49 protein-coding genes (1 of these 49 running past the window's edge) are annotated in these 56,010 nt (G+C 74.0%); 28 read left to right on the top strand and 21 right to left on the bottom strand.

Features of this window, described 5'->3' with window-relative positions; translation table 11 throughout:
- Positions 1-53 precede the first annotated feature (53 nt).
- Together ACFVGS_RS23790 and ACFVGS_RS23785 are read right to left on the bottom strand one after the other, a co-directional pair.
- Positions 54-284 (bottom strand): hypothetical protein, encoded by a 231-nt coding sequence (locus tag ACFVGS_RS23790; RefSeq protein ID WP_384416405.1) that lies wholly within the window; start codon positions 282-284, stop codon positions 54-56.
- 203 nt (positions 285-487) lie between these two features.
- Entirely contained in the window at positions 488-1,270 is a 783-nt protein-coding gene (locus ACFVGS_RS23785; protein WP_384416402.1) for a hypothetical protein, read from the bottom strand.
- A gap of 214 nt (positions 1,271-1,484) precedes the next feature.
- Here ACFVGS_RS23785 and ACFVGS_RS23780 point away from each other — a divergent pair, with 214 nt between their 5' ends.
- Complete coding sequence (locus tag ACFVGS_RS23780; protein ID WP_385693592.1) at positions 1,485-2,132, top strand: transglycosylase family protein; 648 nt, start codon at positions 1,485-1,487, stop codon at positions 2,130-2,132.
- Positions 2,133-2,165: 33 nt separating this feature from the next.
- Here the strand turns inward: ACFVGS_RS23780 and ACFVGS_RS23775 are convergent, their stop codons facing one another.
- The 3 genes from ACFVGS_RS23775 to ACFVGS_RS23765 are packed head-to-tail and all read right to left on the bottom strand — an operon-like array spanning position 2,166 to position 6,285.
- Complete coding sequence (locus ACFVGS_RS23775; protein WP_385693591.1) at positions 2,166-2,813, bottom strand: ATP-binding cassette domain-containing protein; 648 nt, start codon at positions 2,811-2,813, stop codon at positions 2,166-2,168.
- Positions 2,810-5,848: an ATP-binding cassette domain-containing protein gene (locus tag ACFVGS_RS23770; RefSeq protein WP_385693590.1), complete on the bottom strand. Its 3,039-nt coding sequence runs from the start codon at positions 5,846-5,848 to the stop codon at positions 2,810-2,812. Before ACFVGS_RS23770 ends, ACFVGS_RS23775 begins: the two co-directional genes overlap by 4 nt.
- Positions 5,836-6,285: a hypothetical protein gene (locus ACFVGS_RS23765; RefSeq protein WP_384416391.1), complete on the bottom strand. Its 450-nt coding sequence runs from the start codon at positions 6,283-6,285 to the stop codon at positions 5,836-5,838. Before ACFVGS_RS23765 ends, ACFVGS_RS23770 begins: the two co-directional genes overlap by 13 nt.
- A 167-nt stretch (positions 6,286-6,452) precedes the next feature.
- Here ACFVGS_RS23765 and ACFVGS_RS23760 point away from each other — a divergent pair, with 167 nt between their 5' ends.
- The 4 genes from ACFVGS_RS23760 (at position 6,453) to ACFVGS_RS23745 (ending at position 10,686) form a co-directional block, all read left to right on the top strand.
- Positions 6,453-6,971: a hypothetical protein gene (locus tag ACFVGS_RS23760; RefSeq protein WP_384416389.1), complete on the top strand. Its 519-nt coding sequence runs from the start codon at positions 6,453-6,455 to the stop codon at positions 6,969-6,971.
- Positions 6,949-8,244 (top strand): ABC transporter substrate-binding protein, encoded by a 1,296-nt coding sequence (locus tag ACFVGS_RS23755; protein WP_385693589.1) that lies wholly within the window; start codon positions 6,949-6,951, stop codon positions 8,242-8,244. The genes ACFVGS_RS23760 and ACFVGS_RS23755 overlap by 23 nt, the downstream gene beginning before the upstream one ends.
- 68 nt (positions 8,245-8,312) lie before the next feature.
- Positions 8,313-9,590 carry a glycosyltransferase gene (locus tag ACFVGS_RS23750; protein WP_384416383.1) on the top strand — a complete coding sequence of 426 codons (1,278 nt, stop codon included), beginning with the start codon at positions 8,313-8,315 and terminating at the stop codon, positions 9,588-9,590.
- 109 nt (positions 9,591-9,699) lie between these two features.
- Positions 9,700-10,686 (top strand): helix-turn-helix transcriptional regulator, encoded by a 987-nt coding sequence (locus ACFVGS_RS23745; protein ID WP_384416380.1) that lies wholly within the window; start codon positions 9,700-9,702, stop codon positions 10,684-10,686.
- On the opposite strand, the gene ctaD is transcribed toward ACFVGS_RS23745, so the two are convergent.
- The gene (gene ctaD / locus ACFVGS_RS23740; protein ID WP_385693588.1) at positions 10,625-12,337 is read right to left on the bottom strand and encodes a cytochrome c oxidase subunit I; all 1,713 of its coding nucleotides are present in this window, start codon (positions 12,335-12,337) and stop codon (positions 10,625-10,627) included. The two genes, ACFVGS_RS23745 and ctaD, sit on opposite strands and share 62 nt — an antisense overlap.
- Before the next feature lie 329 nt (positions 12,338-12,666).
- Here ctaD and ACFVGS_RS23735 point away from each other — a divergent pair, with 329 nt between their 5' ends.
- Positions 12,667-12,870 carry an I78 family peptidase inhibitor gene (locus tag ACFVGS_RS23735; protein WP_384416374.1) on the top strand — a complete coding sequence of 68 codons (204 nt, stop codon included), beginning with the start codon at positions 12,667-12,669 and terminating at the stop codon, positions 12,868-12,870.
- Between the two features lie 144 nt (positions 12,871-13,014).
- Here the strand turns inward: ACFVGS_RS23735 and ACFVGS_RS23730 are convergent, their stop codons facing one another.
- On the bottom strand, positions 13,015-14,043 hold the full coding sequence (locus ACFVGS_RS23730) for a phosphatase PAP2 family protein (protein WP_384416372.1): 1,029 nt from the start codon (positions 14,041-14,043) through the stop codon (positions 13,015-13,017).
- Positions 14,044-14,446: 403 nt separating this feature from the next.
- Here ACFVGS_RS23730 and ACFVGS_RS23725 point away from each other — a divergent pair, with 403 nt between their 5' ends.
- The gene (locus tag ACFVGS_RS23725; protein ID WP_384416369.1) at positions 14,447-16,228 is read left to right on the top strand and encodes an MFS transporter; all 1,782 of its coding nucleotides are present in this window, start codon (positions 14,447-14,449) and stop codon (positions 16,226-16,228) included.
- Positions 16,229-16,271: 43 nt separating this feature from the next.
- On the opposite strand, the gene ACFVGS_RS23720 is transcribed toward ACFVGS_RS23725, so the two are convergent.
- Positions 16,272-16,706, bottom strand: a complete 435-nt coding sequence (locus ACFVGS_RS23720; protein WP_384416366.1) for a cell division protein SepF — start codon at positions 16,704-16,706, stop codon at positions 16,272-16,274.
- Positions 16,707-17,038: 332 nt separating this feature from the next.
- Here ACFVGS_RS23720 and ACFVGS_RS23715 point away from each other — a divergent pair, with 332 nt between their 5' ends.
- The 4 genes from ACFVGS_RS23715 (at position 17,039) to ACFVGS_RS23700 (ending at position 21,433) form a co-directional block, all read left to right on the top strand.
- Positions 17,039-18,316, top strand: coding sequence for a DUF5685 family protein (locus tag ACFVGS_RS23715; RefSeq protein ID WP_385693587.1), 1,278 nt, complete (start codon positions 17,039-17,041; stop codon positions 18,314-18,316).
- Between the two features lie 113 nt (positions 18,317-18,429).
- Positions 18,430-19,218: a DUF1684 domain-containing protein gene (locus ACFVGS_RS23710; protein WP_385693586.1), complete on the top strand. Its 789-nt coding sequence runs from the start codon at positions 18,430-18,432 to the stop codon at positions 19,216-19,218.
- Positions 19,219-19,456: 238 nt separating this feature from the next.
- Complete coding sequence (locus tag ACFVGS_RS23705) at positions 19,457-20,359, top strand: S1 family peptidase (RefSeq protein ID WP_384416358.1); 903 nt, start codon at positions 19,457-19,459, stop codon at positions 20,357-20,359.
- 174 nt (positions 20,360-20,533) lie between these two features.
- Positions 20,534-21,433: a S1 family peptidase gene (locus ACFVGS_RS23700; RefSeq protein WP_384416355.1), complete on the top strand. Its 900-nt coding sequence runs from the start codon at positions 20,534-20,536 to the stop codon at positions 21,431-21,433.
- A gap of 89 nt (positions 21,434-21,522) precedes the next feature.
- On the opposite strand, the gene ACFVGS_RS23695 is transcribed toward ACFVGS_RS23700, so the two are convergent.
- Entirely contained in the window at positions 21,523-22,563 is a 1,041-nt protein-coding gene (locus ACFVGS_RS23695; RefSeq protein WP_385693585.1) for a DUF3533 domain-containing protein, read from the bottom strand.
- Positions 22,564-22,730: 167 nt separating this feature from the next.
- On the opposite strand from ACFVGS_RS23695, the gene ACFVGS_RS23690 reads away from it, so the two are divergent.
- The 3 genes from ACFVGS_RS23690 (at position 22,731) to ACFVGS_RS23680 (ending at position 28,204) form a co-directional block, all read left to right on the top strand.
- Complete coding sequence (locus ACFVGS_RS23690) at positions 22,731-26,219, top strand: DNA polymerase III subunit alpha (RefSeq protein ID WP_385693584.1); 3,489 nt, start codon at positions 22,731-22,733, stop codon at positions 26,217-26,219.
- Positions 26,216-27,175, top strand: coding sequence for a hypothetical protein (locus ACFVGS_RS23685; RefSeq protein ID WP_384416347.1), 960 nt, complete (start codon positions 26,216-26,218; stop codon positions 27,173-27,175). The genes ACFVGS_RS23690 and ACFVGS_RS23685 overlap by 4 nt, the downstream gene beginning before the upstream one ends.
- Positions 27,176-27,334: 159 nt before the next feature.
- The gene (locus ACFVGS_RS23680; RefSeq protein ID WP_384416344.1) at positions 27,335-28,204 is read left to right on the top strand and encodes an esterase/lipase family protein; all 870 of its coding nucleotides are present in this window, start codon (positions 27,335-27,337) and stop codon (positions 28,202-28,204) included.
- On the opposite strand, the gene ACFVGS_RS23675 is transcribed toward ACFVGS_RS23680, so the two are convergent.
- Together ACFVGS_RS23675 and ACFVGS_RS23670 are read right to left on the bottom strand one after the other, a co-directional pair.
- Positions 28,201-29,166 carry a lytic polysaccharide monooxygenase gene (locus ACFVGS_RS23675; protein WP_384416342.1) on the bottom strand — a complete coding sequence of 322 codons (966 nt, stop codon included), beginning with the start codon at positions 29,164-29,166 and terminating at the stop codon, positions 28,201-28,203. The two genes, ACFVGS_RS23680 and ACFVGS_RS23675, sit on opposite strands and share 4 nt — an antisense overlap.
- Positions 29,167-29,307: 141 nt before the next feature.
- Positions 29,308-29,982 (bottom strand): response regulator, encoded by a 675-nt coding sequence (locus ACFVGS_RS23670; RefSeq protein WP_384416339.1) that lies wholly within the window; start codon positions 29,980-29,982, stop codon positions 29,308-29,310.
- Between the two features lie 129 nt (positions 29,983-30,111).
- Here ACFVGS_RS23670 and ACFVGS_RS23665 point away from each other — a divergent pair, with 129 nt between their 5' ends.
- The 5 genes from ACFVGS_RS23665 to ACFVGS_RS23645 all read left to right on the top strand — a co-directional run bounded on the left by ACFVGS_RS23665 (position 30,112) and on the right by ACFVGS_RS23645 (position 34,087).
- Entirely contained in the window at positions 30,112-31,095 is a 984-nt protein-coding gene (locus tag ACFVGS_RS23665) for a Bug family tripartite tricarboxylate transporter substrate binding protein (protein ID WP_384416336.1), read from the top strand.
- Positions 31,092-31,625 carry a tripartite tricarboxylate transporter TctB family protein gene (locus ACFVGS_RS23660; protein ID WP_384416333.1) on the top strand — a complete coding sequence of 178 codons (534 nt, stop codon included), beginning with the start codon at positions 31,092-31,094 and terminating at the stop codon, positions 31,623-31,625. Before ACFVGS_RS23665 ends, ACFVGS_RS23660 begins: the two co-directional genes overlap by 4 nt.
- Positions 31,626-31,628: 3 nt before the next feature.
- Entirely contained in the window at positions 31,629-33,128 is a 1,500-nt protein-coding gene (locus ACFVGS_RS23655; RefSeq protein ID WP_384416331.1) for a tripartite tricarboxylate transporter permease, read from the top strand.
- A 4-nt stretch (positions 33,129-33,132) separates the two neighbouring features.
- On the top strand, positions 33,133-33,597 hold the full coding sequence (locus ACFVGS_RS23650) for a GNAT family N-acetyltransferase (RefSeq protein ID WP_384416329.1): 465 nt from the start codon (positions 33,133-33,135) through the stop codon (positions 33,595-33,597).
- Between the two features lie 73 nt (positions 33,598-33,670).
- Positions 33,671-34,087, top strand: a complete 417-nt coding sequence (locus ACFVGS_RS23645) for a DUF6299 family protein (protein ID WP_385693583.1) — start codon at positions 33,671-33,673, stop codon at positions 34,085-34,087.
- Here ACFVGS_RS23645 and ACFVGS_RS23640 read toward each other — a convergent pair.
- Positions 34,074-34,577: a DUF402 domain-containing protein gene (locus tag ACFVGS_RS23640; protein ID WP_384416323.1), complete on the bottom strand. Its 504-nt coding sequence runs from the start codon at positions 34,575-34,577 to the stop codon at positions 34,074-34,076. The genes ACFVGS_RS23645 and ACFVGS_RS23640 overlap by 14 nt on opposite strands.
- Positions 34,558-35,487, bottom strand: a complete 930-nt coding sequence (locus ACFVGS_RS23635) for a GNAT family N-acetyltransferase (protein WP_384416320.1) — start codon at positions 35,485-35,487, stop codon at positions 34,558-34,560. The genes ACFVGS_RS23640 and ACFVGS_RS23635 overlap by 20 nt, the downstream gene beginning before the upstream one ends.
- A gap of 74 nt (positions 35,488-35,561) precedes the next feature.
- On the opposite strand from ACFVGS_RS23635, the gene ACFVGS_RS23630 reads away from it, so the two are divergent.
- The gene (locus tag ACFVGS_RS23630) at positions 35,562-35,936 is read left to right on the top strand and encodes a GntR family transcriptional regulator (protein WP_384416317.1); all 375 of its coding nucleotides are present in this window, start codon (positions 35,562-35,564) and stop codon (positions 35,934-35,936) included.
- A 90-nt stretch (positions 35,937-36,026) separates the two neighbouring features.
- On the opposite strand, the gene ACFVGS_RS23625 is transcribed toward ACFVGS_RS23630, so the two are convergent.
- The gene (locus ACFVGS_RS23625; RefSeq protein WP_385693582.1) at positions 36,027-37,136 is read right to left on the bottom strand and encodes a DUF5925 domain-containing protein; all 1,110 of its coding nucleotides are present in this window, start codon (positions 37,134-37,136) and stop codon (positions 36,027-36,029) included.
- A 212-nt stretch (positions 37,137-37,348) separates the two neighbouring features.
- Here ACFVGS_RS23625 and ACFVGS_RS23620 point away from each other — a divergent pair, with 212 nt between their 5' ends.
- Entirely contained in the window at positions 37,349-38,155 is an 807-nt protein-coding gene (locus ACFVGS_RS23620) for an SGNH/GDSL hydrolase family protein (protein WP_384416312.1), read from the top strand.
- On the opposite strand, the gene ACFVGS_RS23615 is transcribed toward ACFVGS_RS23620, so the two are convergent.
- Positions 38,139-39,806: a serine/threonine-protein kinase gene (locus ACFVGS_RS23615; RefSeq protein ID WP_385693581.1), complete on the bottom strand. Its 1,668-nt coding sequence runs from the start codon at positions 39,804-39,806 to the stop codon at positions 38,139-38,141. The two genes, ACFVGS_RS23620 and ACFVGS_RS23615, sit on opposite strands and share 17 nt — an antisense overlap.
- Before the next feature lie 276 nt (positions 39,807-40,082).
- On the opposite strand from ACFVGS_RS23615, the gene ACFVGS_RS23610 reads away from it, so the two are divergent.
- Complete coding sequence (locus ACFVGS_RS23610; protein ID WP_384416307.1) at positions 40,083-40,355, top strand: hypothetical protein; 273 nt, start codon at positions 40,083-40,085, stop codon at positions 40,353-40,355.
- Positions 40,356-40,568: 213 nt separating this feature from the next.
- On the opposite strand, the gene ACFVGS_RS23605 is transcribed toward ACFVGS_RS23610, so the two are convergent.
- Positions 40,569-41,345 carry an ABC transporter permease gene (locus tag ACFVGS_RS23605; RefSeq protein WP_384416304.1) on the bottom strand — a complete coding sequence of 259 codons (777 nt, stop codon included), beginning with the start codon at positions 41,343-41,345 and terminating at the stop codon, positions 40,569-40,571.
- The gene (locus ACFVGS_RS23600) at positions 41,342-42,283 is read right to left on the bottom strand and encodes an ATP-binding cassette domain-containing protein (protein WP_384416301.1); all 942 of its coding nucleotides are present in this window, start codon (positions 42,281-42,283) and stop codon (positions 41,342-41,344) included. The genes ACFVGS_RS23605 and ACFVGS_RS23600 overlap by 4 nt, the downstream gene beginning before the upstream one ends.
- A 75-nt stretch (positions 42,284-42,358) precedes the next feature.
- On the opposite strand from ACFVGS_RS23600, the gene ACFVGS_RS23595 reads away from it, so the two are divergent.
- A complete protein-coding gene (locus ACFVGS_RS23595; protein WP_384416298.1) occupies positions 42,359-43,069 on the top strand; it encodes a TetR/AcrR family transcriptional regulator in 711 nt (236 codons plus the stop codon).
- Positions 43,070-43,132: 63 nt separating this feature from the next.
- On the opposite strand, the gene ACFVGS_RS23590 is transcribed toward ACFVGS_RS23595, so the two are convergent.
- The 4 genes from ACFVGS_RS23590 to hmgA form a co-directional block, all read right to left on the bottom strand.
- Positions 43,133-44,353 (bottom strand): type ISP restriction/modification enzyme, encoded by a 1,221-nt coding sequence (locus ACFVGS_RS23590; protein WP_384416295.1) that lies wholly within the window; start codon positions 44,351-44,353, stop codon positions 43,133-43,135.
- Positions 44,354-44,515: 162 nt separating this feature from the next.
- Positions 44,516-45,673 carry a hypothetical protein gene (locus ACFVGS_RS23585; RefSeq protein WP_385693580.1) on the bottom strand — a complete coding sequence of 386 codons (1,158 nt, stop codon included), beginning with the start codon at positions 45,671-45,673 and terminating at the stop codon, positions 44,516-44,518.
- A gap of 117 nt (positions 45,674-45,790) precedes the next feature.
- Positions 45,791-46,540, bottom strand: coding sequence for a GntR family transcriptional regulator (locus ACFVGS_RS23580; RefSeq protein ID WP_384416290.1), 750 nt, complete (start codon positions 46,538-46,540; stop codon positions 45,791-45,793).
- A gap of 51 nt (positions 46,541-46,591) precedes the next feature.
- The gene (gene hmgA, locus ACFVGS_RS23575) at positions 46,592-47,917 is read right to left on the bottom strand and encodes a homogentisate 1,2-dioxygenase (protein WP_384416288.1); all 1,326 of its coding nucleotides are present in this window, start codon (positions 47,915-47,917) and stop codon (positions 46,592-46,594) included.
- Positions 47,918-48,113: 196 nt separating this feature from the next.
- On the opposite strand from hmgA, the gene ACFVGS_RS23570 reads away from it, so the two are divergent.
- The 5 genes from ACFVGS_RS23570 to ACFVGS_RS23550 all read left to right on the top strand — a co-directional run.
- Positions 48,114-50,342 (top strand): right-handed parallel beta-helix repeat-containing protein, encoded by a 2,229-nt coding sequence (locus ACFVGS_RS23570; protein WP_385693579.1) that lies wholly within the window; start codon positions 48,114-48,116, stop codon positions 50,340-50,342.
- A gap of 287 nt (positions 50,343-50,629) precedes the next feature.
- Entirely contained in the window at positions 50,630-51,427 is a 798-nt protein-coding gene (locus ACFVGS_RS23565) for a hypothetical protein (RefSeq protein ID WP_385693593.1), read from the top strand.
- Positions 51,424-52,713: a hypothetical protein gene (locus ACFVGS_RS23560; RefSeq protein ID WP_385693578.1), complete on the top strand. Its 1,290-nt coding sequence runs from the start codon at positions 51,424-51,426 to the stop codon at positions 52,711-52,713. The genes ACFVGS_RS23565 and ACFVGS_RS23560 overlap by 4 nt, the downstream gene beginning before the upstream one ends.
- Before the next feature lie 142 nt (positions 52,714-52,855).
- Positions 52,856-53,500, top strand: coding sequence for a TetR family transcriptional regulator (locus ACFVGS_RS23555; protein WP_385693577.1), 645 nt, complete (start codon positions 52,856-52,858; stop codon positions 53,498-53,500).
- 255 nt (positions 53,501-53,755) lie between these two features.
- Positions 53,756-56,010: the 5' portion of a molybdopterin oxidoreductase family protein gene (locus ACFVGS_RS23550; protein WP_385693576.1), read on the top strand. The gene runs 37 nt beyond the window's last position; the window shows 2,255 of its 2,292 coding nt (coding positions 1-2,255); it begins with the start codon at positions 53,756-53,758; its stop codon lies beyond the right edge, outside the window.

Here is a 56,010-nt window from a genome sequence, read left to right as displayed (position 1 = left end):
AGAACTACACTACCTAAAACCTGCCCTCGGCCGTTCCTCCGGTCCGGCAGGCGCTACATGCCGCCGCTCCGCGAACCCGGCGGCAGCGCGTACGCCGACGACGACCAGCCCGTCTGCTGGCGGTGCCGCGCCGCTCCCGTGCCGGCGAAGCCCCGGAAGCCCAGTTCCTCCTCGCCGCTGCGGTCGCCCGGCAGCGTACGGAACGACCGGCGGTACTCGGAGTACAGGGCGTCGTAGATCGGAGTCGCCGAAAAACCCGCCGAACCGTCCTGCGCCGGGCGCATCGCGGGGATCCCGCTCGGCACGGGACTCGGGGTCGGACTCGGATACTGCTGGCGGAAAGGGTCGTATGCGTGCACGTATGTGCCAACGACCCCGCCGTCCGTGAGATGCGGGCGGTACGCCTCCGAAAGCGGAGCCCGGGGGCGCGGCACGGTCGGCACCCCCGGGACGCGGGCCGGCCCTATGCCGGGTCGCGGGTGGTCCATCACGTGCCGGCCAGCGGCATCGCGGCGGCCACCAGGCGCCCGTTGGCCGCGGCCTTCTCCAGCGCGTCGCGCAGCAGGTCCTCGCGCGGCTGCTGCCCGATCGAACCGACCGGGGCGGCGAAGACGAGCACCGTGTGCGACTTGTTCGCCGCGGCCCGCCAGCCCTCGGTGACCTGGAGCGGCTGGTGCGCCTGCCACCAGGCGACCTGACCCGTGCCGCCCGTACCCGGCTGGAGCACCGAGTGCAGCTGGCCCATGGCGACCAGGACCGACCAGCCGGGCAGCGGGGCCGGCGTGTGCTCGAGGTCGGCGACCGGCTGGAAGCCCTGCTCGACGAGCAGGGGCAGGAACTCGTCCGTCAGACCCTCCGAGCCGGGGCGGGCGACGGGCGCGGTCGGCTCCACCACGAGCGCCGGGTGCAGCTCGCCCTGGATCAGGACCAGACCGCTGGTGACGCCGAGGACCGCCTGCTCCGGGTGGGCGGCGGAGAGCGAGCCGGCGGCGTCGGCCGCCGTGATGGAGGCGACGGCGCCCTGGAGCTGCTCCTCGGCGACCCGCACGACCTGCGACGGAATGCAGCTGGCGTGGGCGAACGCGAGGACGGCGGTCTCCTCGCCGACGAACAGGACGGTGCTGGTGCGCTCCTGCTCGGAGTCGCCCGGGGTCCGGCAGGAGGTGCAGTCGTAGCTGCCCGGGGCGTTGTCGCCGGCGAGCAGCCGGTCGGCTTCTTCGTCGCCGATCTCGGCGCGTACGTCCTCGCTGACGTCGAGCATGCGCGGCACGGGGGGCTCCCTGGACTCATTGCGTGCGACGGCGGGCGGTTCCCGGTCGTCTCATGCCGAGTTCAACGGGGAAGGCTCGGCCGGGGTCACGCGTGGAGGGCCGACAAATGTTTGAGGAGCGGCGCCGCGGGCCGTGCCGCCGACCGGGTGGGATGTGAACGGCGTTCCGCGCGGCACGGGGCCGGGCTCCGGGGCCGCTGCCTAGCCTGCCCCGATGTCGAAGATCCGATGGTGGACGACCGGATGCCTGCTGACGGCCGCGCTGCTGGCGCCGCCGGCGCAGGCCGTGGCGGGCGCGGGGCCGACGGGCACGGCGAGGGCGGGGGCGCCCGCGGCGGCAGCGGCCGGGGCGCCCGCCGGGGTGCCTGCAGCGGCAGCCGCCGGGGTCGCCCCCGCCGTGCCGGTCGTGGCCGGCTCTGCCGCTCCCACGCCCGTCGAGGCGTGCGTGAAGGACCAGTGGCCGTGGGGCTGCGTCGCGCAGTGCGAGAGCGGCGGGGACTGGCGCGCCAACACCGGGAACGGCTTCTACGGCGGGCTGCAGTTCTGGCAGCCCACCTGGGAGGAGTTCGGCGGCCGCCGCTACGCCCGGCGCGCTGACCTGGCGACGCGGGCCCAGCAGATCACGGTCGCCGAGGGCGTGCTGCGCGTCCAGGGCTGGGGGGCCTGGCCGGTGTGCTCGCGGCGGTACGGCCTGAGCGGCCGCGCCCATGTCGTGCAGCCCGGCGACACGCTCAGCGGTATCGCCCGGCGGTTCGCCGTCAAGGGCGGCTGGCAGGCGCTGTACGCCGCGAACCGTTCGGCGATCGGCCCCGACCCGAACCGGCTGACGATCGGCACGATGCTGCGGATCGCCCCGCTCTAGCAGCGCCCTCCGTGCTGTACGGTTCACGGCCTCCTATACGAGCTCGCCGGCGCCGGCGAGGGAGCCCCGGCTCAGTTCGTACGCGAGCGAGCCCGGCGGCAGTCCGCGCGGGACGCGCTGCTCGGCCAGGACGACCGCCGCCGAGTGGGGCGGGCGGGCGAGTGCGGCGAGCAGGCCGTACGTGCGGGAGGCGACGGCCCGGGACAGGCCGAGGGACGGCTCGTCGACGAGGACGACGCGGGCGGGGGAGAGCAGCGCGCGGGTGAGGGCGAGCATGCGCCGCTCGCCGCCGGAGAGGGTGCCGGCGCGGTGGCCGAGCAGCGGCGCGAGCTCCGGGTAGGCGGCGAGGGCCGCGTCCCGGCGGCCGGGGGCCACCAGGTCCAGGTTCTCGGCGACGGTGAGGGTCGCGTACACCGCCCGCAGATCCGGTACGAAGCAGAGCCCGCGGCGGGCCCGGGCGTGGGCGGGCAGCCCGGTGACGTCCGTACCGCGCCACAGCACGCGTCCGGCGGCGAGCGGCACCGTCCCGGCGAGCGCGCGCAGCGCCGTGGTGCGGCCGGAGCCGTTGCGGCCGAGCAGCAGGGTGACGGTGGCGGCCGGCAGCGCCAGGTCGAGACCGTGCAGGGCCTCCAGCGGGCCGTAACGGACCCGCGCGGCGCGGAGGGCGATCTCGACGGTCATGGCCCGCTCCTGGACACGATCCGGCCGCCCTCCATGGTGTGGACGGTGCGGGCGATGCCCGCGACGAGATCCGGGTCGTGCTCGATCACGAGCACGGCGAGGCCGTCGGCGGCGAGGGCGGCGAGGACGCGGGCGAGGGCGTCGGTCTCGCCCGCGTCCAGCCCGGCGGCGGGCTCGTCCAGGAGCAGGGTGTGCGGCCCGGCCGCGAGAGCCCGGGCCAGCTCGACCCGGCGCAGCGTCCCGGTCGGCAGCCCGGCCGCCGCCGCCCGCCGGACCGGCCCCGCGAGCCCGACGAGACGCAGCGCCTGCTCGACGGCCTTCTCCGTGTCCCGGCCGCGGGCGCCGACGCGGACGTTCTCCTCGACCGTGAGCGACGGGAACACGGCGAGCTGCTGGAAGGTCCGCGAGATCCCGAGGCGGTGCCGGGTGTGGGCGGCCCGCGTCGTGATGTCCACCCCGTCGAGCGCGACCCGGCCGGCGGTCGGCCGCAGGGTGCCGGCGAGACAGTCGAACAGCGTGCTCTTGCCCGCCCCGTTCGGCCCGACGACGGCGGTGACCGCACCCGCCCGGAGATCGAGGTCGACCCGGTCGAGAGCGGTGAGCCCACCGGGATAGGTGAGGCTGAGCCGACGTGCGACGAGACGGGCCTGCGGCCGGCGCGCGGACGACCGCCCGGCCCCCGGTCCGCCGCCGCCCGCGACCGACGGGCCCGACACCCGCCCTCCGGCCGCACTGCCGGCCTCCGCCCGTCCCGCCCGTGGGGGCGGGGCTTCGTCCGTCGGTTCTCCGGCTGGTGATGAGGCGTCGGCAGAGGCCGCGGGGTGCCGGCTCTTCGCTCGGCCTTCGGCGGGGGCGCTCGGGCGGCCGGTCCGGCCGGGGTCTTCGTCCGGGCGGGTGGCTTCCGCCCGTCCCGCCCGTGGGGGCGGGGCTTCGTCCGCCGGTTCTGCGGCGCGTGACGGGGCGTCTGCAGAGGCCGCCGGGTCTCGGCCCCTCGTCCGGTGGCCTTCCGCCGGGGCGGCCGGGTGGCCGCCCTGCCCCGGGCCTTCGCCCGGGCGGGCCGGGCCCGTGGTGTTCGGGGGCGCCCCGGCCGCAGGCCGGACGGCGGCCGGGAGCGGATGGGTGGCGTCGCGCGTCGTGGGGGTCTCCGGCGGTGCCGGGGCGGGCGGCTGCCGGCCTGGGGGGCCCGGAGCGGAGGCGCGGGACGCCGGGGGGCGGCGGGCGCGGGCCCGGGCGGCTTCGGCGGTCGTCGTCGGGCCGCTCGCGGGGGTCGTCGTCCGGCGCGGTTTCGGCAGCAGGGCCGGGACGAGTGGGGGGATGCGGCCCGTCAGGGTGGCCAGGAGGCCGATCAGGGCCGCCGCGACGCCCGCGTGGGAGCCGGCGTCCAGGGCCACGAGGAGGGTGGCGGCCAGGAGGGGCGTGAGGAGGGTGTCGGCGCCGAGGACCAGGACGGCGGCGAACCAGAGGAGGCCGCGCACCGGGTCGAAGGCGTCGGGGTCGAAGGCGCGGACGCCCATGCCGAGGAGGCCGCCGCCCAGCGCGGCAAGGGCCGAGCCCAGGGTGAAGGCGAGGAGCTTGAGGCGTGCCACCGGGACGCCCGCCGCCTCCGCGCCCGGCTCGTGGTCGCGCAGCGCCGCGAGCGCGCGGCCCGTGCGGCCCCGGCGCAGGGCGGCGACCAGGAGCAGGCAGCTGGCCAGGAGCACCAGCTCCAGCACGTAGTACGCGCGGTCGTGGCCGAAGCCCGCCGGGCGGTCGAGCGTCACGCCCGCCGTCGCGTACGGCTGCGCGAAGACGAAGCGGCTCACCGCGACCCCGACCGCGAGGGTCGCCAGGGCGAGGGCGAGTCCGTGGCGGCGGATCGCGGGCCGGCCGGTCAGCAGACCGAGCGGTGCCACGCACAGCACCGCCACGCCCAGCGCCACCAGCTCCGGCAGGCCGGCCGCCGTGAGGAGGCCGGTGAACAGCGCGCCGAGACCCGCGTACGCCGCCTGGCCCAGCGCGATCTGCCCGCCCCGGCCGGAGACCACCACCAGCGACAGCAGGACCACCGCGAGCGCCGGGACCTGCACCGCCGTCGTCAGGTCCTCGCCCGCGAAGCCCAGCGGCAGCAGGAAGAGCACGGCCGCCACCAGCCAGACGCCCGGCGGGACCCGCGGCGCGGCCCGCGGTGGCGGCAGCGCGTCGGTGTCGCCCACTCCCGGCAGCACCAGCGCCGCCACGAGCAGCGCCACCACGAACAGGTTCGCCCCCACCGCCTGGAGCAGTTCGCCGGGCCAGCCGCCGGGGTGCAGCCGAGTCAGCTGGGCCTGCGCCACGCCGAGCGCGAGCGCGGTCACCACCGCCACCGGCAGGCTCCGCATCCGGGCCACCACCGCCACCGCGATGACCTCGACCACCAGCAGCGGCATCCCGTACGGGTCGAGCCGCACGTACGGCGCGAGCAGCACGCCCGTGAGGCCCGCCGTGAACGAGCCGAACGCCCAGCCCGCCGCCGACACCCGGTCCGCCGGGATGCCGGACAGGACGGCGAGCGGCCGGTTGTCGACGACCGCCCGCAGTTCCCGGCCGAACCGGGTCCACCGGGTCACCGCGCCCACCAGACAGGCCAGCGCCACCGCTGCCGCGAGCTGTGCCCACGGGTCGTCGCCGAGCAGCACGGGTGCGTCGTCCCGCGCGCCGCCGCCCCAGATCAGCGCCGCCGCGCCGACGAGCAGCACGAACACGCCGATCGACGCCACGAGCGTCTGCGCCGGGCCCGCGCCGGCCAGCGCCAGCGGCCGGAACACCGCCCGGTCCAGGACCAGGCCGACGCCCGGCGCGACCACGAGCAGCGTCACCAGCGCGGCCGGCGGCAGCGACCAGCCCCACTCGACCACCAGCTGGCGCAGCACGTACGCGCAGATCATGGCGACCGCGCCGTGCGCCAGGTTGAGGACGCCGGTCGCCCGGTAGGTGACGATCAGTCCGATGCCGGTGAGCGCCGCCGCGCTGCCGACGGCGAGCCCGGCGAGCACGAGGTCGTACGTCAGCGAGGCCACGGCTCACACACCGGACAGGGAGCCAGCTCCGCGTCCCCCGCGGGCTCCGCCTCGGGCCGCCCCGCCACCAGCGGACAGTCCGGCCGGTGGGCCAGCGTCCCGCCCGGCACCCGCAGCGGCGGCTCCTCCGAGGAAGGGGCCTCCGCAGGCTCCTCGGCCGGCCGCTCCTCCGTCGCCCTCGCCGCCGCCTCCCCACCCGCGCCCCCGTGCGTCCACAGCGCCCCCACGACCAGCACCGCCCCTGCCACGATCAGCGCCGCCCCCGGGACCGTGCACGAGGCCAGGTACGGCAGCTGGCGCTCCGCGAAGCGCTCGCCCGAGATCCCGTACCAGCCGAGGACGCACAGCACCGCGCCGGCCGCCGCCGCCACGAGCCCGCCCCACAGCAGGAGCCGGGGAGCGGGCGTCCGGCGGACCGACCGCGGAATCGACGGCACGGGAACCTCCCTCTCACTTCGGTCGGGACGTCACACACTCACACCTCACCCACACCCTTTATGTTCTCTTTAGTTCCCTTCCTTGCGCTATGTCCGCGATCGGCACACCCTGGAATCGGCAGGCCGTCCGGTCTGCCCTCGCGTCCGGCCCTCCGGTGGTGAGCCAGATGGTTCTCAAGCGACGCGCGGCCGCTTTCGCCGCCGCGGCGGTCCTCGCCCTCACGCCGGTCGTCGCCGGCTGCTCGGACGACGGCGGTTCCGCCTCCGACGAGGCCACGCCCACGGTGCCTCCCGTTCCTTCCACGACGACCGCCCCGCCCAGCGACCAGCCGGCCGACCCGGTCGCGGCCAAGGCGGAGATCACCAGGAACTGGACCGCCTTCTTCGACCCGAAGACCCCGACCGCCGAGCGGGTGAAGCTGCTGGAGAACGGCGAGAGCATGGCACCGGTCCTCGCCGCCTTCGCGGGCGACAAGAACGCCCAGCAGACCTCCGTGAAGGTCAAGAAGGTCGACTTCACCTCGCCGTCCGGCGCCGACGTCACCTACGACCTGCTCGTCGCCGGCAACACCGCCCTGCCCGACGCCAAGGGCACCTCCGTCCTCCAGAACGACACCTGGAAGGTCTCCGTGAAGACCCTCTGCGGACTCGTCCAGGTCAGTGGTGCGACCGTCCCGGGCTGCTGAGACGGCACTGGCGCTGCTCCTCGCCGTCCTGGCCGCGCTCGTCGCGGGCTGCGGCAGCCGGCTTCCGGAGCGCGCCTTCGAGACGCGGCCCACCGTCAACCCCTCCGGCGGTGAGCCGCTTCGCGTCGGCATCATCACCAGCGCCACGAGCCCCGTCGGCGGAGGCACCTTCACCGGTCCGCGCGACGGCGCCCTCGCCTACTTCGCCGCCCTCAACGCCCGCGGCGGGCTCGACGGCCGCCGGATCGAGGCGATCACCTGCGACGACGGCGGCAGCGGCATCGGCAACAACGCGTGCGTGCACCGGCTGGTCGACGAGCGCAAGGTCTTCGCCCTGGTCGCCACCACCGCCCTCGACTACGCGGGAGCCCCGCGGGTCTCCCGGGCCGGCGTCCCCGACATCGGCGGACAGCCGCTGACCCCGGCCTACGAGACGTACCCGCACCTCTACGGGATCTACGGCAGCTCCGCCCCGCGCACCGGGAAAGAGCCCGGCTGGAACGGGGTCCTGTACGGCGGCACCGAGGTCTACCGCTGGTTCAGGACCCACCTCGGCGCCCGTACCGCCGCCGTCGTCTCCTACAACCAGGCCGCCTCCGCCGCGTACGCCCGGCTGATCTCCCAGGGGCTGCGCGCCGAGGGCTACCGGGTCGTCGACGAGCAGGTCGACTTCGTCCTGCCCAACTTCCGCGCCGTGGCGGCCGATCTGCGCGCGCAGAAGGCCGACGTCGTCTTCGACGCGATGGACACCCACGGCAACGCCCGGCTGTGCGAGGCGATGGAGGCCTCCGGCGTACGGGTCGCCGCGAAGGTGACCAACGTGCAGAACTGGTCCTCGTCGGTACCGCGCGACTACGCGAAGTCGCCCGGCTGCCGGGCCGCGCTCTACGTGACCGGCTCCAGCCGCAACCACGACGACACGTCCTTCCCGGCCGTACGGGAGTTCCGGGCGGCGATGGGCGGCCAGCCGCTCTCGCAGTGGCAACTGGAGGGCTGGGCGGCGGCCATGTGGTTCACGGACGCGGCGCGTTCCTGCCTCGCCGCACCCGGCGGGCTCACCCGTCCCTGCGTCGAGGAGTACGTCAACCGGGCGGAGCCGTACACCGCGCGCGGGCTGTTGCTGCCGGTCCGCTTCGAGCACCTCGCCGAGCCGCCGAAGACCCGTGAGACCTGTCTGTCCGTGGCCCGTTGGCGCGACGGACGCGGCTGGGTCGCCCAGGGCGACATGAACAGGACCTGTGCTTCCGTCCCCCAGTTGGGATACCGGCCGTGAACACCGACGCGCCGGGGCAGTACAGTCGCCCACGACCACGCACCTGACCGGGGGGAACCGGCACGCCCATGCGCATCTCCTTCCTGCTCCACAACGGCTACCACATCGGCGGGACGATCCGGGCGACCTTCACGCTCGCCGCCGAGCTGGCGGGCCGTCACGAGGTCGAGATCGTCTCGGTGTTCCGCCACCGCGACGAGCCGATCCTCGGCGTGCCCGCCGGTGTGACGCTGCGGCACCTCGTCGACCTGCGGAAGAAGAGCCCGGGTTACGACGGCGAGCACCCCGACTTCCACCGGCCCGCCCGGGTCTTCCCGCGCGGCGACGGCCGCTGGAAGCAGTACAGCGCGCTCACCGACGCCCGGATCGGCGCGCACCTCGCCTCCGTCGACGCGGACGTGGTCGTCGCGACCCGCCCCGGGCTCAACGTCCAGCTCGCCCGGCAGGCGCCGCGCGGCCCCGTCCTCGTCGGCCAGGAGCACCTGACCCTCGACGGGCACGGCTACCGGCTGCGGCGCGACATCCGGCACGAGTACGCGCTCCTGGACGCGGTCACCACGGTCACCGAGGCCGACGCCCGCTCCTACCGGGCGCTCGGACTGCCCGGCGTGCGCGTCGACACGGTGCCCAACAGCGTGCCCGCGCCGGGCCTGCCGCCCGCCGACCCCGCGTCGAAGGTCGTCGTCGCGGCCGGCCGGCTCACCCCGGTCAAGCGCTACGACCTGCTGATCGACGCCTTCGCGGACGTGGCCGCCGCCCGCCCGGACTGGAAGCTGCGGATCTACGGCACCGGCGACGCCTCCGACAACCTGAAGAAGACGCTGGCGAAGCAGGTCGAGCGGCTCGGCCTCGGCGAGCACGTCTTCCTCATGGGCACCGCCCACCCGATGGAGCCGGAGTGGGCCAAGGGCTCGCTGGCCGCGGTCACCTCGCGGCGCGAGTCCTTCGGCATGACCATCGTCGAGGCGATGCGCTGCGGGCTGCCGGTGGTCTCCACCGACTGTCCGCACGGCCCCGCCGAGATCATCGAGGACGGCGTCGACGGCCGGCTCGTCCCCGTCGACGACACGGCGGCGGTCGCGGCGGCGCTGCTCGCCCTCATCAACGACGACGAGGCCAGGGCCCGGGCGGCCAAGGCCGCGCTGGTGGCCTCCGAGCGCTTCGACCCGGCACGGATCGCCGGCCGCCACGAGACGATCTGGACCGACCTGGCCTCGGCCTCCCTGTCCCGCCCCCGCACCCACCCCGCCTTCCGCGCCGCCACGCACCGCGCGGTGGGCGCGGCGGTCGACGCCGTCTACTCGGCGAAGGCGGCGGCGGGAAGACTGGTCCGCCGCTTCCGCTGAGGCGGAGGAAGGGCGGGGGAGCCCGCAGCGGCCCAGGGGGACGGCCTCAGGGGACCCCTTCCGCGATCGCGGACCGTATCCGTCCGCGATCGCTGGCAGACTCGTCGCCATGTTGGAGACCTCCGCGCGACTGCTGCGTCTGCTCTCGTTGCTCCAGGCACACCGTGACTGGTCGGGTGCCGAGCTCGCCGAGCGGCTCGGGGTGACGCCGCGGACCGTGCGGCGGGACGTGGACCGGCTGCGGGAGCTGGGCTACCCGGTCAACGCCACGCCCGGTACGGGCGGCGGCTACCAGCTGGGCGCCGGGGCGGAGCTGCCGCCGCTGCTGCTCGACGACGAGGAGGCGGTCGCCGTCGCCGTCGGGCTCCGCGCCGCCGCCGGGCAGGGGATCGAGGGCATCGGCGAGAGTTCCGTGCGCGCGCTCGCCAAGCTGGAGCAGGTGCTGCCCGGGCGGCTGCGCCGCCGGGTGGGCGCCCTCAACGCGTACACCGTGCCCATGCTGCGCACCCCGCGCGACCGGATCGACCCGGCCGTCCTCACGGAACTCGCCAACGCCTGCCGGGACGCCGAGCGGCTGCGCTTCGCGTACCGCGACCACGGCGGCTCCGCCACCCGCCGGACCGTGGAGCCGCACCGCCTGGTGTGCAGCGAGCGCCGCTGGTACCTGGTCGCCTGGGACCTGGACCGGGCCGGCTGGCGCACCTTCCGGGCCGACCGGATCACGCCGACGCCGCCGCACGGTCCCCGCTTCGTGCCCCGGGAACCGCCCGCCGATGACCTGGCCGCCTACGTGGCGAAGGGCGTGTCCACCGCCGCGTACGCGACCGAGGCGACCATCCGGCTGCACGTGCCGCTCGCCGAGGCGGCCGCCGCCGTGGGCGCCGCCGACGGGACGCTCACCGCCGAGGGCGAGCACTCCTGCGTGCTGCGGACCGGGGCCCACAGCCTCGACCTGATGGTCGTCCACGTGTCGATGATCGGTTTCGAGTTCGAGGTCCTCGACCCGCCGGAGCTCGTCGACCGGGTGCGGGCGCTCAGGGACCTGCTGTCCCGGGGCCTCGACCGGTCGGCCGGCGCTCCGGCGGCGGGCTCGTGATCCGCATCCGCTCGTACTCCGCGAACTCGGGGTGGTGCAGGTCGAAGGCGGGGGACTCGGAGCGGATCAGCGGCACTTCGAGGAAGTTGTGCCGGGGCGGCGGGCACGAGGTCGCCCATTCCAGCGAGCGGCCGAAGCCCCACGGGTCGGCCACCTCGACCTTCGGCGCGTACCGCCAGGTCCGCCACGCGTTGTAGAGGAACGGCAGCGTGGACGCGCCGAGCAGGAACGCGCCGATCGTCGACGCCGTGTTGAGCGCCGTGAAGCCGTCGTCGGCCAGGTAGTCCGCGTACCGCCGGGGCATGCCCTCCGCGCCCAGCCAGTGCTGCACGAGGAAGGTGAGGTGGAAGCCGACGAAGAGCGTCCAGAAGTGGATCTTTCCGAGGCGCTCGTCGAGCATCCGGCCGGTGAACTTGGGCCACCAGAAGTAGAAGCCGCCGAAGGTCGCGAAGACGACGGTGCCGAACACCGTGTAGTGGAAGTGGGCCACCACGAAGTACGAGTCGGTGACGTGGAAGTCCAACGGCGGCGACGCCAGGATCACCCCGGTGAGCCCGCCGAACAGGAACGACACGAGGAAGCCGGTCGCCCACAGCATCGGCGTCTCGAAGGACAGCGAGCCCCGCAGCATCGTCCCGGTCCAGTTGAAGAACTTCACCCCGGTCGGCACCGCGATCAGGAACGACAGCATCGAGAAGAAGGGCAGCAGCACCGCCCCGGTCACGAACATGTGGTGCGCCCATACGACCACCGAGAGCCCGGTGATGCTCATCGTCGCGGCGATCAGCGTCACGTAGCCGAACAGCGGCTTGCGGGCGAAGACCGGGATGATCTCGCTGACGATGCCGAAGAACGGCAGCGCGATGATGTAGACCTCGGGGTGGCCGAAGAACCAGAACAGGTGCTGCCACAGCAGCGCGCCCCCGTTCTGCGCCTGGAAGGCGACCGAGCCGAACCGCCGGTCGGACTCCAGGACCAGCAGGGCCGCGGCGAGGACGGGGAAGGCGACGAGCACGAGGATCGCGGTGAAGAGCACGTTCCAGGTGAAGATCGGCATCCGGAACATCGTCATGCCGGGCGCCCGCATCCCGATGATCGTTGCCAGGAAGTTCACCGAGGTGAGGATCGTGCCGAAGCCGGAGAACGCGAGCCCCATGATCCACAGGTCGACGCCGATCCCGGGCGAGCGCAGCGCGCTGTTGAGCGGGGCGTAGGCGGTCCAGCCGAAGGCGGCGGGCCCGGTGGGGGTGAGGAAGGAGCCCAGCACCATCAGGCCGCCGAAGAGGAACAGCCAGTACGAGAACATGTTGAGCCGCGGGAAGGCCACGTCGGGCGCGCCGATCTGGAGCGGCACCAGCTCGTTGGCGAAGCCGGCGAAGGTGGGCGTCGCGAACAGCAGCAGCATGATCGTGCCGTGGAGGGTGAAGGCCTGGTTGAACTCCAGGTTCGACACCAGCTGGAGCCCCGGCCGGGCCAGCTCGGCCCGCATCACCATCGCCAGCGCCCCGGCGACGAGGAAGAAGACGAACGAGGTCACCAGGTACAGGTGGCCGATCTTCTTGTGGTCGGTCGTGGTGATCCAGTCGACCACGATCCGGCCATGCCGCTGCCGCGGCGATTCGACGGCCGCGGTCTCGGTCTCGGTACCCATCCCCGGATGATGGCCTCCGTCGCGCGGGCGGTGCGGGAGGCGGACCGGCGCGTCGTCCGGTCGGCGGACCGTGTGCGCGTGATGCGGGGGAATCGTGAATTCCGCCTGGTCTGCCGGTCCGCCCGAATTCCCGGACGTGGCACGCGCGTACGGAATTCGGGAAGCGCTTGCCGACGGTGTGCGCGTTCACCGTGGGCGGCTCGCGGAGGAGCCCGTGAATTACCCGGGAAACGGCTGGAAACCGTCGTCGCCGACTGACGGAGACGCGTCAAACATATGTCGAGAACCTGTGACACAAGCGTGACCGGCGAGGTACTAACGTGATCTGCATGACATCCGAACACGCACCCGACCACGCTTCCGAAACGTATGTGGGGCTCGACCGGGAGGAGGCCGAGCGGCTCGCCCGGGTCCGCGGCTGGAGCGTCGTGCGCAGCCTCCCGCCCGGCTCGATCATCACCATGGAGTACCTGGAGGGGCGCATCAACTTCGAGGTCGAGGAGGGCGTCGTCACCCGCGTCTGGCTCGGCTGACCGCGCCCCGCGGAGAGACCGCGCCCGCGCGGAGGGACCGCCCGCGTGCCGCGGCCCGACGCGGGAGGGGGCCGACAGGGAGCGACAGGAAGAGGGCCCCGGCCGACGATCGGCCGGGGCCCTCTCCCGTACGCGTGCGGCGGCTCAGCCGCCCGTCGCGGGACGCGAGTGCGGGGGACGGCGGCTGCCGGCCGGGCCGACCGGACCGCGCTCCGAGCGCACCGCGTGATGCCCCGTGTGGTGCGAGGGGTGCGCCGTCCGGGGAGCGGCGAGCGGCTGACCGGGGCGCGCCGTGCCCCGCGCGGCCGTGCTCCGGCCCGAGCCGGCGCCGACGGCCTCGCGGACCGGCTCCTCGGCGCCCGGGCGCGGCGGGAACAGATGGCCCGGCAGCGGGCCTCCGCCGGCGACGGGCAGCGAGGGCACCAAGCGGCGGCGGGAGCGCAGCTGCTCGCGCAGCCGGTCGCGCACGCCCAGGATCCAGGCCTCCGCCACCGCCAGCACCGGCTCGCACCAGGGCAGCGCGAGCAGGATGAGCAGGCCGGCGGCCCAGCCGAGCAGCACGTCGCTCAGCCAGTGCGTACCCAGGTAGACGGTGGTGAGGCCGACGCCCAGCGCGACCACGGCCGACAGCGCCGAGAGATAGCGGCGGGCCCTCGGCGTGGTCGCCAGATAGGCCAGGATGCCCCAGGTCACCACCGCGTTCGCGGTGTGGCCGGAGGGGAATATATCCCCGCCCGCGAACAGCTCGGCGGAGCCGACCTGGGTCGCGTAGTGGGGGCCGAGGCGGCCGAGTCCGAGTTTGACCGCGCCGACGGTCACGTTCAGCAGCAGCAGCGCGGCGCCGAGGCAGAGCAGTGGCCGCAGGGTGTGCTGGCGCCAGGAGCGCCAGCCGAGCCAGGCCGCGACCATCACGGCGGTCGGGCCGCGCTGGCCCAGGACCACGTAGTAGTCGAGGAAGGCGTGGAGCTCCTGCCACTGCTGGTAGGGCCGGAAGAGCATGATCTTCCAGTCGAGGGTCACCAGCCACGTCGACAGGAGTACGGCGACGACGATGGCCAGATAGAACGCCAGCGTCCCGCCGAAGAGGGCGAGACGCGTACGGGTCATCCGCGGGACCTCTATCTTCGGCGGTTCCGGCTCCCGGTCCAGCCGGGCAAAGATGTCGGTACGCACCCAATCGACGTTACAGGGAGTGAGTACCGACCTTGGTCGTTCCCGTGCCTTCGTGATGACGATGTGATGTGGAGTTGCTCTCAGCCGGGCGTTTGTTCCCGTCAGCCGTCGGAAAATCCGATGACCTTCAGCCCTATTGCCCGACGGACGTTTCCGGAACTCTGTTTGAGGCGCCGGGGAATTCCCGGAACGGCTTCGCGGGAGGAATTCCAGGCGGCGCGCGCAGGGCCCGGAGTGGTGTACGCCACACCGTGCGGTCCGCCGGGGTGAGAGCTGCACCACGCGCTCGGGCCTTGAACTCGCGTACGCTGACGGCTCACTCGCCCGTCGATGCCGGGCCGCCCCGGGGCCGCTCCCCGGCCGGTGCCCGCCGAGCGCGAGGGCTTCACTGGGAGGTACGTACATGGCACGGACGATCACGGCCGGAGCACGTCTCCGAACCGCCGGCGGTGGTGCCAACCGCTGGGTCGTGCTCGTCGTCCTCTGCGTCAGCCTGCTGCTGGTCGCGCTCGACGCGACCGTGCTGCACGTCGCCGTCCCCTCGCTCACCGAGGACCTCAGGCCCAGCTCCACCGCGCTGCTGTGGATCGTCGACGCCTATCCGCTGATCTGCGCCGCGCTGCTGATCCTCTTCGGCACGCTCGGCGACCGGGTCGGCCGCAGACGGGTGCTGCTGCTCGGTTACGCGCTGTTCGGCGTCGCCTCGGCGGTCGCCGCGCTCGCCACCGTGCCCGAGGTCCTGATCGCCGCCCGCGCCCTGCTCGGCGTCGGCGGCGCGATGATCATGCCCGCCACGCTGTCCATCCTCCGCGCGGTCTTCCCCGACCGGCGCGAGCGGGCCACCGCGATCGGCGTCTGGACGGCGGTCGCCGCCGTCGGCGCCGCCACCGGGCCCGTGCTCGGCGGCTTCCTGGTCGAGCACTTCTGGTGGGGCTCGGTCTTCCTGATCAACATCCCGCTGATGGCGCTGATCCTGCCCGTCGGGCGCTGGCTGCTGCCCGAGTCGCGGGGCGGCTCCGACGGCCCCTGGGACGTGCTCGGCGCGCTGATGGCCGCGGCCGGAGTGCTCGGCGCCGTCCTCGGCGTCAAGCGGCTCGGCGCGGGCGACCCGCCGCTGGACCCGGCCACGCTCGGCCCGCTGCTGCTCGGCGCCGCGCTGCTCGTCCTCTTCGTACGGCGGCAGAAGCGGCGCGCGCACCCGCTGATCGACATGCGGCTGTTCGCCCGGGCGCCCTTCACCACCTCGGTCGGCTGCATCGTGCTCGCCATGCTGGCGCTGGTCGGCCTGGAACTGATCGCCGTCCAGTACCTCCAGCTGGTCCTCGGCCTCAGCCCCCTGGAGACCGGGCTCCGGCTGCTCCCGCTGACCTTCGCCGCGATGGCCGCCGGCGCCACCGGCTCGTACACCCTGCGCCGGCTCGGCCCGCGCCGGATGGTCGGCTGGGGCTTCCTGCTGACCGCGTCCGCGGTGCTGCTGCTCGTCCTCATGGGGCAGCACGACCGGCCGCTGCTGCTCACCGTCGGCTTCGTGCTGCTCGGCTTCGGCCTGCAGACCACGCTCTTCTCGGCGTACGAGTCGATGCTGAGCGAGGCCCCGCCGGAGAGCGCGGGCGGCGCCGCGGCGATCGGCGAGACCTCGTACCAGCTGGGCGCCGGCATGGGCATCGCGCTGCTCGGCAGCGTGATGAACGCGGCGTACGCGCCCGGCCTCAGCGGGGTGCCCGGAGTGCCGGACGAGGTGGCCAGGTCGGCCGCGAACTCGCTCGGCGAGGCCTACCAGGTCGCCGACCGGCTCGGCGGCCCGGCGGGCGAAGCACTGCACCACGCGGCCCGGCACGCCTTCGTGAACGGCCTGCACGTGACCCTGTTCGTGAGCGCCGGACTGCTGCTGCTCGGCGCGCTCATGGCGCTGCGGCTGCCGCGCGTCATGGAGTGCCCGGCGGCACCGGACGCCGACCGGGCCGGCGAGGACCGGACGGCCGTGGACCGGACCGCCGAGGAGCAGGCCGGCCGGGGACGGGCCGGCGCCGAGCTGCCGGGTGCGGCGGGCCGCGGGCCGGTGGGCCGTGGGCCGGCGGACCCGGACGGCGGGCCGCGAACGGGGGGCGGGACCGCGGATGCCGTACGGGTCCCCGCCACGCGGGGCCACGCCGAGCCGGCCGGCTCGGGCCTGCAGGGACACTGACGTCCCGGCGGGCCGGACGAACGCCCCCGACGGGGCGCCGGTGTCAGCTCTGGTTGAAGAAACCGTCCTGCGAACGGCCGCCGGGGTCGCCGCTGACGATCTCCGTGTCCGCCGGGGTCAGCAGGAAGACCCGGGTCGCCACCCGCTCGATCGAGCCGCGCAGACCGAAGGCGAGACCGGCGCAGAAGTCGACCACGCGCTTGGCGTCGTTCGGCTCCATCGCGGTCAGGTTCACGATCACCGGGACGCCGTCCCGGAACAGCTCGCCGATGCCCCGGGCGTCCCGGAACCCGTCGGGCGAGAGGGTCGCGATCCGACGGCCATGCTCCTGCGCCGTGTCGGACGCCACCCGCACCCGCGGGTCCGTCACCCAGGCGTCGTTGCTCTCGGCACCGTCGGCGTACTCGTCGTCGTAGTAACGCTCGTCGTTGTCTTCGACGAGTCCCAGCCAGGCACTGGCCTTGCGCACCGATCCCATGGACGCCTCCTTTCAGCGCGGTCACTCGTGGTTCCGCAATCCCTATCGTCGTCCATGATGCGGATCGCGCGCCAAGTGGATAGTCGGCGCGCAGGGGATTCGTGACGGTACTGGTGCAGAACGTGAGGCTCGAAATCTGGCGATTCGTCAGGGACCTTGCGGTTTGCCCGGGCTGACGGAGGGTCGGATCGGGGCGTGCAACTTAAAATATGAAAGTCGGGCCAGAAGGGTGAGGGCGAGGGCGTACGGGTGAACCGATCGCGTCGGTCCTCCTCGGTACGATGCCCGACGCAGCCGCGCGGACCCGCGCGCCGGTCCACGGGGGAGTGTCTTTGTTCGGAATCGTCAGGCCCTGCGCGCACCGCCTCACCGAAGGCCTCAAGGTGGAGTGGATGGCCCATCTCTGCGGCCTCTGTCTGGCCCTGCGCGCCGACCACGGGCAGTTCGCCCGGGTCGTCACCAACTACGACGGCCTGATCGTCTCGGTCCTGACGGAGGCTCAGGCGGGCCTGACCGAGGCCGGGCGCCGCACCGCCGGCCCCTGCCCGCTGCGCGCCATGCGGACCGCGCCCGTCGCGCGCGGCGAGGGCGCGCGGCTCGCCGCCGCCGTCTCCCTGGTCCTCGCCTCCGCGAAGATCCGCGACCACGTCGCCGACCGCGACGGCCTGCTGGCCCGCCGGCCGGTCGCCGCCGCGGCCCGCCGGGTCGCCCGCTCCTGGGACCGGGCCGGCGCCCGCACCGGCCGGGAACTCGGCTTCGACACCGCCGTCCTGGTCGACGCGGTCGACCGGCAGACCGGTCTGGAGGCCCTGGCCGGGCCCGGCACGCCGCTGCTCGTCGTCACCGAGCCGACCGAGACGGCGACCGCGGCGGCCTTCGAGCACACCGCGGTCCTCGCCGGCCGCCCGGGCAACGCCGAACCGCTCGCCGAGGCGGGCCGCCTCTTCGGCCGCCTCGCCCACCTCCTGGACGCCGTCGAGGACCAGGCCGCCGACGACGCGTCCGGCGCCTGGAACCCGCTCACCGCGACCGGCACCTCCCGCGAGGAGGCCCGCCGGCTCGCCGACGACGCGCTGCACGGCATCCGCCTCGCGCTGAAGGACGCCGAGTTCACCGACGGACACCTCGCCCACGTGCTCCTCGCGCACGAGCTGCGCAACTCCGTCGACCGGGCCTTCGGCACGACGACGTGCGCACACGGAGCGCCGCCGCCCGCGCAGGGCGGGGCGCCCGGGCCGTACGGCGCGTACAACCCGCACGGCGGCGGCAATCCGTACGGCGGCGGTCCGTACGGCGGCGGTCCGTACGGCGGCGGGCACCCCCACGGCGCGGGTCCGGCGGGCCCCGCCGGACCCGGCGGCCCGAGCGGCCCCGGCGGACTGCCGCCGCAGTTCGGCGCCGGCGGGCCGCACCAGCCCAAGAAACCCCGCGGCTTCCTGGCCGGTTGCGCCATGTTCACCTGGCTGTTCTGCACGTGCCAGATCTGCTGCGCCAAGGAGTACGAGGGCCCCTGGTCGCGGAAGAAGCGCGAGGGCTGCTGCCGGGACTGCGACTGCGGCAACTGCAACTGCGACGGCTGCGACTGCTGCTGCCCCTGCGACGGCTGCTGACGGACCGTCGGGCCCGCGCCACCGTGGGTCCGCGGTGCCCTGACGTGACGTCTGTGTGTCGGTCCGCCCGGTCTGCTCCGTGCCGGTAGCCGACCTGTGGAAAAGTGCCCACCATGAGTACGGATGCATCTCAGGAGTGGCAGCACTGGCACGAGCAGCGGACCGCGGCGGTCGCCTCGTCGTACGGGCCGCTCTCACTGACCGGTACCTACTGGCTGTCGGACTTCCCGGAGGGGCGGATTCCGGCCGTTCCGGGTGAGTGGCGGGCGGACGGCGACGAGGTGGTCCTCAGCGCGGGCGCGGAGGACGCCGTCACGGTCGACGGCAAGCCGCTGATCGGCACCGTACGGCTGACCGCCGACCACGGTCCGATCCACGAGTCCCGGGCCGAGTCGGCGGGGCGGCGCCTCGTCGTGCTGCGCCGGGAGGGGGAGTGGGCGGTACGGGACTTCGACCCGGAGTCGCAGGCGCGGCGCGCCTTCCAGGGCATCGAGGCCACGCCGTACGACGAGAAGTGGGTGCGGCCGGGGGTCTTCCGCCCGTACAGCGAGGACCGGCACGTCCGGGTGGAGAACGCGGACGGCAAGGAGCGCGGCCTCGGGCTCTCGGGCGAGCTGATCTTCGACCTGGACGGCGCCGAGCGCAGCCTCCAGGTGGCGGTGGAGGACGACGGCACGCTGTGGGCGGTCTTCGCGGACGCCACCAGCGGCCGGGACAGCTACCGCTTCCGGTTCCTGCGGCCGGCCGCCCCGGCGGCGGACGGTTCGGTGACGGTGGACTTCAACCGGGCGCTGCTGCCGCCGTGCGCGTTCGCGGCACACTTCATCTGCCCGTTCCCGCCGCCGGGCAACACGCTGGACACGGCGGTCGCGGCGGGGGAGCGGCGGGTGGCGGGCGCCTGACGGCCGGCCCGGCGGGGCGGTCCGTCGGAGCGGCGACGGGCGGTCCGTCAGGGCCGCGGCGGGCGGTCCGCGGGTAGGTCGCGGGCGGTCCGCGGGTAGGTCACGGGCGGCGCGGGCTCAGGGGAGCACGTGCCGCCCACGCGCGTAGAGCGGGTGTGTGGGCGGTCTTGTGCGTTCCGGATCGGTGGGCCAGTATCGCTCGCGTGCATGTCAGGAACACGTCACCTGACGATGCCTCATGGGCCCGCCACCCGCGGGTTCCTCCGGTGTGACCCGAAGGAGACCAGTGAGGACCACGCGCATCCGACTGCTCGCCGTCGTCGCCGCCGCCACGGCGGCCACCGCCCTCGGCCTTCCCGGCGCCCAGGCCGCCCCCACTCCCGGACCTGCGAGCGCCCAGGCGCTCGCCCGCGCCGACGCCGCCGTCCTGAAGGCGGACGTCGGCGGCACCGCCTGGTACGTCGACAAGGCCGCCGGCCGGGTCGTCGTCACCGTCGATTCCACGGTCGGCGAGGCCGGGATCGCCAAGATCCGCCAGGCGGCCGGAGCCGACGCCGCGGCGCTGCGGGTCGAGAGAACCTCCGGGGTCTTCAAGCCCCTGCTCGGCCCCGGCGACGCCATCTACGGCGGCGGCTACCGCTGTTCGCTCGGCTTCAACGTGGTCAGCGGCAACACGCCGTACTTCCTGACCGCCGGCCACTGCGGCAACGTCGTGAAGACCTGGTACGCCAACTCGGCCCAGTCCACGCTGATCGGCCCCACGGTCGGTTCGAGCTTCCCGGGCAACGACTACGCCCTGGTCCGCTACGACAACACCTCGCTCAGCCGCACCGGCGGCTTCACCGCCGCCGACGCCTACGTGGGCGAGTCCGTCAAGCGCTCCGGCTCGACCACCGGCACCCGCAGCGGCACCGTCACCGGCCTGGACGCCACCGTCCACTACTCCGGCGGCGGCACCGTGCGTGGCATGATCCAGACCAACGTCTGCGCCGAGCCCGGCGACTCGGGCGGTGCCCTCTACGACGGCACCAAGGCGCTCGGCATCACCTCCGGCGGCAGTGGCAACTGCTCGACCGGCGGCACCACGTTCTACCAGCCGGTGCCCGAGGCGCTCGCCAAGTACCGGGTGAGCCTGCTCTAAGGGTCCAACTTCCGCACCTGGCTGGTCAGTTGAAGGCCGCACGACCGAAAGCCGCCCTTGCGGCCCGAAGTCGTGCGGCCGGAGACTCACCCACAGCGCCGGCCCCCCAAGGCCGCGCCTCACGGGTCCGACACCCCACTGCGGGCCCCCCATTCCCCTCTGGAGGAACGAGAAGTGAGGATCAAGCGCACCACCCCCACGAGAAACACCGGCACCGTCCGGATGGTCGCCGTCGCGACCGGTCTGGTCGCCGCCGCGGCGCTCGCCGTCCCCACCGCGAACGCCGACTCCGCGCAGACCTTCGGCGCCACCCAGCTCGCCGCCGCGAGTGACGCCGTCCTCGCCGCCGACGTGGCGGGCACCGCCTGGCACACCGACGCCGCCACCGGCAAGGTGGTCGTCACCGTCGACTCCACCGTCTCGCAGGCGGAGATCGCCAAGATCAAGCGCCAGGCCGGAGCCAACGCGGGCGCGCTGCGCATCGAGCGCACCCCGGGCAAGTTCAACAAGCTGATCTCCGGCGGCGACGCCATCTACGCCAGCAGCTGGCGCTGCTCCCTCGGCTTCAACGTCAAGGACAGCGCGGGGAACTACTACTTCCTGACCGCCGGTCACTGCACCGACGGCGCGGGCACCTGGTACTCCAACTCCTCCCGGACCACGGTGCTCGGCTCCACCAGCGGGTCGAGCTTCCCCAACAACGACTACGGCATCGTGCGCTACACCAACAGCACGGTGACCAAGTCCGGTTCGGTGGGCAGCGTCGACATCACCAGCGCCGCCAACGCCACCGTCGGCATGTCCGTCACCCGCCGCGGCTCCACCACCGGCATCCACAGCGGCTCGGTCACCGGCCTCAACGCCACGGTGAACTACGGCGGCGGCGACATCGTCTACGGCATGATCCGGACCAACGTCTGCGCCGAGCCCGGCGACTCCGGCGGCCCGCTCTACTCCGGCAGCCGCGCCATCGGCCTCACCTCCGGCGGCAGCGGCAACTGCTCCACCGGCGGCACCACGTTCTTCCAGCCGGTCACGGAGGCGCTGAGCGCGTACGGCGTCAGCGTCTACTAGACCGCTCCGGCGAGACGGGGAATGCCCCCGGCGGACGCGCCGGGGGCATTCCCCTCCAAGATCTTGTGGGTTCCTTCACGAAGGGCGGCTCAGGCCCTGACCTCGCCCAGCTCCGCGGCGACCGGCTCGGCCTCCGGCTGCTTCGGCCTCAGCGAGGCCATCACCAGCGTGACGGCGGAGCCGACGACCGCCCAGGCCGACAGGACCAGCATCGAGGCGGTCATGTCGTTGCCCTTGAAGTACGCGATCGAGCGTGCCGCCCAGGTGCCGGCGCCCGGGGGCAGGGCCGGGCCGATCGCCTTCCAGAACGGCGGCAGCATCGGCAGCGGGAAGGCGCCGCCCGCGCTCGGGTTGCCGGCGACCACGATGAGCAGGATCGCCAGGCCGATGCCGACGATCCCGAAGACGGACTGCAGGGCGAGGGTGGCCGCGCCGACCGCGAACACCACCAGGGTGCCGAGGCCCCACAGGGCGGCGACGCTGCCGGGCAGGGCGCCGAGGATCGGGCCGACGACGACCGCGCCGCCGAGGCCGCTGAGGACCGAGTAGAGCGCGAGCGTCCCGAGCCGGACGACCGCCCGCTCCCGGTTGGCGGGCCGGGAGCCGGCGCTGATCGCCAGGATCGCGGCGCAGATGTAGCCGCCGACGCACCAGCCGACGACCAGGTAGAAGGCGGAGAGGCCGTCGAAGTCCTCGGGGGAGGCGGGAGCGACGTCGACGGTCCGGATGGTGCGCTGGTTGGCCGCCTCCACCTGGGTGAACATCTTCTCGAGCGTGGAGGAGAGCACGGTGCCGCCGCCGGAGGCGACGAGCAGGGTGTCGGTGCGGCCCCTCGGGTCGACGATCAGCGCCCCGTCGATGTCCCGGTTCAAGATCTGGTCCCGTGCCGCGTCCGCGTCCGCGACCGTGCGCGGATCGAGCGGATCACCGGGCAGCTTCTCCAGCCGGTCCATGAGGACGGTGGAGACCTGCTGCGGGGCGACCACGCCGAAGGGCACGTCCGTCGGTTTCGGACTGTGCAGGGCCCCGACGTACGAGGTGATGAACAGCATCTGGAGCGCGAAGACGCCGATGACCAGCAGGGCTGCTCGGGGAGTGACGGCGCTCTTCAGTTCGTCGACGAGACTCATGCCCCCACGCTCCGGGGCGGACGGCGTTTCCGCAGGTGGGAAGGGGCTGAATGGCTGAGAGGGTCTCGCCGGTCCCGCTTATCGTACGAGCGTTCGAAAATGAGCTATGGTGAGAGTGAGGGGGTGGGAACGTATGTACGATTTTGCTGTGGGAGGTGAGGCGGCGCATGCCGGGGTTCACGCATCTGCACACCGCGTCGGGCTTCTCCCTGCGCCACGGCGCCTCGCATCCCGCCCGGCTGGCCGAGCGCGCCGCCGAGCGCGGCATGGACTCCCTCGCCCTGACCGACCGCGACACGGTCGCGGGCGTGGTCCGCTTCGCCAAGGCCTGCGAGAAGGCGGGCGTCCGCCCGCTCTTCGGCGTGGACCTCGCCTGTGAGCCGTTCCTGACCGCCGTCCCTCCGCACGGCGCGGGCGCCGACGGCACCCGCACGGGCGGGGCCACCTCCGCGCGGCGCGCGCCCGTGCGCGGCGGCGCCTTCGTCGACGAGTCCGCACCCCGTGCCGTCTTCCTCGCCCGGTCCCGGGCCGGCTGGGCCGAGCTCTGCGCGCTCGTCACCGCCGCCCACGCCCACGCGGGCGAGGGGCCGCCCGTGCTGCCCTGGGCGGCCAACCGGGGCGAGGACCTCTTCGTGCTGCTCGGCACCGGCTCCGACGTCGGGCGGGCCCTCGCCGCGGGCCGCCCCGACCGGGCCGCGCGGCTGCTCGTGCCCTGGCGGGAGCGGTACGGCGACGCCCTGTGCCTGGAGGTCGTGCACCACGGGCGCTCCGGCACCGGCCCCGGCTCCCTGCGGCTCGCCGCCCGCACCGTCGGCTTCGCCGCCGAGCAGGGCGTCCGGCCCGTGCTCGGCAACGAGGTGCGGTACGCCGACCCCGGCCAGGGCCCGGTCGCCGACGTGCTCGACTCGGCCCGCCGGCTCGTCCCGGTCGACCCGCGCGCCGGGCTCGACAGCGGCGAGGCCTGGCTCAAGGGCCCCGGCGACATGCTGGCCACGGCCGAGCAGGTGGTGGAGGCCGCGGGCTTCCGCCGGGACGCCGCCCACCGCCTCCTGGAGCGGACCGAGTCCGTCGCCGCGGCCTGTCTCGTCGACCCCGAGGACGACCTCGGCATGGGCTCCGCGCACTTCCCCGAGCCGTACCTGGTCGGCGCCGCCCACCGCACCGCCCAGCGCGTGCTGGCCTCCCGGGCCGCCGCCGGCATGGTCCTCAAGGGCTACGACCGGCGCCCCGACCGGCGTGCCTACTGGGACCGGATGTACCGGGAGCTGGACATCATCGCCCACCACGGCTTCGCCAGCTACTTCCTGACGGTGGCCCAGGTCGTGGACGACGTACGGCAGATGGGCATCCGGGTCGCCGCCCGCGGCTCCGGCGCCGGCTCCCTCGTCAACCACCTCCTCGGCATCGCCCACGCCGACCCGGTCGAGCACGGCCTGCTGATGGAGCGCTTCCTGTCCAAGCGCCGCACCGCCCTGCCCGACATCGACATCGACGTGGAGTCCGCCCGCCGCATCGAGGTCTACCGGGCGATCCTCGGCCGCTTCGGCGCCGAGCGGGTCGTCACCGTCGCCATGCCCGAGACCTACCGGGTCCGCCACGCGGTGCGCGACGTGGGCGCCGCCCTGTCCATGGACCCGGCCGAGACCGACCGGATCGCCAAGGCCTTCCCGCACATCCGCGCCCGGGACGCCCGCGCCGCCCTGGACGAACTGCCCGAACTGCGCGGGCTGAAGGCGGAGACGGAAGGGCGCGAGCGCTTCTGGGAGCTGGTCGAGGCGCTGGACGCGCTGCCCCGCGGCGTCGCCATGCACCCCTGCGGCGTGCTCCTCTCGGACGCCTCGCTGCTCACCCGTACCCCCGTCGTGCCGACCAGCGGCGAGGGGCTGCCCATGTCGCAGTTCGACAAGGACGACGTGGAGGACCTCGGTCTGCTCAAGCTCGACGTCCTCGGCGTGCGGATGCAGTCGGCGATGGCGCACGCGGCCGCCGAGGTCGAGCGGGTCACCGGCACCCGGCCGGACGTCGACGCGGTCCCGCCCGGCGACCCCGACACGTACCGGCTGATCCGCTCCACCGAGACCCTGGGCTGCTTCCAGATCGAGTCGCCGGGCCAGCGCGACCTGGTGGGCCGGCTCCAGCCGGAGAACTTCCACGACCTGGTCGTCGACATCTCGCTCTTCCGCCCGGGTCCGGTCGCCGCCGACATGGTCCGCCCGTTCATCGCGGCCCGGCACGGCCGCGCGCCGGTCCGCTACCCGCACCCCGACCTGGAGGGCGCGCTGAAGGAGACGTACGGCGTCGTCGTCTTCCACGAGCAGATCATCGAGATCGTGAGCATCATGACCGGCTGCGGCCGCGACGAGGCCGACCAGGTGCGCCGCGGCCTGTCCCACCCCGAGTCGCAGGGCAGGATCAGGAGCTGGTTCGCCGAGCGGGCGCGGCGGAAGGGCTACGAGGACGAGGTCGTCGCCCGTACCTGGGAGATCGTCGAGGCCTTCGGCTCGTACGGCTTCTGCAAGGCGCACGCGGTGGCCTTCGCCGTGCCGACCTACCAGTCGGCCTGGCTCAAGGCGCACCACCCGGCCGCCTTCTACGCCGGGCTGCTCACCCACGACCCCGGCATGTACCCGAAGCGGCTGCTGCTCGCGGACGCCCGGCGGCGCGGGGTGCCCGTGCTGCCGCTCGACGTGAACCGGTCGGCGGCCGCCCATCGCATCGAACTGGTGTCCGATGACGGCTCGGAGAAGTGGGGCCTCCGGCTCGGTCTCGCCGACGTCCACGGCATCAGCGAGGCCGAGAGCGCCCGCATCGAGGCCGGACAGCCCTACGCCTCCCTGCTCGACTTCTGGGAGCGGGCCCGCCCGCGCAAGCCCGTCGCCGAACGGCTCGCCCAGGTCGGCGCGCTGGACGCGTTCGGCGCCAACCGCCGCGACCTGCTGCTGCACCTCACCGAACTCCACCGCACCCAGCGGGGCGCCGCCTCCTACGGCGGACAGCTCCCGCTCGCGCAGGGCCGCAAGACCGCCCCCGTCGGCCTGCCCGACCTCGACGAGAGCGAACGGCTCAGCGCCGAACTCGGCATCCTCGGCATGGACGCCTCCCGCCATCTCATGGGCGACCACCAGGCCTTCCTGCGCGAACTCGGCGTGATCTCCGCCCGCCGGCTGCGCTCGGCCGCGCACGGCCAGGTCGTCCTGGTCGCCGGCGCCAAGGCGGCCACCCAGACCCCGCCGATCCGCTCCGGCAAGCGGGTCATCTTCACCACCCTCGACGACGGCACCGGCCTGGTCGACCTCGCCTTCTTCGACGACTCCCACGAGCGCTGCGCCCACACCGTCTTCCACTCCTGGCTGCTGCTCGTCCGCGGTGTGGTGCAGCGGCGCGGCCCGCGCAGCCTCAGCGTGGTCGGCGCCGCCGCCTGGAACCTCGCCGAGCTCGCCGAACTGCGGGCGAGCGGCGGCCTGGAGGCGGTGGGCGAACGGCTCTCCGAGCAGCCCGGGCAGACCCCCGCCGAGGAGGCCGGCGACACCGGCCGGCGGATCACCCTGCCCACCGGCTACACGATGAACCCCTGGGCCGACCTCCAGCCGGCCGGGGAAGGCGCCGCGACACCGTCGCGGAAGCTGTGGCACAGCAGTCCGGGGAGCGCGGGATGATCCTTTGCGTACGGTTCCGACTGGAGCCCCTGTGGGAGGTGATGCTCCCTCAGCTGCTCGACCTGCTCGGCGAGTTCACCCCGGTCGTCGAGGCGGCCCCGCCCGCCGAGGCGCTCGCCGACGTGCGCGGCGCGCTGCGCTACTTCGGCTGGAGCCCGGCCGAACTCGCCTCGGTGATCCGGGTCAGGGCGCTCGCCCTGTACGGGATCGACTGCGTCATCGGCGCCGGCCCCAACCCGATGCTCGCCCGGATGGCGGCCCGCGAGGCCCGGCCCGGCGCCACCGTGGTCGTCGAGGACCCGGAGGCCTTCCTGCGGGACCGGCCGGTCGCCGCCCTCGACGGAGTGGGCCGCGCCACCGCCCGTACCCTCTGCGGCTACGGCCTCGACTCCGTCGGCCGGGTCGCGGACGCGCCGCTCGCCGTGCTGCAGCGCCTGGTCGGCGCCAAGGCCGGCCGCGAGCTGTGGGAACGAGCCCGCGGCATCGACCGCACCCCCGTCGTCCCCGGCGAGGTCTCCCGGTCCGTCGCGGCCGAACGCTCCTTCCCGCACGACGAACTGAACCCCGCGGAGCACCGCAGGGCGCTGCTCTCGCTCACCGGCGAACTGGGCGCCCGGATGCGGACGGAGGGCCAGGTGTGCCGCTCCCTGACCGTGACCGTGCGCTACGCGGACCGCACCACGTCGAGCCGCACCCGCACGCTGCGCGAACCCACCGCCCACTCCGCGGACCTCACCGCGCTCGCGTACGCGATCCACGCCTCCTTCGGCCTCCAGCGCGCCCGGGTCCGGGGCATCACGCTGCGCGCCGAGGGCCTGGCCCCCGCCGAGGGCGCCGCCCACCAGCTCACCTTCGACCCGGCCGACGACAAGGCCCGCCGCATCGAGGAGGTGGCGGACCGGGCCCGGGCGAAGTACGGCCCGCGGGCGATCGTGCCGGGCTCACTGGCCGCGTGAGCACGACGGTGTAGGCGACACGGGACTTTTTACCGACGCGTAACTTCCCACTGCGGCTACCCGTACGTAACTTGGCGGAAAGCGCATCCCCACTTGTGGTCCGGACCGCAGGGCGTAGAGCACTCCCTCATTCCCCTTGAGCCGCAAGGAGATCGCCCGATGCTGCCCAGGAAGCCCTGGAAGCAGGCCGTCAGAGCGCTGTCCGTACTGCTCCTGACCGCCGCCGCCACCCTCGCACCGACCGCCGCCGCCCAGGCCGGCACCGCCCCCAGCCGTGGCTGGAACGACTTCACCTGCAAGCCGTCCGCCGCCCACCCCCGCCCGGTCGTCCTCGTCCACGGCACCTTCGGCAACTCCGTCGACAACTGGCTGGGCCTCGCGCCCTACCTCGTCAACCGGGACTACTGCGTCTTCTCGCTCGACTACGGCCAGCTGCCCGGCGTGCCGTTCTTCAACGGCCTCGGCCCGATCGACAAGTCCGCCGGTCAGCTCGCCGCCTACGTCGACCGGGTCCTCGCCTCGACCGGGGCCGCGGAGGTCGACCTCGTCGGCCACTCGCAGGGCGGCATGATGCCGCGCCACTACCTCAGGTTCCTCGGCGGCGCCGCCAAGGTCAACGCGCTCGTCGGCATCGCCCCCGACAACCACGGCACCACCCTCAACGGGCTCACCAAGCTCCTGCCGCACTTCCCGGGCGCCGAGGACCTGATCGGCACCCACACCCCCGCGCTCGCCGACCAGATCGCCGGCTCGGCCTTCCTCACCAGGCTGAACGAGGGCGGCGACACCGTGCCCGGCGTCCGGTACACGGTGATCGCCACCAAGTACGACGAGGTCGTCACCCCGTACCAGTCGGGCTGGCTGTCCGGGCCCGACGTCACCAACGTGCTGCTCCAGGACCGCTGCGCGCTCGACCTGTCCGAGCACGTGGCGATCGCGACGGTGGACCGGATCGTCTTCCACGAGGTGAACAACGCCCTCGACCCGGCCCACGCGACCCCGACCACCTGCCTGTCGGTCGTCGGCTAGCGGGACGACCTGCGGCGGGCGGTCGCGAAGAGCACGATCGCACCCAGACCCAGGACGGCGGCGCCGCCCGTCGCGAGGTACGCGGTGGCGCCGTCGCCACCGGTCTCGGCGAGCTCCTCGCCGGAGCCGTGGGCGGCGGGCGCGGGAGCCGCGGAGCCCGGGGCGGCGTCGCTGCCGGGGGCCGCGGTGCTGCTCGGGGCGGTGGTGCCCGGCGCCGTGGTGCCCGGGGCGGGGGTGCTCGGCGCGGTGTGCCCGCCGTGCCCGCCGTGCCCGGCCTGCGCGGGCTCCTCGGAGGGGGCGCTCGGCGCCGGCGCCGGGGCGCCGCCGTTGTCCTTCCCGAACACCACGTCGGAGCAGGTGTAGAAGGCCTCGGGGGAGTCGGAGCGCTGCCAGATCGAGTAGATCAGGTGGCGGCCCGACTTCTCCGGCACGGTGCCGGTGAACACGTAGTCACCGTTCTGCATGCCCGGGTCGGTCACCGTGGCGAACGGCTTCGCCTCCAGGTCCGACCACTTCAGCGGCTTCGACGGGTCGTAGCCGTCCTTCGTCACGTACAGCTCGAAGGACCCCTTGTGCGGCGCGGTGCCCTTGTAACGGAAGGTGTGCGCACCGGAGTTCATCGGACTCGCCGGCCAGTCGGTGCGGGCGAGGTCGAGGCCCCGGTACTTCTCGTTCCCGGCGCTGCAGAGCTTCCCGTCCGGGATCAGCTCCCGGTGCTTCCCGGCCGCGTTCGCGATGTTCACCCCGTTCCAGTCGTAGAACGCCTGCGTCCCGCTCGCCGCCACGGCCGCCTTGCACGCCGCCGAGTCCGGGCTCTCCGGCCCCTCCGCGTAGCAGCCCGCGACCCGGCTCACCGGGTCGGTCATCGACCCGTGCGCGAACGCGCCGGGCGCGGTGGCGAGTCCGGACAGGACCAGCGCGGCGACGGCGGCGGAGACGGTGGTGGTACGGCGTGAGGTCATGGGGGGACAACTCCTTCACGAGGGTGAGGTGGGGGGGTTGCCCAGCAAACTAGCCCTGGCAGAGGGCGAGATGGTCCGTCTTAGGGCCGCGTTAAGGCGGAGGTAAGAGCCGCCTGAGGAACCCGTCCGCCCGGGGGAGCTTCAGCCCAGCCGCCGGTAGCGGCGCTCCGGGCGGCCCGTACCGCCGTAGCGCAGGGTGATCTCGGCGCGGCCGGTCTCCGCGAAGTACTCCAGATAGCGGCGGGCGCTCACGCGGGACAGCGAGCCCGCCTCCGCGCACTCGGTGGCCGACAGGCCCTCCGGGTGGGCCCGCAGGATGGTGTCGACCAGGTCGGCGGTGGGCGCGGCCAGGCCCTTGGGGAGCTCGCGGGAGGCCCGCGGGCGCGCGCCGAAGATCTGGTCCACGTCCTCCTGGCGGGCCCCCGCCCGCTCCAGCTCGTCCAGACGGCCCTGCAGGGAGGCCACGTGCCGCAGCTGCTCCTGCAGCGCCGCCTGGTTGAAGGGCTTGATCAGGTAGTGCAGGGCACCGGCGCGCAGCGCCGAGCGGATCGTGTCCACGTCCCGCGCCGCCGTGATGAACAGTGCATCCGCCGAGAGGCCCGCCGCCCGCAGCTCGCGCAGCACCGCGATCCCGTCCATGTCCGGCAGGAAGATGTCGAGCAGCAGCAGGTCCGGCCGCAGCCGCTCCGCGGCGCGCAGCGCCTCGGCGCCGGTGTGCGCGACGCCCACGACGTCGAAGCCCGGCACCGCCGCGACGTAGCGGCAGTGCAGCTTGGCCACCATGAAGTCGTCGTCGACCACCAGCACCTTCGTCACGCCGACAAGGTAGGTCGCGACCACAAGGACCACAACGTCCGTTGGTTGCGGAAGAGAGACAGCTTCTTAACGTGCGGGCAACATGTGGGCCACCTCACACCTTTCCCGTACCCACGAGAGGCGGCTCACGTGCGCCTGCGCACCCCCTTCGCCCTGCTCGGGGCGGCGCTCCTGGTGCTCGTCGGACCGCCGCTGCTCAGCCCCGGCAGCGGCTCCGACACCGGCACGCAGATACCCGGCCTGCGCTTCATGGTCCCCAACACACCCGGCGGCGGCTACGACATCACCGCCCGCACCGCGGCCAAGAACGCCGAGGATGCCGGGCTCACCTCCGACATCGAGGTCTTCAACCTGCCCGGTGCCGGCGGCACCGTCGGCCTCACCCGGCTCGTCGGCGAGCGCGGCAACGGCAGGCTCGCCATGTCCATGGGCCTCGGCGTCGTCGGCGCCGTCCACACCAACAAGACCCCGAGGACCCTCGCCGACACCACCCCGATCGCCCGGCTCACCATGGAGCAGGACATCGTCGTGGTGGGCAGGAACTCCCCGTACAAGACCATCCAGGACCTGCTCGCCGCCTGGAAGAAGGACCCCGGCAAGCTGCCCGTCGGCGGCGGCTCCTCGCCCGGCGGCCCCGACCACCTGGCGCCCATGCTGATGGCACAGGCCGCGGGCATCGCCCCGAAGAGCGTCAACTACGTGCCCTTCGACGGCGGCGGCGAACTCCTCGCCTCCATCCTCGGGAACAAGGTCGCCTTCGGCGTCTCCGGCGTCGGCGAGTACCTCGACCAGATCAAGGCCGGCGAGCTGCGGCTGCTCGCCGTCACCGGCCCCGAGCGGGTCCCCGGCCTCGACGCGCCGACCCTGCGCGAGGCCGGTCTCGACACCGAGTTCATCAACTGGCGCGGCATCGTCGCCCCGCCCGGCCTCACCGACGCCGAACGCGACAAGCTCGTCGGCCTCGCCACCGAACTGCACGCCTCCGATGAGTGGCGCGAGTCCCTGAAGACCCACGGCTGGAACGACGCCTTCCTGCCCGGGGAGAAGTTCGGCGCCTTCCTCGCCGAACAGGACAAGCGCGTCGGCTCCGTCCTGAAGGAGCTGGGACTGTGACCACCACGACCGAACCCGGCACGACGGCCACCGGCAGGAGGTCCTGGCTGCGCGAGCACTCCGAGCTCGGCGTCGGCCTCATCCTCCTCGTCCTCGGCGTCCTGGTCCTCACCGACGCCCTCACCATGACCGTGGACCTCGCCCAACGCGGCCCCGTCGGCCCCCGCACCGTCCCCCTCGTCGTCGGCACCGGCCTGCTCGTCGTCGCCGTCCTCCTCGCCGTCGACGTGCTGCGCGGCGGCCGCGGCGAGGCCGAGGGCGGCGAGGACATCGACCTCGGCGAGCCCAGCGACTGGCGCACCGTCCTGCTGCTCGCCGGCGTCTTCCTCGGCTTCGCCGTCCTCATCGGCCCGCTCGGCTTCCCCGTCTCCGGCGCCCTGCTCTTCTGGGGCGCTGCCTACGCCCTCGGCAGCCGGCACCACCACCGCGACCCGCTGATCGCCGCCGTGCTCTCCCTGCTCACCTACCTCGTCTTCGACAACCTCCTCGGAGTCCCGCTGCCCGGCGGCCCGCTGATGGGAGTGCTCTGACCCATGGACTCTCTGAACTCCCTCATCGACGGGTTCGGCACCGCGCTGACCCCGATCAACCTCCTGTGGGCCGCCGTCGGCGTCCTCCTCGGCACCGCCATCGGCGTGCTGCCCGGCATCGGCCCCGCCATGGCCGTCGCCCTGCTGCTCCCCGTCACGTACGGACTCGAACCGACCGGCGCGTTCATCATGTTCGCCGGCATCTACTACGGCGCCATGTTCGGCGGCTCCACCACCTCGATCCTGCTCAACACCCCCGGCGAGAGCGCGGCCGTGGTCGCCGCCATCGAGGGCAACCCCATGGCCAAGGCGGGCCGCGGCGCCCAGGCGCTCGCCGCCGCGGCCATCGGCCACTTCACCGGCGGCCTCGCCGGCACGATCCTGCTCGTCGCGCTCGCCCCGACCGTCGCCGCGCTCGCCGTCGACATCGGCGCCCCCGACTACTTCGCCATCATGGTCCTCGCCTTCATCGCGGTGACCTCGGTCCTCGGCTCCTCCCGCATCCGCGGCCTCGCCTCGCTCCTCATCGGCCTCACCCTCGGCCTGGTCGGCCTCGACCAGATGACCGGCCAGCAGCGCCTCACCTTCGGCTCGCTCCAGCTCGCCGACGGCATCGACGTCGTCATCGTCGCGGTCGGCCTCTTCGCGATCGGCGAGGCCCTGTGGGTCGCTGCCCATCTGCGCCGCACCACCGGCGAGGCCATCCCGGTGGGCCGCCCCTGGCTCGGCAGGTCCGACGTCCGGCGCACCTGGAAGGCCTGGCTGCGCGGGCCGCTCATCGGCTTCCCGTTCGGCGCCATCCCGGCCGGCGGCGCCGAGATCCCCACCTTCCTGTCGTACGTCACCGAGAAGCGCCTCTCGAAGCACAGGGACGAGTTCGGCAAGGGCGCCATCGAGGGCGTCGCGGGCCCCGAGTCCGCCGCCTCCGCCTCCGCCGCCGGCACCCTCGTCTCCATGCTCACCCTCGGCCTGCCCACGACCGCCGTCGCCGCCGTGATGCTCGCCGCCTTCCAGCAGTACGGCATCCAGCCCGGCCCGCTGCTCTTCGAGCGCGAACCCGACCTGGTCTGGGGCCTGATCGCCTCCCTCTTCGTCGGCATGGTGCTGCTGCTCGCGCTCAACCTGCCGCTCGCGCCGGTGTGGGCCAAGCTGCTCCGCATCCCCCGCCCCTACCTCTACGCCGGCATCCTCTTCTTCGCGGCCGTCGGCGCCTACGCGGTCGGCGGCGAGGCCCTCGACCTCGTGATCCTGCTGGTCATCGGCCTCATCGGCTTCGGCATGCGGCGCTACGGACTGCCCGTGCTGCCCGCCGTCATCGGCGTGATCCTCGGCCCGGCCGCCGAACAGCAGCTCCGCCGCGCCCTGCAGATCAGCGACGGCTCCCTGACCGGCCTGGTGAACACCCCGTTCTCGGTGACCGTGTACGCGGTCGTCCTGATCCTGCTGGCCTGGCCGCTGCTCCGGAAACTGATCGACCGCCGCGCGGACACCGCCGTAACGTGACCGCATGACGACCCCTCCGCTCCGCCCCGCCACCGCGGCCGACGTGCCCGCCGTGAAGGCCGTCGTCGACGCGGCCTTCCACCACTACGTCGAGCGGATCGGCCTCGTGCCCGCGCCGATGGAGGAGGACCACGCGGCCAACGTCGAGGCGGGCAGGGTCTTCGTCACCGGCGACCCCGTGACCGGCCTCGTGGTGGTGATCCCCGAGGCCGGTCACCTCTACCTCGACACCGTCGCCGTCCACCCCGACGCCCAGGGCACCGGCCTCGGCCGCGCCCTGATGACCTGGGTCGAGCAGCGGGCACGCGAACTCGGCGTGCCGGAGGTGCGGCTGCTCACCAACGCGATGATGTGGGAGAACCAGAAGATGTACGAGCGGTACGGGTACGAGGTCACCGAGCGCCGCCGGACCGGCCCGTACGACCGTATTCATTACCGCAAAGTGCTCAACTCGCCCCCGATGGGGTGAGTTTCGGACAAGCGGCGGCTTGATCCGGTATCCCTGGCGGGCAGCACCCCCCACCCCGAAGGGACCTTCGCCCATGAGCGCTCGCCTCGCCCTCGCAGGCGCCCTGCTGGCCACCGCCGCCGCCACCGCCCCGACCGCCCACGCCGGAGCGGGCGACGGCCTGTCCGTCACCCCGCACGGGACCGTCGCCGACGACGGCACGGTCACCCTCTCCGGCTCCTACCGCTGCCTGGACGACAGCGCCGGACCCGTCTTCGTCAGCTCCACCCTGGTCCAGGACGACCGTTCCTCCGGCATCGGCGGCACCCGGGCCGTCTGCGACGGCCAGGTCCACGAGTGGACCAACAGCGCCGTCGTGAGGGGGCCGGGCTACCGACCCGGCGAGGCCCGGGTGAAGGCCACGCTGATGCAGCTCACCGCCCAGGGCCCGCTGGGTCTGCCGCTGCCCGGCTTCCTCGCCGTGAAGGAGTCGCCCGTCACGCTCGGCTGAGCAGCCCGGCCAGTCCGTCCCTGCCCAGGGCGGCCAGCTCGTCGAGGGCGAGGACCGCGCGCCCGGCCGCCTCCGGGTCGGAGGCGGCCAGACCGCTCGCCGCGAACTCGTCCTCGTCGAGCCGCAGCACCTCGCTGCCGTCCGCCGACACCCACAGGTCCAGGTCCAGGTCCTCGACCACCACCTCCGCGGCGCCGACGACGGCGGGCCGGGTCACGTCGCAGTACCAGCCCTTGAGCGTGCCGTCGCCGGAGCGGACCTCCTTCACGGCGTACCAGCGGTCGCGCCAGTAGTGCTCCGTGAACACGTCGCCCGGCTCGAAGCGCACGAAACCGAAGTCCCGTACGCCCTCCGCGGCCCAGGGCGCGCGGACGGTCAGCCGGACGCCGTCGTCGGACAGCCGCTCCGCCGGGTAACGGATCTTCGTCCGGCCGGCCTTCACCAGGACGATCTCGACCGTGCCGGCCGCCTCAGCCGAGTTCGCGGACATGACGGGTCTCCTTCGCGCGGACCTCGTAACCGAACCATCTGTTGACGGCCAGCATCGGGCCGTTCTCCGTGTCGTTGCCGGTGAACGCCTCCGTGCAGCCGGCCGCACGGGCCCGGTGCAGCGAGTCGTTCTTCGCCAGCTTGGCGAACCCCCGGCCCCGGTACCCGGGACGGGTGCCGGTCATGGCCGAGCCGTAGCGGCCCAGGCCGTCGGTGCGGGCCGCGCTGAACGCCACCGGACGTCCGTCGGCCACGACCACCGTGGTGAGCTCCCGGTCGAGCAGCGGATGGTTCCACGTGGACGCCAGCCAGTGGGCGTAGTCGTCCAGCTCCGCCGCCACGTCACCCGGCTCGTCCGCCGTGGTCACCCCGTCCAGCTCGAACAGCGGACGCGGGTCGGCGGCGAAGTCGGCCGCCGTGCGCAGCTCGACACCGGCGGGCGGCGCCTGGAGCGGCGGCAGCTCTGCCGTGGCCAGGTCGAGCCGCAGGAAGTACGCGGAACGGCTCGGCCGGTAGCCGTGCCGCGCGGCGAAGGCGAGGCAGGACGGCTCGTCGAGGACCCAGCTGTACAGCCTCGTCGCCCCCACCTCCGCCAGGTGCTCCTCGGCGGTGCGCAGCAGCAGCGTGCCGGCGCCCCGACCGGCGTGGCCGGGATGGACGAAGACGTTGACGTCGCCGATCCCCGGCTCGGGGGACTCGTGGGCGAGGGACACCTCCGCCGTGCCGACGGCCTCGCCGTCGATCTCGGCGATCAGCGGCCGGGTGCGGGCGTCGGGATGGGCGTGCGCCAGGTCGTATGCCACCTGCGGGCCGGTCGCGAGCAGATAGGGCAGCGCGGCGCGCCGGACCCGGGCGAACGCCTCGGCGTCCTCGAGGACGCCCGGCCGTACGTCGCGGACGATCACAGTCATGTGACCGCACGCTATGCGGCGTCCGTCTCCGGCCGCCTCCCATTTTCCGGCGGGCCGGGTGCACAATCGGGCGGGTGACGCTTCGAATCAGCGTGGATGCCCGTTCCACCACCGCTCCGTACGAACAACTGCGCGCCCAGATCTCGGAGAGCGCCCGCTCGGGCGAGCTGCCGGTCGGCTACAAGCTGCCGACGGTGCGCGGCCTCGCGGAGGACCTGGGACTCGCGGCGAACACGGTCGCCAAGGCGTACAAGGCCCTGGAGGCGGACGGGGTGATCGAGACCCGGGGCCGCAACGGCACCTTCGTCGCCGCGGCCTCCGACGCCGCCTCCCGCCTCGCTGCCACGGCCGCCGCGGCCTACGCGACGGAGGCCCACCGGCTGGGCCTGACCCGCGACGAGGCCGGCGCGGCGGTGAAGGACGCCCTGCGGGCGGCGTACGACGAGTGAGCACGCCGCCGCCCGGCCGGCATGACGGCGGACGCCGAGCCGGGCGGGCGTGAAGTTGGGCGCTGAGCCGGGCGGGCCTGTCGGCGGGCGCTACAGGTACAGTCCCTGGGTCGTCGCGCGCTGCTCCGGCATGCCCGGCGCGGGTGTCCCGCGGCGCAGCGCGAACAGTTCCGCGAGGGTGGCGCCGTCCCGTCCGATGCCCTCCTCGCGGCCGAGCCAGTCCACCGCCTCGGCGCGGCTGAGCGGTCCCACCTCGACGCGGGCCAGGCAGCGGCCGGGCCGCACCACGGCGGGGTGGAGCCGCTCCAGGTCCTCGTTGGTGGTGACGGCGACCAGCACGTTGCGGCCCTGGCCGAGCAGCCCGTCGGTGAGGTTGAGCAGCCGGGAGAGCGCCTGGCCCGCCGCGTGCTTGGCCTCGCCGCGGATCAGCTCGTCGCAGTCCTCCAGGAGGAGCAGCCGCCAGCGGCCCTCCTCGGTCCCGTCGTCCTCGCCGATCGCGATGTCCATGAGGTAGCCGACGTCGCCGAAGAGCTGCTCGGGGTCGAGTACGCAGTCGACCTGGCACCAGTCGCGCCAGGAGCGGGCGAGGGTGCGCAACGCGGAGGTCTTGCCGGTGCCGGGGGGACCGTGGAGCAGCAGCAGCCTGCCGGTGATGTCGGCCGGGGTGAGGGCCATCAGCCGGTCCATCGCCTCGGCGACCGGTGCCGTGTAGTTGGGGCGGACCTCGTCCCAGGTGGCGGCGGCGATCTGGCGGGTGTTCCGGTCCGGCCCGCGCCGGGGCGACAGGTGCCAGAAGCCCATGGTGACGTTGTCCGGGCTCGGTTCCGGCTCGTCCACGGCCCCGTCGGTGGCCTCCTTGAGGACCCGCTTGGCGAGTTCGGGATCGGTCGCGGTGACGGTGACGTGGGCGCCCCAGTTGAAGCGGGAGGCGAGCAGCGTCCAGCCCTCGCCCTCGGCGAGGACGGCTCCGCGGTCGCCGTCCTTCGCGGCGCGCAGCAGCCGGGCGCCCGCGGGCAGCAGGGTCGCGGACGGCTTGACCCGTTCCAGCCGTGCGCCGTGCGCGTGGGGCTGCTCGCCGTTGACGAAGCGGCCCAGGAACAGGGCGTCGACGACGTCGGACGGGGAGTCGGCGTCGTCGAGGTTGAGTCGGACGGGCAGGGCGTGGAGCGGATCGGACGGTGCTTCCGAGGTGCCTGACATGGGGTCATGATCTGTCACCGCGGCGGTCCGCGCACCGGGTTTTGGAGCGGACGGTCCGTCGGGTGACGGGCGGGGCGGAAGTGGCCGGATCTCGACGGTTTCTGACGGGGCGACGGGAGTCGTGTACCCCCACTTTTGACATGAACACTTCCGGAGGGCCGGATCCGCTGCTACTACCTGGTAACGCAGAGATCCTGCTACAGGGAGGTTCCATGAAACTGTCCCGTTTTACGGCTTTCTCGTCCTCGCTGCTCCTCGGTGCCGTCCTCGCCCTGACCGGCGCCGGCGTCGCCCACGCCGCGGAAACCGCCGCGGTGGACTACGTGGCCCTCGGCGACTCGTACTCCTCCGGTGTCGGAGCGGGGAGTTACGACAGCGCCAGCGGTGACTGCAAGCGCTCCACCAAGGCCTACCCGGTCCTCTGGAAGAACGCGAACGCCCCCTCGTCCTTCGCCTTCACCGCCTGCTCGGGCGCCCGAACGGGTGATGTCACGGCCAATCAGCTCGGACCGCTCAACAGCGGCACCGACCTGGTCTCCCTCACCATCGGCGGCAACGACGCCGGTTTCGCCGACGTCATGACCACCTGCGTCCTGCAGTCCGAGTCGACCTGCATCAACCGCGTGAATCAGGCCAAGGCCTATGTCGACTCGACGCTGCCCGGCAAGCTCGACGCGGTCTACTCGGCCATCAGATCCAGGGCCGCCAACGCCCGGGTCGTCGTCCTCGGCTACCCGCGCTTCTACCAGCTCAACGGCAGCTGCATCGCCGGCCTGAGCGAGAACGAACGCCGCGCCATCAACGACGCCGCCGACTACCTCAACGCGGCCACCGCCAAGCGCGCCGCCAACCACGGCTTCACCTTCGCCAGCGTGGTCCCCGCCTTCACCGGCCACGAGATCTGCTCGAGCTCGTCCTGGCTGCACAGCGTCAACTGGCTCAACATCGGCGAGTCGTACCACCCGACCGCGTCCGGCCAGTCCGGCGGCTACCTGCCGACCTTCAGGGCCGTGGCGTAGCGGAACCGCCCGGCGCACCGCCGGAAGCACCGGCCGAAGCACCACCAGGAGAAGCGGTCCCGTCCGAAGGCGTCGCCGTCGTCGGCGGGGTCGACGGCGGGACCGTCTCCTCACAGGTCACCGAGAACTCCACCCAGTCGGACTGCCGCGCGACCGGCTCCCGGACCTCGACCCGGATCCGGTCGCTCACCTGCGAACCCGCCCCGTAATCGGCCTGGGTGCGGGTCAGCCGCTGCTCGGTGGGCCCGCCCTCCGGGAACTCCAGCGTCCGCCACTGCGCGTCCTGGCCCTCGCCGCTCTGCGTCGCCCAGCGGTACGACACGGTCGCCGGCGTCCGGTCCACCGTGACCACCGCCGTGAACGACGGGGCCGCGTCCTCCGGCGGCGGGCACGCCCCGCTGTAGGAGTCGCGCACCGCCCGTACGTTCACCAGGACGGACACCGGCGGAGTCGTCGTCGCGCTCGGCGAGGCGCTCGTGGTCTGCGCGGACGTCGTCGGCGCGGGCGTCGGCGCCGTCGTGGGCGCGCTCGTCGTGACCGGCGGCACCGTGGGCGTCTCGTCGGCGTCGGTGTCCCGCAGCGCCGCGTACGTCAGCCCGCCCGCCACCAGCAGCAGCGCCGCGATCCCGGCGACCAGCCCCCAACGCCTGCGCGGCCGGCCCCCCGGCCCGTCGCCCGGCACCGGCAGGGGAGTGGTCGCCCCGGGACCCGCCGGGCCGCCGGGACCGCCCGGCGCGCCCACGCCGGCGAGGCCGACCACTCCGCCGGATCCCCCCGCGCCGTCCGTGCCTCGGGGCGGGAAGGGCGCGTACGGCACCGCCGGCAGCGGCTCCGTGCGCGGCGTGCCGCCCGCGCCGATCACCCGCAGCCGGTCCTCCGCTTCCGCCGCCGACAGGCGCTGTTCAGGGTCCTTGCGCAACAGCCCCTCGATCACCGGGGCCAGCGGCCCCGCGTGCGCGGGCGGCGCGGGCTCCTCGTCCACCACCGTGCGCAGGGTGTCGAGCGCCGTCTCCCGGCGGAACGGCGAGACGCCCTCCACCGCCGCGTACAACAGGATGCCCAGCGACCACAGGTCGGCAGCGGGTCCCGGCGTGCGGCCCAGGGCCCGCTCGGGAGCGAGGTACTCGGGCGAGCCGATCAGCTCGCCGGTCATGGTGAGCGGCGAGACGCCCTCGACGGCCGCGATCCCGAAGTCGGTGAGCACCACCCGCCCGTCGTTGGCGAGCTGGACGTTGGCCGGCTTGACGTCCCGGTGCAGCACGCCCGCCTCGTGCGCGGCGCGCAGCGCGGCGCACACCTCGGCGCCGATGTGCGCCGCCCGCCGAGGCTCCATCGGGCCCTCGGCCGCCAGGGTCTCGGCCAGCGTGAGACCCGGGACCAGCTCCATCACGATCCACGGGCGGTCGTCGTCCAGGGCCACGTCGTAGACGGTGACGACGTTGCGGTGGGTGATCCGGGCGGCGGACCTGGCCTCCCGCTCCAGCCGGGCGTAGAGGCGCTCGCGGTCCTCGGCCGGGAGCCCGGCCCCCGCCCGCACCTCCTTGACCGCCACCTCGCGCCCCAGGACCTCGTCCCGGGCGCGCCAGACGGTGCCCATCCCGCCCTCGCCGAGCACGTCGAGCAGCCGGTAACGACCCGCGATGACCGTCATCACTCCACGGTAGCGGAGCCCCGCCGGTTTTTGGTGGCGGAGATCACACCCGCTCGCGGCCCCGCAGGTGGGGGCCGCGCGTGCAGGATGGTTCGTGACGGTTCGACAGGTGTTCGATCGCTGTCCAACTCACCCTGGAACCAGACGGATTCGGACAGTGATCGTCAACCCCCGTACACGAGCGGTGAATCCTGCGGCCGGAATACACGGGTGTCGTAGCGGGGCGATAGGGTTAACCTGCCCGGGCCGGGTGCCCTCGTACGGGTGGGGAGTGACATGGAACAGATAGCAATGCGCAGCAGGCCGCGTGTGCCTGCCATCACCTGCGGGAGCAGCGCGACCAGTTCGCGACTCGACCGCCATCTCGCGGTGCTCGGCGGTCCCGCCGTGCCGCAGCGCGAGGCGGCCGAGGCGACGCTGCTCATGCGGGAACTGACGACGCGTACGCGTGAGGTGCCCGTGCAGGGCCACCGCAGCCGCAGCGCGCGGGTCTCGCTCTTCGCCCCGCTGCGCCGACTGCGCCGCTCGCTCTTCGGCAACCACAGCTGACAGGCCGTCCGGGCCGGGCTCCCGCGCACCCCGAGGCGCCGCTCCCGCCCGCATCCGCTCGGCCCGCGGCTCGTCCCTGACCGAACGCCGGACGTGTCCCCGCCCGTCCGGCGCTTTCCCTTACCCGCGCCCTCCCTTGCCTGCGCCCGTTCCTAACCGGCGCCCTTCTTGCCTGCGCCTTTCCTCATGCCCGGGCCTTCCCTTGCCCGGACCTCAGGTACGGGCGTAGCGCCCGACAGCCGCCGGCGCGCACAGCGCGATCAGTGCCAGCGACCAGAGCAACGCCCCGGCCACCGGATGCGTCACGGGCCAGGCCGCGTCGGCCGGCACCGGCGCGTTCCCGAACAGCTCCCGGACGGCGGTCGTCACCGCCGAGATCGGGTTCCACTCCGCGACCGTGCGCAGCCAGCCCGGCATCCCGTCGGTCGGGAGATAGGCGTTGGAGAGCAGCGGCAGCATGAAGGTCGCGCTGCCCAGCTGTCCGGCCGCCTCCTCGCTCTTCGACGCCAGACCGAGCAGGATGCCCGCCCAGGTGGCCGCGAAGCGGAACAGCAGCAGCAGTCCGAAGGCGCCGAGGGCCTCGACGGCCGTGCCCTCGATCCGCCAGCCCATCGCCAGGCCGACCAGCAGCAGCGGGACCATGCCGACCGCGCTGGTGACCAGGTCGGCGAGCGCCTGCCCCAGCGGCACCGCCGCCCGGCTCACCGGCATCGTCCGCAGCCGGTCCGCCACTCCGCGGTGGGTGTCCTGCGCGGCCTGGAACATCCCGGTCATCACGCCGTTCGCGGCCGTCGCCACCAGCATGCCCGGCACCAGGAAGGCCCGGTAGTCGGCGCCCGGCATGGCGAGCGCGCCGCCGAACACGTACCCGAAGAAGAGCAGGAACACCACCGGCATGGTCTGGGTCATGACCGTGATCGCCGGGGCGTGCCGGATCCGCAGCAGATGGCGGCCGAGGATCGCGGTGCCGTCGTGGACGAGGGCGCTCATGCGGCGAGCTCCTTGCGGTCGGTGAGGCGCAGGAACACCTCGTCGAGGGTGGGCGGGCGCAGGGCGGCGTCCAGGATCGGGACGCCGGCCGCGTCGATCTCCCGGACGAGCCGGGGCAGGGTCAGCGTCGGATCGGTCGTGACCGCGCCGACCGTGCGGCGCTCGGCGTCCAGGGACGGCAGCGAGCCGGTGAGCCGGTCGAGCACGGCCGCGGCCGCCTCGAGCGGCGCCGGTTCGGCGACCACGACCTCGGCGTAGCTGCCGATCCGCGCCTTGAGCCCGGCCGGCGTACCCCGGTGGGCGGCGCGGCCCTCGTCGACGAGGACGATCTCGTCGGCGAGCCGGTCGGCCTCCTCCAGGTACTGCGTGGTGAGCAGCACGGTCGTGCCCTGGGACGCCAACCCCCGTACGGCGTCCCAGATCCCGTTCCGGCTGTGCGGGTCCAGTCCGGTGGTGGGCTCGTCGAGGAACAGCACGGCAGGCGGGACGATCAGGCTCGCGGCCAGGTCGAGGCGCCTCCGCATGCCGCCCGAGTAGGTGCGGGCGGGCCGGCCGGCGGCCTCGGCCAGACCGAAGCGCTCGAGGAGTTCGTCGGCGCGGGAGCGCGGGGCGCGCAGCAGCCGGGCGAAGAGCCGCAGGTTCTCGGCGCCGGTCAGGTCGCCGTCGACGGAGGCGTACTGCCCCGTGACCGCGATCCGCTCGCGCACCCCGCCCGGGTCGCGGACCACGTCGCGCCCGGCGACCCGCGCGCTGCCCGAGTCGGGCGCCACGAGCGTGGTGAGCACCCGGACCGCCGTGGTCTTCCCGGCGCCGTTGGGTCCGAGCAGCCCGCAGACCGTGCCTTCGGGCACGGCGAGGTCGAGGCCGCGCAGCGCCTTGACCTGGCCGTAGCGCTTGCACAGCCCCTCACTAAGTACAGCGTACGTAGTTGTCGTCATGCGGCGACCCTAACGCATTACGTACGGTGTACGTAACCGGGCGCGTCATTACGATGTGCGGCGAGGTGATGATGGATGGCAGGCCGAGCGGCCGAACCCGAAGTGATCTGGGCGCGCCCCGAGCGCACGGGCCGCGGCCCGAAACCGGCCTACCGCCGGGAGGACATCACGGACGCGGCCGTCCGCATCGCCGACGCCGACGGCATCGACGCCGTCTCCATGCGGCGGATCGCCGCCGAGCTGGGCTGCGGCACCATGTCCCTGTACAACTACGTGCCGCGCAAGGAGGACCTGTACGAGCTGATGGTCGACCGGGCCAGCGGCGAGTACGAACTCGGCGGCCCCAGCGGCGACTGGCGCGCCGACATGACGGCCGTCGCCCACCAGGCCCGCGGGATCCTGCGGCGCCACCCCTGGGTGATCCGGCTGATGACCACCGGATACGCCTTCGGGCCCAACGCCCTCCGCTTCCTCGAGCACTGCCTGGCGTGCCTGGACGGACTCGACCTGCCCGGCGGCACCAAGATGGAACTGATCGCCACGGTCAACGGCACCGTGATGACGATCGTGGCCAACGAACTCGCCCTCGCCGAACGCGCCCGCTCCCTGCCCTGGTCCGAGGAGCAGGAACAGGCCGTGCGCCAGGCCTACCTGGCGAGCCGGCTCGCCACCGGCGCCTACCCGCACCTGACCGCCGTCTTCACCGCCGCGGCCCCGCCGCCGGATGCGGAGGAGGTCTTCACGCGCACCGTCGACCGGGTCCTGGACTCGTTCGTGAAGACCTGAGCCGGGCAGGCCGGGCCAGGTCGGAGGACCGGGCCGAGTACGGTCGAGCGCGGCCAGGTCGGTTCACAGCAGGGCGAACTGCCCCTCGGGGCCCTCCTCCTGATGGTCGAGCACGGACGCCGGGCGCCGTGCCCCGTCCGGCACGGGCAGCAGCCCGGCCGCCCGCAAACCGCCCCTGGTCACCCCTTCCGCCGTCGCGCGCCCGGCGAGCGCGGCCCGCTCCGGCTCCCGGCCCGCGAGCAGGGCCAGGACCGTGATCAGCTCGAGCAGCTCCGAGGTCCACTCCTGCGGCCACGCCGCAGGTCCGATCGCCTCCAGGCTGCCCGGCTCGGCCGGCGCGGTCCGGTGCGCGAACCACTGCTCCAGCATCCGCACCCCGCCGACCTCGAACTCCCACGCCCCGGCCGGTACGGGGGAGACCCGGCCCTCGTCCAGGGACAGCACCTCCTCCACCGGGTCGTACGCGATCCCGGTCGGCCGGGCCGGCAGCGCCGCCCGTACGTACGGCCTGCGGCCACCCGGAAGCCGCGGCCGGGCTCCGCCGCGGGCCCCGCGCAACTGCACCTCGATCAGCTCCCGGCCGAGCGCCACGCCCGCCGCCCACACCTCCGGGTCGACGGGCAGCGGCACCCGGCAGCCGGCGGCGGAGGGCAGCGCCGCCGCCACGGCCCAGGCGAGCACGTCCGCCGCGGCCACCTCGCAGCCGTACCGCTCGCCGAGGAAGCCCCGCAGTCCCGGTGCAAGGTTCGGCTCCAGACCGCCCGGGCGGCGGAACAGCGGGCGGATCCGACCCGGCCGGCCGGCCGGGGACCGCCCGTCGGGCAGCGCCGCGGTCACCAGCAGCGCGGGCCCGCCCGCCCCCGGCACGTACCCCTGCTCGACGGCGAACAGCTGCCGCTCGTCCGCGACCCGCCACAGTTCGGGCCGCGCGGTGTCGATCAGCCGGTGGTCCGGCAGCAGCCACTGCTCGTCGAACGGCCCGTGCGCGAGCCGCACCGGCTCCGGACAGGGCCCCGGCTCCCGCGACAGCCGCACCGTCCCGGTCCGCTGCCCGGGCAGCGCGGCCACCGAACTCGCCGTGGTGCGGGCCCGGCTCGGCCGGAACAACGCCTCGCGCTCCGCGCCCTCGGCCGCGGCCAGCCGCTCCCAACGGGCCCGTAGCGTGCGCGGATCCGGCGCGACGATCCAGGACCGCCCGAGCCGCAACGGCGCCACGGACCACGGCATGAGCTCGTCGAGCAGGGGCAGATCCTCGATCGCGGCGTCATCCGTCACGCCCCGCATGCTAACGAGGGCGGCGCGTGGGCATCCAGCGGCGCCGGAGGGGCGACGGTGGGGTGCCGGTGGGCGCAGCTGGGCGCGGGGACGGCCGGGCGCGGGTCGACGGGCGTAGCAGCGCTGGCCGGGCGGCGCGCGCTGGGCGGATGGGCGCGGAGGCGCCCGGCGTCAGCGGCGCCGGACCCGCACGCGTCGCCGCGCCGGGGTGCCCGGGAGTACGTCCGCCGGGGCGGCGGGAGAGACCGCAGGGAGCTCGCCGACCGGGCTGGCCGCGCGAAGTGCCCCGGCGGGAGTGACGGCAGAAGGTGCCCCGGCCGGGGTGGCCGCAGGGAGCGCTCCGTCGGCGGGCGCTTCGGGGAGCGCGTCGGCCGGGGTGGTGGCCGTGGCCTCCTCCAGGGCGTGCCGGTACGCCTCCGGCGAGGCGGTGAAGTCCGCCCATGTGGCCAGGCCCGCCGGGTCCGTGTCCTGGCCCCGGAGGAGGTCGACGGAGGCCTGTGCGAAGCGGGCGGTCAGGCCGTCGCGTTCGGCCGCGGCCAGCAGCGGGCGCAGTTCGGCGACCGCACGGGTGGCGCGGCGGCGGGACTCCGGGCCGGCGCGCAGCACGGTGCGGTAGTCCGCGACGGGGGCCGCGTCCTCCAGGAGCAGGTCGAGGTGGGCGGCCAGGCGACGCCCGGCCCGGGCCGCCTCGCGTGCCGCCGGGCCCGCCTCCACCAGGACCCGCAGGGCCCGCAGCAGCTCCGTGTCGCGCGCCGCCTCCAGCGACCGCGGTCCCTCCTCCCACGCCGCCCGCACCGCCGTGACGGCGCGGTCGTGGTCCCGGGCCACCCACGCGGCCGCGTCCCGCAGCTCGGCCGCGCGGCGCAGCAGCCGCGGCTCCGCCTCGGAGAGCCGGGGCAGCGCGCGGATGTTGCCGCCGACCAGCCCGACGACGGTGAGGAGCATGCCGAGGACCGCCAGCGTGTCGGACACGGCGACGAGCCCGTCACCCTCCGATTCCTGGCCGAGTTCGAACAGCTCGCCGCGGTGCGGCCCGTCCGCCCGGACGAACCCGGACTCCCAGCCGTAGCCGGAACCGTCGTCGTAGTTCGGCGCCTTGAGCACCGCCGAGCGCTTGGGGTCGCAGTGGTACGTCCCGTCGCGGAAGCGGTGGTCCACCGGGTCCGACCAGCGGACCTTGCAGGTGCCGTCGGGCTTCTCGTCCAGCACCGTCAGATCGACCTGGGTCAGCTCCGGATGGTCCGGTGCCGCCTCGTACAGCCCGAACGACCCCAGCAGCAACGTCAGTCCCAGCGTCGCCACCCATCGGAAGACGGCCACGTGCCGCATTCCGCCACCCCCGCCCGCACCAGCCGTTCCTCGGCAGGACCCCCCTGCGGAACACAGCTTCCCCCGCCGTCACGGGCGCCGCAAGGACCTGACGGCGTCACACCACGTCCGGCGCCGTCACTGCGCCTCCACCGTGACCGTGAAGGAGAACCGGTCGCCCCGGTAGCGGATCCGGGCCACGTCCACGACCCGGCCGTCCTCGTCGTAGGTCACGCCCGTGTAGTGCAGGATCGGCGAGAGCAGCGGGACCTGGAGCAGCTGGGCGGTCTCCGGGTCCGCGAGGCGGGCCTCGACGGTGTCGGTGATCCGGCTGATCCGGACCCCGACGACGTCGCGGAGCACCTTCGTCATCGGCCAGCGTTCGAGATCGGCCGGGTCGATGCCCGCGGCGATCTCCGGCAGCACCGCGTTCTCCGCCCAGTTCGTGGGCTCACCGCTCTCGCCGTCCGCGCGGAGCCGCCGGAAGACCGCGATCTCCGGGCTGGCGGGGAAGTACTCGGCCAGCTCGCCGGGGACCGGCTCGGTGCCGTGGCCGAGAACGGTGGTCCGCTCGCCGGACTGCTGGGCCACGATCGCGTCGATCGAGCCGAGCAGCCGGCGCGGAGTGGAGCGCCGGGCGCCCGGTTCGATGAACGTGCCGCGCCGCCGGTGCCTGCTGATCAGGCCCTCCTCCTCCAGCTCCTTGAGGGCCTGGCGCATGGTCAGCACGCTCACGCCGTAGTGCGCCGCGAGCTGCTCCTCGGTGGGCAGCCGCAGCGAGGCGTCGGGGGTGCGGCCCAGTATGGAGGCGCGCAGCGACTGCGAGACCTGGTACCAGAGCGGCAGCTTCCGGTTCAGGACCAGCGAGTCGGGAGCGAAGGCGGTCACGGTTCTCTCCGTACGACGACTACGGGACACCCGGCCGGATGTTACGGGTGTTCACGGCCGGAAGTGGCGCTCAAGACCCTGCCATACGTCGTCGTAGGCGCGCTGCAGGTGGTCGGCTCCGGCCGCCTGGGCGGTGGCCGTGACCGGCCAGCGGGTCTCGAACATGAAGGCCAGGCCGTCGTCGATCTTCTGCGGCTTCAGCTCGGCGGCGCTGGCCCTGTCGAAGGTCTCCCGGTCGGGGCCGTGCGCGGACATCATGTTGTGCAGCGAGCCGCCGCCCGGCACGAAGCCCTCCGCCTTGGCGTCGTACGCGCCCTCGATGAGGCCCATGTACTCGCTCATCACGTTGCGGTGGAAGTACGGCGGCCGGAAGGTGTCCTCGCCCACCAGCCAGCGCGGCGCGAAGACCACGAAGTCGACGCCCGCGAGACCGGGGGTGTCGGACGGCGAGGTCAGCACCGTGAAGATCGACGGGTCCGGGTGGTCGTAGGAGATCGTCCCGATGACGTTGAAGCGACGCAGGTCGTAGACGTACGGGGTGTGGTTGCCGTGCCAGGCGACGACGTCCAGCGGCGAGTGGGTGTACGTCGCCGACCACAGGTTGCCGCAGTACTTGTTGACCACCTCGACGGGGCCCTCGACGTCCTCGTACGCGGCGACGGGCGCCCGGAAGTCGCGGGCGTTGGCCAGACCGTTGGCGCCGATCGGACCGAGGTCCGGCAGCTGGAACGGGGCGCCGTAGTTCTCGCAGACGTAACCGCGGGCCGTCTCGTCGAGCAGCTCGACGCGGAAGCGGACACCGCGGGGGATCAGCGCGACCTCGCCGGGACCGGCCGCGAGGTTGCCCAGCTCGGTGCGCAGCAGCAGCCCGCCGCGCTCGGGCACGATCAGCAGCTCGCCGTCGGCGTCGCTGAACACCCGCTCCATGGAGGCGTTGGCGTGGTAGAGGTGCACGGCCATGCCGGCCCGCTGGGTCGCGTCGCCGTTGCCGCCGAGCGTCCACAGACCCGCCAGCCAGTCCGTACCGGGCGCCGGGTCCGGCAGCGGGTTCCAGCGCAGCCGGTTCGGGTCGGGCACCGTCTCGGTGAACGGCGCGGAACGCACGGCGCCGTTGTCGATCCGGGTGAACGGCGGATGCGCGGCCGAGGGCCGGATCCGGTACAGCCACGAGCGCCGGTTGTGCGCCCGGGGCTCGGTGAACGCGCTGCCGCTCAGCTGCTCCGCGTACAGCCCGAGCGGCGCCCGCTGCGGGGAGTTCCGCCCCTCGGGGAGGGCCCCGGGGACGGCCTCGGAGCTGTGCTCGTTGCCGAAGCCCGTGCTGTAGGTCAGCGCTGCGGCCGTCTTTCTGGCCTGTTCCGCGTTGCTCTCCGCGTTCATCGCGTACTCCTGTCCTGACGCTCACAACAATCCTATGCATGACCGTAGGATTCCGCTCCCGCTCGCGTCAACGGGGACTTTCCGGGCCCTTCCCGCCTTCCCCGGACGTGCACCGGCCTCCTTGGACGGGGTGGGCGCACGACGGGTTCCTGCACGAGGGGTTCCAAAAGATGAACAATGCTCTACTCTCACGCGCATGTCGTGGACCCGAAGGTTCGTTCTCGCGCTCTCGGTCGTGCTCGCGGCGCTCGCCGCCGCCCTCGTCACCGCTCCCGCCGCCCAGGCACACGAGGAGCGGCCCGTCACCTTCCCCGACGGCTCCGGCCGCGTCCCCGCGCTGCGCACCGGCGAGCCCGACCTGCTCGTGTGCAAGAGCGACCCGGCCGACTTCCACCGGCGGATCGCCGCCTTCCCCGCCGCACTGAAAGCCCGCAACCTCGCCCTCTTCGACCGCTGCCGGCGCCAGGGCTACCGCCACCTCCAGCAGGCCGTCGACGCCGTGAACCGGCCCGGCATGACCATCGCGATCCTGCCCGGTCTCTACGAGGAAGAGCCCTCACTGCCCGCGCCCACCGGCGCCTGCGCCGCGCTCAAGGCGCCGACGTCCTCCTTCGGCTACCAGATCCTCAGCTACGAGCAGCAGAAGCAGTGCCCCCACAACCAGAACCTCGTCGCGATCCTCGGCAAGAAGGACCTCCAGATCGAGGGCACCGGCGCCTCCCGGCTCGACGTCGTCATCGACGCCAGGTACGCCAAACTCAACGCCATCCGCGCCGACAAGTCCGACGGCGTCTACTTCCGCAACTTCACCGCCCAGCGCACCACGTTCAACTCGCTCTACGTCCTCGCCGCCGACGGCTTCGTCATCGACGACGTCCTCACCCGCTGGAACGACGAGTACGGCTTCCTCACCTTCGCCTCCGACCACGGCCTCTACAAGAACTGCGAGTCCTACGGCAACGGCGACTCCGGCATCTACCCCGGCTCGGCCTCGAACATCAACGACGGCCGCGGCTACGACGTCCCCCGCTATTCCATCGAGATCACCGGCTGCCGCAGCCACCACAACATGGTCGGCTACAGCGGCACCGCCGGGGACTCGGTGTGGGTCCACGACAACGAGTTCGACCACAACATGGGCGGCGCCTCCATGGACTCCGCCTTCCCCGGCCACCCCGGACTCCCGCAGAACCACGCCCGCTTCGAGCGGAACCTCATCCACGACAACAACCAGAACTACTACCCGTACGTCGCCGACGGCACCTGCGCCAAGCCACCCGCCGAGCGCGGCTACGAACAAGGCGTCGTCTGCCCGCAGATCTCCATGCCTCCCGGCACCGGCATCATCACCGCGGGCGGCAACTGGAACCTCTACGAGAACAACTGGATCTACGGCCACCAGCGCGCCGCCTTCTTCCTCAGCGCCGTCCCCGCGTTCATCCGCGGCGAATCGGCGTGGGGCAAGCAGACCGACACCTCCCACCACAACCGCTACGCCGCCAACCACCTGGGCGTCGACCGCGCGGGCAACACCCGCCCCAACCGCACCGACGTGTGGTGGGACGGCCAGGGCGGCGGCAACTGCTGGCAGCCCGACACCGGCGCCGCCACGCCCTACGCCCTCCCCACCTGCGGCTCCCGCCGCGGCGAGGTCTCGGGAGACACCCGCCGCCTCGTCGGCGAACCCGTCAAACTCGCCCAACTCCTCGTCTGCGCCGACTACAACGTCCAGGCCCGCCGCCTGCCCGCCGGCTGCGACTGGTACGGCGCACGCGGCCTCCAGCGCGTCGAGACCCAGCTCACCCTCGGCATCGCCGCCGTCCTCGCCCTGGTCGGCACCACCCTGTGGTGGCGCCGGCTCCGCGGCAGCCGGCTCGCCGGCGCGGCCACCCTCCTCGGACTGCTCGGCCTGGCCCTCGACGTCACCGCCTCCACCCTCGCCCTCACCCCGACCGTCCTCCCGGCCCTCGCCCTGCTCCTGACCGGCCTCTGGTGGACCGCGCTCGGCCTCGCCCTGCGCCCGCACCGCCGTGTCTTCGCCTGGACCACCGTCACCCTCGGCGCCCTCACGCTCCTCGACGCCTTTGACAAGGCGGTCCTGATGATCCCCTGGATCCCCCTGAGCCCGGCCTGGGTACGCGGACTGCTCGGGGTGGTCTGGGTGCTGTGGGCCGTGACAGCGGCAGCCACCCGCCGCCCCACACCCGGGCAACCCTCGACACCCACTTCCACCGCCTCGGGCGAAGCCGGTCCCTCGGGCGGCGCCGCTCCCTCGGCCCCCTCGGGCGGCGCCGGTCCCTCGGCCCCCTCGGGCGGTGCCGGTCCCTCCGCTCCCTCGGGCGGTGCCGGTCCGTCCGCTCCCTCGGGCGGTGCCGGTCCCTCCGGCTCGCCGGACGGCGCCGGCCTGTCGGGCGGTGCCGCATGACGCCCCGCCCCGCCCCTCCCTCCGCCCCCGCCCCTCCGCCTGCCCCCGCCCCCGTCCCTCCCTCCGCCCCCGCCTCTCCGCCTGCCCCCGTGCTCGCCCCCGCGCCCGCGCTCGCCCCCCTGCCCGCGCCCGCGCCCGCGCCCGCACCGACACCCGTGCCCGCCGCGGCGCACGCCGCCCCGTCCGCCCCCGCCGCGGTGGCCTCCGCCCCGTCCGCCCCCGCCCCCGCCGCGCGGCCCCGTCGAGCCTGGCGCCGACCGTGGTGGCGCGCGGTCGGGGCCGGGCTCGTGCTCGCCGTCGGTGCGGCGCTGCTCGCGGGGTGCGGCGGGCGCCCCACCACCCACCACAAGCCCGGCACCAGCCATCAGGAGGCGACGGGCGGCAACGGCACCCTCCTCACGGCCCGCGACAGCACCGGTCACCGCCTGCGCGAGGTGCCCGCCGCCGGAGCGCCGAGCGTGCGCCTGGAGACCCGCCCCGACAGTGAGGGCGGCTGGAACGTCCACCTCCTCGTGGAGAGGTTCCGCTTCACTCCCGACAGCACCGGAGGCGCCGCTCTCCCCGGGCGCGGCCACGCCCGGCTCCTCGTCGACGGCCGTGAGACCGCCCGCGCCTACGGCCCCTGGGTCCATGTCCCGGCCGGTGCCCGCGCCCTCACCGTCCGGCTCCACGCCGACGACCACACGGCCTGGGCCGTCGCCGGCCACCCCGTCGAGGCCACCGTCCGCCTCGCCGCCGGCCCCTCCACGGGAGCGACCGCACCCGCTCCGCCCGCTCCCACGACAGCACCGACACCGACACCGACACCGGCACCGACGCCCCAGGGTCGTACCCTCACCCTCACCATCACCGGCAACTCCGTGCAACCACCCCCTTCCCGGGTCGAGTTGAAGGAGGGCGAGCGCCTCACCCTTCAGGTGACGGCCGACCGCGCGGACACCCTGCACGTCCACGGCTACGACCGTGAGCTCCCGCTCACCGCAGGCCGTACCGCCACCCTCACGCTCACGGCCGACCGCACCGGTCTCTTCGAGGTGGAGACCCACGAGTCCGGACTCGTGCTCACCCAACTCGTCGTCCGATGACGGCACTCACCGCGACCGCGCCGCTGCCGCTCGCCCATGGCGTGGGCGCCCAGCACGACCTGCCCCTCTCGCCCTTCTACGCCTACGCCGGCGCGTTCGCCGCGCTCTTCGTCTCCTTCCTCTCCCTCGGCCTGCTCTGGTCCTCCTCCCGCTTCCGCGGCGACCTGGCCGGCCGCCCCCTGCCCGCTGCCGTCCAGCGCCTCGCCGACGCCCCCGCCACCCGCACCGCCCTGCGGCTGCTCGGCGTCGCCGCCGCGCTCGTACTCGTCCTGCACCTCCTCCTCGGGCCCGACGACCCCGACCGCAACCCGGCCCCCGGCGCCGTCTACGTCCTGCTCTGGGTCGGCCTCGTCCCCGCCTCCCTTCTCCTCGGCCCCGTCTGGCGCCTGGTCAACCCGCTCCGCGCCCTGCACGCCCTGCTCCCCGCCCGGCGGCCACCCCGGCCGCTGCCGGCCCGGCTCGGCATCCGGCCCGCGGCCGCCGGGCTGCTCCTCTTCACCTGGCTGGAGCTGGTCGCCCCCGACAACACATCGACCTCCGTCCTCCTCGCAGCGCTCGGCGCCCACACCGCCGTCCATCTGCTCGGGGCCGCCCGCCACGGCTCCGCGTGGTTCGCCCACGCCGACCCCTTCGAGGTCTACTCCTCCCTCCTCGCCCGGCTCTCCCCGCTCGGCCGGCGCTCCGACGGCCGACTCGTCCTCCGCTCGCCCTTCAACGGCCTCGACGCCACACCGCCCGTGCCCGGCCTCGTCGCCACCGTCTGCGTCCTCCTCGGCTCCACCGCCTACGACGGCTTCTCCGACAACCCCCGATGGATCACCCTCCTCCAGACCTCACCCTTCGGCCGCACACCCACCGCGACCCTCGGGCTGCTTGGTGCCGTCGCCCTCGTCGCCGCGCTCTACGGGCTCTGCGCCGGCGGCCTCCGGCTGGTCGACCGCGAACTCACCACCCCGCTCACCTCCTTCTCTCACTCGCTGCTGCCCATCGCCCTCGGCTATCTCGTCGCCCACTACTTCACACTCTTCGTCACCGAAGGACCACGTACCGTCATCATGGCAGCCGGCACTGACAACGCCTCCGCGCCCGCCCCGCCGCTGGGTCCCGGCGGCCTCGCCACCCTCCAGATCGCCGCGATCGTCGCCGGTCACGTCCTCGGCGTCGTCGCCGCCCACGACCGCTCGGTCCGCCTCTTCCCGCCCGCACGAGCCGTCGCGGGCCAACTCCCGCTGTTCGTCCTGATGATCGCGTACACCCTCGGCGGAATCGGCCTGCTGATCGCCTGACCACGGCAGGAGCGGCATGATGGTCCCCGTGCCCCAGCCCACCCCGAAGCCTGCGCCCACCCCGGAGTCTGCGCCCACCGCGAAACCCTCGCCCACCGCGGCTCCCTCGCCCGCCGCAGTTCCGGCGTCCACCGCGGCTCCCGTGCCCACTGCGGGTCCGGCGTCCACCGCGGGTCCGGCGCCCGCGCTCCGCCGCGCCCCCGTACAGCAGCGCAGCGCCGAACGCCTCGCCCGCATCCTCGACGCCTGCGCCGAGCTCCTCGACGAGACCGGCTACGAGCAGCTGAGCACCCGGGCCGTCGCCGTGCGGGCCGGTGTTCCCATCGGCTCCGTCTACCGCTTCTTCGGCAACAAGCGGGCCATGGCCGCCGCCCTCGCCCACCGCAACCTCGACAGCTACGCCGCCCGCATCACCGCCGGGCTCGCCGCGCTGCCGGCCGTCGACGCCATCGCCGTCATCGACACCGTCCTCGACGCGTACATCGCGATGAAGCGGACCGTGCCCGGCTTCGGCCTCGTCGACTTCGGCATTCCGGCAGCGGCGCCCGGGGAGCCGGCCGGGGACGAGGACCCCAACCTCCGCGTCGCCGACCGGATCTGCGGACTTCTCGCCGCGCCGCTCGGCCGCCCGGTCGACGAGACCCTGCTGCGCAAGGTCCTCGTCTGCGTCGAGGCCACCGATGCCCTGCTCCGGCTCGCCTTCCGCGCCGACCCGGCCGGTGACCCGGCCCTCGTAGCCGAGACCCGCGAACTGCTCCACGCGTACCTCGGCCCATCACTGGCCTGACGGCCCCTCGCGCGGCCCTGACTCAACACCCGCCTGACCGCCTTTCCCGTGGCCCTAACCCCACCCCCGCCTGGCCGCCTCTTCCGCGGCCCTAACCCCACCCCCGCCTGACCACCTCCCGCGCGGCCCCAACCCAGCCGTCCGTTCCCCTCCCGCCAGTGGCCGACCGCGAGGTCTGTCGGACCTCCCTACTGGTCGGTATGCTCGCGCTTGCCCGCGCGCCACCGTCGTTGCCGCCGCCCCAGGGAGACCACCATGTCCACCGCCCTGCGCATCTGCCCCCTGTGCGAAGCGACCTGCGGGCTGACCCTCACCCTCGACGGCGACCGGGTCACCGCCGCGCGCGGCGACCGGGACGACGTCTTCAGTCAGGGCTTCATCTGCCCGAAGGGCGCCTCGTTCCCCGCGATCGACGCCGATCCCGACCGGCTCACCCGGCCGCTCGTTCGCGAGCACGGGACCCTGCGCGAGGCCGACTGGGCCGAGGCCTTCGACGTCATCGCCGCCCGGATCCGCCCGCTGGTCGAGGAGCACGGGCCGCACGCCGTCGGCATCGTCCTCGGCAACCCCAACGCCCACACCGTCGCCGGCGCCCTCTACCCGCCGCTCCTCGTCGGCGCCCTGCGCAGCCGCAGCCTCTTCACCGCCTCGACGCTGGACCAGATGCCCAAGCACGTCTCCAGCGGACTGCTCTTCGGCGACGCCTTCGCCATCCCGGTACCCGATCTCGACCGCACCGACCACCTGCTGATGCTCGGCGCCAACCCGCTCGATTCCAACGGAAGTCTGTGTACCGCACCCGACTTCCCCGGCCGGCTCAAGGCGCTGCGCCGCCGCGGCGGCACCCTCACCGTCGTCGACCCGCGGCGCACCCGTACCGCCCGTCTCGCCGACCGGCACCTCGCCATCCGCCCCGGCACCGACGCGCTCTTCCTCGCCGCACTCGTCCACACCCTCTTCGCCGAGGGACTCACGGACCTGGGCGCGCTCGCGGCGCACGTCGAAGGCGTCGACGACGTCCGGGAGGCCGTACGGGAGTTCAGCGCCGAGGCGGTGGCCGCCGCCTGCGACCTCGACGCCGACGTCATCCGTACCACCGCCCGCGAACTCGCCGCCGCGCCCACCGCCGCCGTGTACGGACGGATAGGCTCGTCCACGGTCGCGTACGGCACGCTGGGGAACTGGCTCGTCGACGTCCTCAACGTCCTCACCGGCAACCTCGACCGGCCCGGCGGCGCCCTCTTCCCGCTGTCCGCGACCGCTCCCGCGCCCCGGCCCGCCGGTCCCGGCAAGGGCTTCGCGCTCGGCCGCTGGACCAGCCGCGTCTCCGGCCACCCCGAGGCCAAGGGCGAACTGCCGCTGGCCGCCCTCGCCGAGGAGATCGACACACCGGGGGAGGGGCGGATCCGGGCGGTGATCACCGTCGCCGCCAACCCCGTCCTGTCGGCGCCCGACGGCCGCCGCCTCGACGCCGCCCTGGATTCCCTCGACTTCATGGTCGCCGTCGACCCGTACCTCAACGAGACCACCCGGCACGCCGACGTCGTCCTGCCCCCGCCGCCGCCCTCGCAGAGCGCGCACTTCGACTTCGCCTTCAACCAGTTCGCCGTACGCAACCAGGTCAGGTACACGCCGGCCGCCGTGCCGCTCGCCGCCGGCCGCATGGACGAGTGCGAGATCCACGCCCGGCTGATCCTCGCCGTCTCCGGGATGCACGGCGCTCCGCCGTCCGCCGTGGACGACCTCGCGATCGACGGCATGCTCGCCAAGGCCGTCGCCCAGGAGCACTCGCCCGTGCACGGCGAGGACCCGAAGGAAGTGGCCACACGCCTCGGCGGAGCCACCGGGCCCGAACGGCGCCTGGACCTGATGCTGCGCCTCGGCCCGTACGGACGCTCCCACGGCCTCACGCTCGACGCGCTGCGCGCCGCGCCCCACGGCATCGACCTCGGGCCGCTCCAGCCGCGGCTGCCCGGCCTGCTCAAGACCCGCAGCGGGCGGATCGAGCTGCTGCCCGCGCCGATCGCCGGCGACCTGCCGCGGCTGCGCGCCGCCCTCGACGCCGAAGCGGCCTTCGGCGCCCGAGTCGCATCCGCTTCCGACTCCGACTCCGCCTCCGCTTCCGACCTCGATTCCGACGCCGCACCCGACCGCGGCACCCTCCGGCTCGTCGGACGGCGCCACCTGCGCTCCAACAACAGCTGGCTGCACAACATTCCGGCCCTGACCGGCGGTTCGAACCGCTGCACGCTCCAGATCCACCCCGAGGACGCCGCCAGGCTCGGCCTCACGGCCGGCGCCCCGGCCCTCGTCAAGGGAGAGGGCGGCGAGCTGGAGGCCGAGGTGGAGATCACCGACGCCGTGCGCCCCGGTGTCGTGAGCCTGCCGCACGGCTGGGGCCACGACCGTCCCGGCACCCGGCTCGGCGTCGCCGCGGGCAGCCCCGGAGTCAACGTCAACCAGCTGCTCGACGGCTCGCGGCTCGACCCGCTGTCGGGCACCGCCGTCCT

The organism is Streptomyces sp. NPDC127114, assembly GCF_042677525.1.
Classification (GTDB): Bacteria; Actinomycetota; Actinomycetes; order Streptomycetales; family Streptomycetaceae; genus Streptomyces.
The sequence above is the reverse complement of the archived record's forward strand: the minus strand, read 5'-3'. Positions and strand labels throughout refer to the sequence as shown.

Coding starts and splice junctions, on each gene's coding strand:
- ACFVGS_RS23595 (WP_384416298.1), top strand. CDS start 42,359: ATGGCAGGCCGAGCGGCCGAACCCGAAGTGATCTGGGCGCGCCCCGAG.
- ACFVGS_RS23650 (WP_384416329.1), top strand. CDS start 33,133: ATGACGACCCCTCCGCTCCGCCCCGCCACCGCGGCCGACGTGCCCGCC.
- ACFVGS_RS23570 (WP_385693579.1), top strand. CDS start 48,114: ATGTCGTGGACCCGAAGGTTCGTTCTCGCGCTCTCGGTCGTGCTCGCG.
- ACFVGS_RS23745 (WP_384416380.1), top strand. CDS start 9,700: ATGTTGGAGACCTCCGCGCGACTGCTGCGTCTGCTCTCGTTGCTCCAG.
- ACFVGS_RS23635 (WP_384416320.1), bottom strand. CDS start 35,487: ATGACTGTGATCGTCCGCGACGTACGGCCGGGCGTCCTCGAGGACGCC.
- ACFVGS_RS23750 (WP_384416383.1), top strand. CDS start 8,313: ATGCGCATCTCCTTCCTGCTCCACAACGGCTACCACATCGGCGGGACG.
- ACFVGS_RS23680 (WP_384416344.1), top strand. CDS start 27,335: ATGCTGCCCAGGAAGCCCTGGAAGCAGGCCGTCAGAGCGCTGTCCGTA.
- ACFVGS_RS23725 (WP_384416369.1), top strand. CDS start 14,447: ATGGCACGGACGATCACGGCCGGAGCACGTCTCCGAACCGCCGGCGGT.
- ACFVGS_RS23645 (WP_385693583.1), top strand. CDS start 33,671: ATGAGCGCTCGCCTCGCCCTCGCAGGCGCCCTGCTGGCCACCGCCGCC.
- ACFVGS_RS23695 (WP_385693585.1), bottom strand. CDS start 22,563: ATGAGTCTCGTCGACGAACTGAAGAGCGCCGTCACTCCCCGAGCAGCC.
- ACFVGS_RS23675 (WP_384416342.1), bottom strand. CDS start 29,166: ATGACCTCACGCCGTACCACCACCGTCTCCGCCGCCGTCGCCGCGCTG.
- ACFVGS_RS23585 (WP_385693580.1), bottom strand. CDS start 45,673: ATGCGGCACGTGGCCGTCTTCCGATGGGTGGCGACGCTGGGACTGACG.
- ACFVGS_RS23640 (WP_384416323.1), bottom strand. CDS start 34,577: ATGTCCGCGAACTCGGCTGAGGCGGCCGGCACGGTCGAGATCGTCCTG.
- hmgA (WP_384416288.1), bottom strand. CDS start 47,917: ATGAACGCGGAGAGCAACGCGGAACAGGCCAGAAAGACGGCCGCAGCG.
- ACFVGS_RS23685 (WP_384416347.1), top strand. CDS start 26,216: ATGATCCTTTGCGTACGGTTCCGACTGGAGCCCCTGTGGGAGGTGATG.
- ACFVGS_RS23615 (WP_385693581.1), bottom strand. CDS start 39,806: ATGACGGTCATCGCGGGTCGTTACCGGCTGCTCGACGTGCTCGGCGAG.
- ACFVGS_RS23775 (WP_385693591.1), bottom strand. CDS start 2,813: ATGACCGTCGAGATCGCCCTCCGCGCCGCGCGGGTCCGTTACGGCCCG.
- ACFVGS_RS23790 (WP_384416405.1), bottom strand. CDS start 284: ATGCGCCCGGCGCAGGACGGTTCGGCGGGTTTTTCGGCGACTCCGATC.
- ACFVGS_RS23710 (WP_385693586.1), top strand. CDS start 18,430: ATGAGTACGGATGCATCTCAGGAGTGGCAGCACTGGCACGAGCAGCGG.
- ACFVGS_RS23600 (WP_384416301.1), bottom strand. CDS start 42,283: ATGACGACAACTACGTACGCTGTACTTAGTGAGGGGCTGTGCAAGCGC.
- ACFVGS_RS23590 (WP_384416295.1), bottom strand. CDS start 44,353: ATGCGGGGCGTGACGGATGACGCCGCGATCGAGGATCTGCCCCTGCTC.
- ctaD (WP_385693588.1), bottom strand. CDS start 12,337: ATGGGTACCGAGACCGAGACCGCGGCCGTCGAATCGCCGCGGCAGCGG.
- ACFVGS_RS23620 (WP_384416312.1), top strand. CDS start 37,349: ATGAAACTGTCCCGTTTTACGGCTTTCTCGTCCTCGCTGCTCCTCGGT.
- ACFVGS_RS23625 (WP_385693582.1), bottom strand. CDS start 37,136: ATGTCAGGCACCTCGGAAGCACCGTCCGATCCGCTCCACGCCCTGCCC.
- ACFVGS_RS23610 (WP_384416307.1), top strand. CDS start 40,083: ATGGAACAGATAGCAATGCGCAGCAGGCCGCGTGTGCCTGCCATCACC.
- ACFVGS_RS23780 (WP_385693592.1), top strand. CDS start 1,485: ATGTCGAAGATCCGATGGTGGACGACCGGATGCCTGCTGACGGCCGCG.
- ACFVGS_RS23760 (WP_384416389.1), top strand. CDS start 6,453: ATGGTTCTCAAGCGACGCGCGGCCGCTTTCGCCGCCGCGGCGGTCCTC.
- ACFVGS_RS23735 (WP_384416374.1), top strand. CDS start 12,667: ATGACATCCGAACACGCACCCGACCACGCTTCCGAAACGTATGTGGGG.
- ACFVGS_RS23690 (WP_385693584.1), top strand. CDS start 22,731: ATGCCGGGGTTCACGCATCTGCACACCGCGTCGGGCTTCTCCCTGCGC.
- ACFVGS_RS23605 (WP_384416304.1), bottom strand. CDS start 41,345: ATGAGCGCCCTCGTCCACGACGGCACCGCGATCCTCGGCCGCCATCTG.
- ACFVGS_RS23720 (WP_384416366.1), bottom strand. CDS start 16,706: ATGGGATCGGTGCGCAAGGCCAGTGCCTGGCTGGGACTCGTCGAAGAC.
- ACFVGS_RS23560 (WP_385693578.1), top strand. CDS start 51,424: ATGACGGCACTCACCGCGACCGCGCCGCTGCCGCTCGCCCATGGCGTG.
- ACFVGS_RS23655 (WP_384416331.1), top strand. CDS start 31,629: ATGGACTCTCTGAACTCCCTCATCGACGGGTTCGGCACCGCGCTGACC.
- ACFVGS_RS23705 (WP_384416358.1), top strand. CDS start 19,457: ATGGGCCCGCCACCCGCGGGTTCCTCCGGTGTGACCCGAAGGAGACCA.